This window comes from Robiginitalea sp., from assembly GCF_982776155.1.
Genome location: NZ_CEXZKX010000002.1, coordinates 398,349 through 455,311, shown reverse-complemented (window position 1 = coordinate 455,311; position 56,963 = coordinate 398,349). Strand labels below are relative to the sequence as shown.

General features: G+C 56.4%; 53 protein-coding genes (1 of these 53 only partly in view). 28 read left to right on the top strand and 25 right to left on the bottom strand.

All coding sequences use genetic code 11. The features are described 5' to 3' along the window. Window positions 1-54: 54 nt before the first annotated feature. Together AC3DKS_RS05660 and AC3DKS_RS05655 are read right to left on the bottom strand one after the other, a co-directional pair. On the bottom strand, window positions 55-1,023 hold the full coding sequence (locus AC3DKS_RS05660) for a DUF4407 domain-containing protein (RefSeq protein ID WP_474731098.1): 969 nt from the start codon (window positions 1,021-1,023) through the stop codon (window positions 55-57). 4 nt (window positions 1,024-1,027) lie between these two features. Beyond that, complete coding sequence (locus AC3DKS_RS05655; protein ID WP_474731095.1) at window positions 1,028-1,570, bottom strand: hypothetical protein; 543 nt, start codon at window positions 1,568-1,570, stop codon at window positions 1,028-1,030. 550 nt (window positions 1,571-2,120) lie between these two features. Between AC3DKS_RS05655 and AC3DKS_RS05650 the strand changes: the two genes are divergently transcribed. The 3 genes from AC3DKS_RS05650 to AC3DKS_RS05640 all read left to right on the top strand — a co-directional run bounded on the left by AC3DKS_RS05650 (window position 2,121) and on the right by AC3DKS_RS05640 (window position 4,708). Continuing rightward, window positions 2,121-2,675, top strand: a complete 555-nt coding sequence (locus tag AC3DKS_RS05650) for a hypothetical protein (RefSeq protein ID WP_474731092.1) — start codon at window positions 2,121-2,123, stop codon at window positions 2,673-2,675. Then, window positions 2,675-3,217: a GIY-YIG nuclease family protein gene (locus AC3DKS_RS05645; protein WP_474731090.1), complete on the top strand. Its 543-nt coding sequence runs from the start codon at window positions 2,675-2,677 to the stop codon at window positions 3,215-3,217. The genes AC3DKS_RS05650 and AC3DKS_RS05645 overlap by 1 nt, the downstream gene beginning before the upstream one ends. A gap of 348 nt (window positions 3,218-3,565) precedes the next feature. Further along, complete coding sequence (locus AC3DKS_RS05640) at window positions 3,566-4,708, top strand: 3-oxoacyl-ACP synthase III family protein (protein WP_474731088.1); 1,143 nt, start codon at window positions 3,566-3,568, stop codon at window positions 4,706-4,708. Between the two features lie 42 nt (window positions 4,709-4,750). On the opposite strand, the gene AC3DKS_RS05635 is transcribed toward AC3DKS_RS05640, so the two are convergent. Both AC3DKS_RS05635 and AC3DKS_RS05630 read right to left on the bottom strand, forming a co-directional pair. Continuing rightward, entirely contained in the window at window positions 4,751-5,749 is a 999-nt protein-coding gene (locus AC3DKS_RS05635) for a M23 family metallopeptidase (protein ID WP_474731085.1), read from the bottom strand. A 59-nt stretch (window positions 5,750-5,808) separates the two neighbouring features. Next, a complete protein-coding gene (locus AC3DKS_RS05630; protein WP_474731084.1) occupies window positions 5,809-6,921 on the bottom strand; it encodes a DUF6544 family protein in 1,113 nt (370 codons plus the stop codon). Window positions 6,922-7,164: 243 nt separating this feature from the next. Here AC3DKS_RS05630 and AC3DKS_RS05625 point away from each other — a divergent pair, with 243 nt between their 5' ends. Together AC3DKS_RS05625 and AC3DKS_RS05620 are read left to right on the top strand one after the other, a co-directional pair. Beyond that, complete coding sequence (locus AC3DKS_RS05625; protein WP_474731080.1) at window positions 7,165-7,761, top strand: hypothetical protein; 597 nt, start codon at window positions 7,165-7,167, stop codon at window positions 7,759-7,761. Window positions 7,762-7,896: 135 nt separating this feature from the next. After that, complete coding sequence (locus tag AC3DKS_RS05620; protein ID WP_474731077.1) at window positions 7,897-8,283, top strand: DoxX family protein; 387 nt, start codon at window positions 7,897-7,899, stop codon at window positions 8,281-8,283. Window positions 8,284-8,381: 98 nt separating this feature from the next. On the opposite strand, the gene AC3DKS_RS05615 is transcribed toward AC3DKS_RS05620, so the two are convergent. Further along, window positions 8,382-8,525, bottom strand: a complete 144-nt coding sequence (locus AC3DKS_RS05615; RefSeq protein WP_420592712.1) for a hypothetical protein — start codon at window positions 8,523-8,525, stop codon at window positions 8,382-8,384. A 322-nt stretch (window positions 8,526-8,847) separates the two neighbouring features. Between AC3DKS_RS05615 and AC3DKS_RS05610 the strand changes: the two genes are divergently transcribed. After that, window positions 8,848-9,552: a hypothetical protein gene (locus AC3DKS_RS05610; protein ID WP_420592711.1), complete on the top strand. Its 705-nt coding sequence runs from the start codon at window positions 8,848-8,850 to the stop codon at window positions 9,550-9,552. A gap of 146 nt (window positions 9,553-9,698) precedes the next feature. Here AC3DKS_RS05610 and AC3DKS_RS05605 read toward each other — a convergent pair whose 3' ends face one another. Continuing rightward, entirely contained in the window at window positions 9,699-10,304 is a 606-nt protein-coding gene (locus AC3DKS_RS05605; protein ID WP_272606862.1) for a hypothetical protein, read from the bottom strand. Between the two features lie 367 nt (window positions 10,305-10,671). Here AC3DKS_RS05605 and AC3DKS_RS05600 point away from each other — a divergent pair, with 367 nt between their 5' ends. Further along, complete coding sequence (locus tag AC3DKS_RS05600) at window positions 10,672-11,148, top strand: hypothetical protein (protein WP_272606861.1); 477 nt, start codon at window positions 10,672-10,674, stop codon at window positions 11,146-11,148. A gap of 316 nt (window positions 11,149-11,464) precedes the next feature. Here AC3DKS_RS05600 and AC3DKS_RS05595 read toward each other — a convergent pair whose 3' ends face one another. From AC3DKS_RS05595 to AC3DKS_RS05580, 4 genes are all read right to left on the bottom strand, one after another. After that, window positions 11,465-13,150, bottom strand: a complete 1,686-nt coding sequence (locus AC3DKS_RS05595) for a serine hydrolase domain-containing protein (protein WP_272606860.1) — start codon at window positions 13,148-13,150, stop codon at window positions 11,465-11,467. Window positions 13,151-13,413: 263 nt separating this feature from the next. Further along, a complete protein-coding gene (locus AC3DKS_RS05590; protein ID WP_272606859.1) occupies window positions 13,414-16,683 on the bottom strand; it encodes an efflux RND transporter permease subunit in 3,270 nt (1,089 codons plus the stop codon). Between the two features lies 1 nt (window position 16,684). Then, window positions 16,685-17,950 carry an efflux RND transporter periplasmic adaptor subunit gene (locus AC3DKS_RS05585; protein WP_272606858.1) on the bottom strand — a complete coding sequence of 422 codons (1,266 nt, stop codon included), beginning with the start codon at window positions 17,948-17,950 and terminating at the stop codon, window positions 16,685-16,687. Further along, window positions 17,947-19,449 carry an efflux transporter outer membrane subunit gene (locus tag AC3DKS_RS05580; RefSeq protein ID WP_015753198.1) on the bottom strand — a complete coding sequence of 501 codons (1,503 nt, stop codon included), beginning with the start codon at window positions 19,447-19,449 and terminating at the stop codon, window positions 17,947-17,949. Before AC3DKS_RS05580 ends, AC3DKS_RS05585 begins: the two co-directional genes overlap by 4 nt. A gap of 414 nt (window positions 19,450-19,863) precedes the next feature. Here AC3DKS_RS05580 and AC3DKS_RS05575 point away from each other — a divergent pair, with 414 nt between their 5' ends. Beyond that, entirely contained in the window at window positions 19,864-20,577 is a 714-nt protein-coding gene (locus AC3DKS_RS05575) for a Cif family virulence factor (RefSeq protein WP_272640668.1), read from the top strand. Between the two features lie 69 nt (window positions 20,578-20,646). After that, window positions 20,647-21,921, top strand: coding sequence for a glycosyltransferase (locus AC3DKS_RS05570; protein ID WP_272606856.1), 1,275 nt, complete (start codon window positions 20,647-20,649; stop codon window positions 21,919-21,921). Between the two features lie 154 nt (window positions 21,922-22,075). On the opposite strand, the gene AC3DKS_RS05565 is transcribed toward AC3DKS_RS05570, so the two are convergent. Continuing rightward, window positions 22,076-23,452, bottom strand: coding sequence for an MATE family efflux transporter (locus tag AC3DKS_RS05565; RefSeq protein ID WP_272606855.1), 1,377 nt, complete (start codon window positions 23,450-23,452; stop codon window positions 22,076-22,078). A 106-nt stretch (window positions 23,453-23,558) separates the two neighbouring features. Beyond that, window positions 23,559-24,593: a ferrochelatase gene (gene hemH, locus AC3DKS_RS05560; RefSeq protein ID WP_272606854.1), complete on the bottom strand. Its 1,035-nt coding sequence runs from the start codon at window positions 24,591-24,593 to the stop codon at window positions 23,559-23,561. A gap of 385 nt (window positions 24,594-24,978) precedes the next feature. Between hemH and AC3DKS_RS05555 the strand changes: the two genes are divergently transcribed. Together AC3DKS_RS05555 and AC3DKS_RS05550 are read left to right on the top strand one after the other, a co-directional pair. Beyond that, window positions 24,979-26,055: a mechanosensitive ion channel family protein gene (locus tag AC3DKS_RS05555; RefSeq protein WP_015753192.1), complete on the top strand. Its 1,077-nt coding sequence runs from the start codon at window positions 24,979-24,981 to the stop codon at window positions 26,053-26,055. A 91-nt stretch (window positions 26,056-26,146) separates the two neighbouring features. Beyond that, a complete protein-coding gene (locus AC3DKS_RS05550; RefSeq protein WP_272606853.1) occupies window positions 26,147-27,142 on the top strand; it encodes an N-acetylmuramoyl-L-alanine amidase-like domain-containing protein in 996 nt (331 codons plus the stop codon). A 2-nt stretch (window positions 27,143-27,144) separates the two neighbouring features. Here AC3DKS_RS05550 and AC3DKS_RS05545 read toward each other — a convergent pair whose 3' ends face one another. Further along, window positions 27,145-28,026, bottom strand: coding sequence for a helix-turn-helix transcriptional regulator (locus tag AC3DKS_RS05545; RefSeq protein WP_015753190.1), 882 nt, complete (start codon window positions 28,024-28,026; stop codon window positions 27,145-27,147). A gap of 206 nt (window positions 28,027-28,232) precedes the next feature. On the opposite strand from AC3DKS_RS05545, the gene hemA reads away from it, so the two are divergent. The 13 genes from hemA to hflX all read left to right on the top strand — a co-directional run bounded on the left by hemA (window position 28,233) and on the right by hflX (window position 41,485). After that, complete coding sequence (hemA, locus tag AC3DKS_RS05540) at window positions 28,233-29,489, top strand: glutamyl-tRNA reductase (protein ID WP_272606852.1); 1,257 nt, start codon at window positions 28,233-28,235, stop codon at window positions 29,487-29,489. Beyond that, entirely contained in the window at window positions 29,486-30,433 is a 948-nt protein-coding gene (gene hemC, locus AC3DKS_RS05535; protein ID WP_272606851.1) for a hydroxymethylbilane synthase, read from the top strand. Before hemA ends, hemC begins: the two co-directional genes overlap by 4 nt. Continuing rightward, window positions 30,430-31,101 (top strand): uroporphyrinogen-III synthase, encoded by a 672-nt coding sequence (locus AC3DKS_RS05530; RefSeq protein ID WP_272606850.1) that lies wholly within the window; start codon window positions 30,430-30,432, stop codon window positions 31,099-31,101. Before hemC ends, AC3DKS_RS05530 begins: the two co-directional genes overlap by 4 nt. 61 nt (window positions 31,102-31,162) lie before the next feature. Beyond that, window positions 31,163-32,212: a uroporphyrinogen decarboxylase gene (hemE, locus tag AC3DKS_RS05525; protein ID WP_272607132.1), complete on the top strand. Its 1,050-nt coding sequence runs from the start codon at window positions 31,163-31,165 to the stop codon at window positions 32,210-32,212. Between the two features lie 89 nt (window positions 32,213-32,301). Beyond that, window positions 32,302-33,204, top strand: coding sequence for an oxygen-dependent coproporphyrinogen oxidase (hemF, locus tag AC3DKS_RS05520; protein ID WP_272606849.1), 903 nt, complete (start codon window positions 32,302-32,304; stop codon window positions 33,202-33,204). 48 nt (window positions 33,205-33,252) lie between these two features. Beyond that, window positions 33,253-34,077, top strand: coding sequence for a PhzF family phenazine biosynthesis protein (locus AC3DKS_RS05515; RefSeq protein WP_272606848.1), 825 nt, complete (start codon window positions 33,253-33,255; stop codon window positions 34,075-34,077). Window positions 34,078-34,080: 3 nt separating this feature from the next. Further along, complete coding sequence (gene hemB, locus AC3DKS_RS05510) at window positions 34,081-35,070, top strand: porphobilinogen synthase (protein WP_272606847.1); 990 nt, start codon at window positions 34,081-34,083, stop codon at window positions 35,068-35,070. A 158-nt stretch (window positions 35,071-35,228) separates the two neighbouring features. After that, complete coding sequence (locus AC3DKS_RS05505) at window positions 35,229-36,512, top strand: serine hydrolase domain-containing protein (RefSeq protein ID WP_272606846.1); 1,284 nt, start codon at window positions 35,229-35,231, stop codon at window positions 36,510-36,512. 50 nt (window positions 36,513-36,562) lie between these two features. Further along, the gene (locus tag AC3DKS_RS05500) at window positions 36,563-37,663 is read left to right on the top strand and encodes a CNNM domain-containing protein (RefSeq protein WP_015753181.1); all 1,101 of its coding nucleotides are present in this window, start codon (window positions 36,563-36,565) and stop codon (window positions 37,661-37,663) included. Window positions 37,664-37,832: 169 nt separating this feature from the next. Further along, window positions 37,833-38,303, top strand: a complete 471-nt coding sequence (locus AC3DKS_RS05495) for a methylated-DNA--[protein]-cysteine S-methyltransferase (RefSeq protein ID WP_272606845.1) — start codon at window positions 37,833-37,835, stop codon at window positions 38,301-38,303. A 298-nt stretch (window positions 38,304-38,601) separates the two neighbouring features. After that, entirely contained in the window at window positions 38,602-39,321 is a 720-nt protein-coding gene (locus AC3DKS_RS05490; protein WP_272606844.1) for a 3'-5' exonuclease, read from the top strand. 156 nt (window positions 39,322-39,477) lie between these two features. Beyond that, window positions 39,478-40,158: a DUF4386 domain-containing protein gene (locus AC3DKS_RS05485; protein WP_041326920.1), complete on the top strand. Its 681-nt coding sequence runs from the start codon at window positions 39,478-39,480 to the stop codon at window positions 40,156-40,158. A 109-nt stretch (window positions 40,159-40,267) separates the two neighbouring features. After that, window positions 40,268-41,485 carry a GTPase HflX gene (hflX, locus tag AC3DKS_RS05480; RefSeq protein WP_015753176.1) on the top strand — a complete coding sequence of 406 codons (1,218 nt, stop codon included), beginning with the start codon at window positions 40,268-40,270 and terminating at the stop codon, window positions 41,483-41,485. 261 nt (window positions 41,486-41,746) lie between these two features. On the opposite strand, the gene AC3DKS_RS05475 is transcribed toward hflX, so the two are convergent. The 11 genes from AC3DKS_RS05475 to AC3DKS_RS05425 all read right to left on the bottom strand — a co-directional run bounded on the left by AC3DKS_RS05475 (window position 41,747) and on the right by AC3DKS_RS05425 (window position 52,362). Continuing rightward, complete coding sequence (locus AC3DKS_RS05475) at window positions 41,747-42,673, bottom strand: DUF3078 domain-containing protein (RefSeq protein ID WP_041326919.1); 927 nt, start codon at window positions 42,671-42,673, stop codon at window positions 41,747-41,749. Window positions 42,674-42,740: 67 nt separating this feature from the next. Next, window positions 42,741-43,253 (bottom strand): DUF2480 family protein, encoded by a 513-nt coding sequence (locus AC3DKS_RS05470; protein ID WP_015753174.1) that lies wholly within the window; start codon window positions 43,251-43,253, stop codon window positions 42,741-42,743. Between the two features lie 51 nt (window positions 43,254-43,304). Continuing rightward, the gene (locus AC3DKS_RS05465) at window positions 43,305-43,634 is read right to left on the bottom strand and encodes a DUF59 domain-containing protein (protein ID WP_015753173.1); all 330 of its coding nucleotides are present in this window, start codon (window positions 43,632-43,634) and stop codon (window positions 43,305-43,307) included. A 57-nt stretch (window positions 43,635-43,691) separates the two neighbouring features. Beyond that, window positions 43,692-44,126: a SufE family protein gene (locus AC3DKS_RS05460; protein WP_015753172.1), complete on the bottom strand. Its 435-nt coding sequence runs from the start codon at window positions 44,124-44,126 to the stop codon at window positions 43,692-43,694. Window positions 44,127-44,261: 135 nt separating this feature from the next. Next, complete coding sequence (locus tag AC3DKS_RS05455) at window positions 44,262-45,476, bottom strand: aminotransferase class V-fold PLP-dependent enzyme (RefSeq protein ID WP_272606843.1); 1,215 nt, start codon at window positions 45,474-45,476, stop codon at window positions 44,262-44,264. Between the two features lie 52 nt (window positions 45,477-45,528). Continuing rightward, window positions 45,529-46,845: a Fe-S cluster assembly protein SufD gene (gene sufD, locus AC3DKS_RS05450; RefSeq protein WP_041327425.1), complete on the bottom strand. Its 1,317-nt coding sequence runs from the start codon at window positions 46,843-46,845 to the stop codon at window positions 45,529-45,531. 54 nt (window positions 46,846-46,899) lie between these two features. Then, window positions 46,900-47,652 carry a Fe-S cluster assembly ATPase SufC gene (gene sufC / locus AC3DKS_RS05445; protein ID WP_015753169.1) on the bottom strand — a complete coding sequence of 251 codons (753 nt, stop codon included), beginning with the start codon at window positions 47,650-47,652 and terminating at the stop codon, window positions 46,900-46,902. Between the two features lie 30 nt (window positions 47,653-47,682). Next, the gene (gene sufB, locus AC3DKS_RS05440; protein ID WP_015753168.1) at window positions 47,683-49,128 is read right to left on the bottom strand and encodes a Fe-S cluster assembly protein SufB; all 1,446 of its coding nucleotides are present in this window, start codon (window positions 49,126-49,128) and stop codon (window positions 47,683-47,685) included. A gap of 51 nt (window positions 49,129-49,179) precedes the next feature. After that, on the bottom strand, window positions 49,180-49,509 hold the full coding sequence (locus tag AC3DKS_RS05435; RefSeq protein WP_015753167.1) for a HesB/IscA family protein: 330 nt from the start codon (window positions 49,507-49,509) through the stop codon (window positions 49,180-49,182). Window positions 49,510-49,675: 166 nt separating this feature from the next. After that, a complete protein-coding gene (locus tag AC3DKS_RS05430; protein ID WP_272606842.1) occupies window positions 49,676-51,088 on the bottom strand; it encodes a hypothetical protein in 1,413 nt (470 codons plus the stop codon). Then, on the bottom strand, window positions 51,085-52,362 hold the full coding sequence (locus AC3DKS_RS05425) for a choice-of-anchor B family protein (protein ID WP_272606841.1): 1,278 nt from the start codon (window positions 52,360-52,362) through the stop codon (window positions 51,085-51,087). Before AC3DKS_RS05425 ends, AC3DKS_RS05430 begins: the two co-directional genes overlap by 4 nt. Window positions 52,363-52,418: 56 nt before the next feature. On the opposite strand from AC3DKS_RS05425, the gene thiL reads away from it, so the two are divergent. Further along, complete coding sequence (gene thiL, locus AC3DKS_RS05420) at window positions 52,419-53,474, top strand: thiamine-phosphate kinase (protein ID WP_272606840.1); 1,056 nt, start codon at window positions 52,419-52,421, stop codon at window positions 53,472-53,474. Here thiL and AC3DKS_RS05415 read toward each other — a convergent pair whose 3' ends face one another. Beyond that, complete coding sequence (locus AC3DKS_RS05415) at window positions 53,475-53,705, bottom strand: DUF1660 family phage protein (protein WP_272606839.1); 231 nt, start codon at window positions 53,703-53,705, stop codon at window positions 53,475-53,477. Window positions 53,706-53,937: 232 nt separating this feature from the next. Here AC3DKS_RS05415 and AC3DKS_RS05410 point away from each other — a divergent pair, with 232 nt between their 5' ends. The 3 genes from AC3DKS_RS05410 to AC3DKS_RS05400 form a co-directional block, all read left to right on the top strand. Further along, window positions 53,938-55,206, top strand: coding sequence for a branched-chain amino acid transport system II carrier protein (locus tag AC3DKS_RS05410; protein WP_272606838.1), 1,269 nt, complete (start codon window positions 53,938-53,940; stop codon window positions 55,204-55,206). Between the two features lie 46 nt (window positions 55,207-55,252). After that, window positions 55,253-55,807 carry a CopD family protein gene (locus AC3DKS_RS05405; RefSeq protein WP_015753161.1) on the top strand — a complete coding sequence of 185 codons (555 nt, stop codon included), beginning with the start codon at window positions 55,253-55,255 and terminating at the stop codon, window positions 55,805-55,807. 112 nt (window positions 55,808-55,919) lie between these two features. Next, window positions 55,920-56,963: the 5' portion of a sensor histidine kinase gene (locus AC3DKS_RS05400; protein WP_041327423.1), read on the top strand. It continues 369 nt past the right edge of the window; 1,044 of the gene's 1,413 nt are visible here — the first part of the coding sequence; the start codon lies at window positions 55,920-55,922; its stop codon lies beyond the right edge, outside the window.

The following is a 56,963-nucleotide window of genomic DNA, read 5'->3' as shown; positions in this document are numbered from 1 at the left end:
TACGGAAACCCTCACTGGAAGATTTCATGAAAGGAGGTGGAATCGCTTTTTTGGCTACTCCATTTTTGCTATCATCTTGAGTTTCATCTCTTTTTGATGCCGTACCAACCGATCGTAATCAGAGTCGGATTCGAAGGATTTACTGATCAGCACAAACAATTCTATCGACAAGAAAAACAGGAAGATGCACCCCCACACTACTCCGGCAATCCAATTCGATAAAATGATTTTGAATAGAATGGTGATTTCGTCTAGTAGGCCGGTCTTCTCACTGAGTTCTTTCTCAGTCTGGGTGCGGATGTTGACGATTTCATCTTCTTTTGCCATGCGCATTCTGCGATGTTCTTGGATTTGCCCATCGAGTATGGGAATTTGGGCGCCTATCGGATTTGAAATTAAATGAGTCTTGTAGTCCTTGAGTTGAACTTTTACGTCTCTTAACTGACCTGTACTATCTTCTTCTTTTACCAATTGTTCTCTAGTTTCTACTAGTACTGAACGTATTTGTGGTTTTTCCGAAAATTCCTGTTGGGTTCTGGCCAATTCATTTTCTTTAACAGCTATGAGGCTATCAAGATCAAAAATTTGTTGTTGGATAATGCGCGTTCTTGCGGGAACTACTTTATCAACCTGGGTTTGGATCTCTTCAATTTTGATTTTCTCAACATCTTCTTTAAAAACAATTTGATCGATAATTACGGATCCAATAACAGCCATCACGATTGCGATAAGGCCTCGAAATAACTTCGGCCAAATGCTTTGGGAGATATTTAAAATGATTTGTCTTTCAATTTGAATCACTACCACGACCATAATAATTGCAACAATGATCGAAACTACATCATCCGCTTTCAAGTAGCGCTTGGCAAACGAAAAACCGATAAATGCCCAAAGAATACTAATGATCAAGATTGCCGAGAGGTATTTTTTGACCGATTTTGCACTCGCCTCACTGGAATTCTTTAGCAGGTAATAATTATAACCCGTTAAAAAACACCCCAATTTTAACCACCAGTCTTTCATTGCTTTATTTTAAAATTTGGGATTGTGTAATGGCTACCAATCCTTTGTGAAAGCCACGTGTATACGAGAGTTCGGCTCGTTTGCTTAGACCAGTGTTGTTCTGAACCCCCGCTTCTATTTCGCGAATTTTTTCCTGGTGTTTCTGAACGGTTTCTTTGCGTGATTTTAGTTCCTCCACCAGGTCTACCAACCCGGATCGGGAACGCGTATCAATATGATAATCCAGATTTGCGATAAAGTTTTCATAGAAGGCATAGGCCCGTTCAATGAGAATTTTAAGATCCATATAGATCAATTCCACATTGTCTTTTTTGTAAGACTCCTCGGCATTTGTCAGCGCATCGTTATACCCGCGGGTTTCGTAATCTTGCTGCAAGTAGGAATAGATAGCATCCAGGTTAACTTCACCGGTTCCATTCATATGGATTTTGACAGATTCGGAAGGCTCAGATTCCTCTACAAACAAGTCTTTGGGGACGGTGATGGATTCCTCCCCATTGGCGCTTGTGGAGTGACCATTTTTTCGAAAAAATGAAAATAATCCCATAGCTATTTTATGTATTTGGTTGGTACTTTATACTGGCGATGGCCGGTCTGATGACACCTCTTACATAAGGTGATTAACAATTCATCCTTGTATTCCCAGGGATTTAGGAAGCTGTTTAGGCTTTGCGAAAAGTGGTATTGCCGATGGTGTACCTGCAAGGTCTCCGTACCCTGACAATTCACACAGCGGTTCTGATCCCGATCCAGAATATGTTGCCTTTTGGATTTCCACCTCGGGTCGAACAAGGTGGCTCCATACGTGCCGTGGGTGTTGGTTTCATCAATGTCTTCGTGCTCGAAATTGCGTTTCATTGCGACTGCAAGAATTTTGCAGTGAAATTAATTCAGGGAGAAGTGGGTTCATTACGGGAAACCGCATTGTACATAATTGATCATTTAAGATATTCAGGGTCAATTGCCTTACCCTGTTGTGGGGCCAAGGCGTATGACAACTTATTTTAAATGTTCTTGACTTTATAAATGAAAATGCCAATGTGAGCTAGAGTTGGGTACACACAACTGCCTTCATTGTAATTTAATGGAACCGTGATATGGATGAATTTCTTCGAGATTATACTTCTGACTTAATAAATGCTCTTGAAAATGTGAAGCAAAATGGCCCTAAGAAATATGTTTCTTATGTATTTGACTGCTCGTTTTTTCGCAAATATGAAATGGAGGATATACGAGATTCAAGAGAACACGATCATTATCAAATGTTACTGAGGCCTATCTCTGGTCCAACACTATACTGGTTTGAGATTTTAGACAATTTTGATACGGAGTTGATCAGATTGACTATTAAGGAATATCGAAATCGTAGGTTAAAATCAGTGCCAGCCATTAAAAAAACATATGATAGTAGTTCAAGTGTACTATATGTAGGAAAGGTGAAAAGGTACTTTTGGAATCGAGTAATACAACATTTGGGATATTACAGTAATCATCGCACCCAAGGACTACAGATTTATCATTGGGCTCGAGAATTCGATTTAAAGTTAAAGTTACATGTGTATGAGTTTGAGCATGAAATGTCAAATCTTATGGGGCCCTTAGAATATAGATTAGCCAGAGAGCTTAAGCCAATCATCGGTAAACACACCTAATGAATATCGAAAAAGTTTTACTAAATCATCAGAAATACAAAGAAGCCTCCAAGGCGGATATTTTGGTTCCACATGAACCTGGAATTTATTGTTTTAGACTAAGGAATATAGAGGCTTTACCGTCCCCATATAAAGAATATCTGAAAATACGAAAGCACAACTTATTTTACATTGGAATTGCCACTAAAAATTTGAATCGCAGGATGTTGAATCAAGAACTAAGAGCAAAGGGACATGGAACTTTTTTCAGAAGCTTAGGTGCCGTACTAGGTTATAGACCTAAGCGAGGCTCATTGATTCATAAATTAAATAAACGCAACTATAAATTCGAGCCGGAAGATGAATTAAGAATTATGGAGTGGGTTAATGATAATTTGCTAGTTCATTGGGTTGTTCATAACTCTGATTTAAATGATTTGGAGACATCCCTTATTAGGAAGTATAAACCCTTATTAAACTTGTCTAAAAACCCACTTGCCTTGGCTGAATTGAAAGCAGTAAGATCAGAATGTGTTAGAATAGCAAACGATAAAGTTGAATAAAGGCATTTTAATATTTTACAGTTTATTTTTTTAAATTCTCTCCACCCTTCAAACTCCATCACACCCCCACAAAAGTAATTCCACCAGTTGGCCGCTCCAATCACCCCGTTATGCTGACGGTTGATTTCCTTCGCATTGAACCACAAAAGCCAGAATAAACACCCAACCAAAGGACACGCTCTGATATTTTTTAAGATTTTACAAGTACTCCGCCCCTTAAATCCCTAATTTTGAGAGGTTCCCCAAATGCTGCCTGGCCTCTGTACTTTTGGAGCCATTAGCAGCAGATTAGGGAGGCCACTTTCTGAGCCATTATTTAATTTTATGGCCAACCAATCGCGCAATTCTATGACTCAAAGCACTTGTAATGTGATCACCGGAACGGGATCGTATATCCCGCCGGGGAAAGTCCGGAACGAAGATTTCCTGGAGCACACCTTTGTGGATCCGGAGGGGAAGAAGCTTGCGAAGGCCAACCGGGAAATCATCGATAAGTTTTTGGAGATCACCACCATTGGGGAAAGGCGGTATGTAGCCGACGACCTGAAGACCTCGGACATCGCTTTTCGGGCGGCGGAGGCGGCGCTGGAGGCGGCCGGTACGGATCGGGAAGCATTGGATTACATCATCGTGGCCCACAACTTTGGGGATGTCACCTCCCGCGGCGGGCATTCGGACATGGTCCCCAGCCTGGCGGCGCGGGTCAAACATAAACTCGGGATCAAAAACCCGGACACGGTGGCCTATGACATGATTTTTGGTTGTCCGGGCTGGCTGGAAAGCCTCATCCAGGCCCATTATTACCTGAGCTCCGGCGATGCGAAGCGCGCCCTGGTGATCGGGGCCGATACGCTCTCGAGGATTTCTGACCCCCACGACCGGGACAGCCTCATCTACTCAGACGGGGCGGGAGCGGTGATCCTGGAGGCCAAACTCTGCGAGAAGCCCCAGGGGGTCCTGGCGCACAAAACCCGTTCGGATACCCTGACCCATTCCGGGATGTTATACATGGGCCCCTCGTATCAGTGTGGCGGCAAGGACAGCGGCAAGGACAGCGACAAGGACAGTAGCAAGGACGGCGGCAAGGATGTAAGCAAGGAAGGCGAGGCCCTGTATCTCAAGATGCACGGCCGGAAGCTCTACCAGTATGCACTGGAAACCGTCCCCGGCGCCATCCGGGCCTGCCTGGAGAAAAGCGGTGTCGCTATCGATGAGGTCAAGAAAATCCTGATCCACCAGGCAAACGGAAAAATGGACGACGCCATTCTCGAGCGGTTGTACGAAAGCTACGGCATGGATACCCCGCCGGAAGGGGTGATGCCCATGACCATCTCCTGGCTCGGGAATTCCTCTGTCGCCACCATTCCCACCTTATTGGACCTCCTGCTAAAGGGACACCTGGAATTTCATGAATTAAATGCTGGAGACGTCGTCATCTTCGCCTCCGTGGGGGCCGGGATGAATGTCAATGCGATGGTGTACCGAATGTGACGCGGAGGGTTTCCGGCTGATTGGAACCGGGCGTATACCACCTTACGGCAATTCCACCACGTCGCCCCGTACGGGAGTCCGCTCCCCAAACTCCATCGGCACCCCTACGAGCGTAGAATCCGCCTGGTAACGGGACGCCTGAAAATGCAGGTGGGGCTCCTGGGAAAATCCGGAATTGCCCACGCGGCCCAACAGGTCGCCGGTTAAAACGCGTTGGCCGGGCGCAACCGCCACGCTATTCTGCTGCAGGTGCACCAGGTGGACGATGGTCCCGTCACAATCCAGGACCACAAAATTCCCCATACCGTCTTCCGGGGACACGTCCATGCTGGCGCCCTGGTTGTCGGGGACACCGCCTTTCACCTCCAGCACCCGGCCCTTGCAGGGGGCGTAGATGGCTTCCCCAAAGATGGCGTGGGCCGAATTTTCTGTGGCCCACAGTGACGTGGTGGCCATGCCCATTTTCCCGAGCTTGTTGATGTCTAGTGCATATTGCTGGGAAGGGGTGCTGGCCCGGTGGTGGTTGTTGATTATCTGGTTCGAACCCCCGGAGGCGATATAATAGCGCCCGTCCCGCAGGGGGAAGGTGAGTTGAACGGGCTCTTCCGGGTAGGAGCGGCCGGCCACCAGTTGATACACCGGGTAGGCGAGCAGCCCCGCCAATAGCAGGACAAACCCCGTCCGGATCCATTGCCAAACTCCCCGGGGCCACAAACCTTCCATGCCGGAAATTCGGGTTTGCTGGGATAGCCCGGTTTGGCCAGACGAGGGAGTCGGCCGGGAATTCCGCGAAGCACCCGCCGGCCAAGCCCGGAAGAATTTCCATAGGCAGAGTAGCAAAATCGCCAGCACCACATACTTAAAATACAGGCTCGCCCCCAGCGGCCACTGCCCCCAGAGGTAGATAAAGGTGAGCAGCAGCAGGTAAAACGCCGTGTTGCCGAGCAGGGCCAGGCGGGATTTCGGGCGGATGCGCAGCAGGGCAACCAACACCAGCAGGGGCAGGCCCACATGGATAAAAATATAGAGGAAGCGTTCCATAGCGCGAGGCTTTATTAGAAAGAGCGCTTCGCGCCGGACATGTTACAGTTCCCTCGGGTTTAGGGGAAGGCTACCTGGGGCGAATCGCTGCCCCCACCCTGGTTGTAATCCACGCTCTGCAACCGAAACTTCCCGTATACAAATGCACCGTCCGGATAATGCCACACCGCTTCCCCATAGGTGGGGAGGTTCAGGCCATTGATCTTTTGGTAGTCTTTCACCGGGGTTGAAAATGGAAAGGTTTTCATCTCGTCAATCGCAATCCGGTCTTCCGAAACAAAGTTGACCAACTGGCCCTGGTCATTGAAATACAGCTCAGCCGAAATGCTGGTGCCCCGGGTGGTAAAAGTGGCCCGGGCGGTAAGGTGGTCGATGGGCTCCCAGGTAATGCGCCGGTCGATGAGGCCCGCCGGCGCAAAGAGGCAGAGGTCGTTGAAAAACGTCACGGTTTCCGTGGGGTAGAGGGCCGGGTCATCGATGTGCACCACCGGAAAGAGCGACAATACTTTTACGCGCATACTGGCATTCCCGTTTTTGTAGCGGTGATAGCCGGCGGCAGGCAGCCCCTTTACCCGGGCCTTCATAAAAAACAGGCGGGTGGGGGATGGAATAAAATTGAATTGTTCGGAGGTAAATGGGAACCAATCCTGGTCCCGGCCCCGCATATCCCCTTCGAATACAATCCGGAAGTCCTGCACCCTGGTTTTCCCAACGACCCCCACATATCGCAGATACTTCTGCACGGGCGCAGGCAGGTGGTCCAGGTCTTCTTCCCGGATAATCCGGGTTTCAACTTGCGCGGCGCTGGAAGACGCACGCACATCCCGCCTGTACGTGTTGGCAAATGCTATGGCAACAAAACTGGATATGGCCACCCCCGCAATAATGACATTTGCAATGGTGCCGAACCTGGCGTCCTGCCAATAGAACAGGATCAGGATTTGCGACAGCACCACGGCGATTATCGCCACCAGGGGCCAGGATTCTCTTTTCATAAGGAATAGCGCCGTCACCACCAGGAACAGGAGTCCCGACACCAGCCAAAGCAACCCCACGGGTTTGGTAATTTCCCGGGTAAACTGTTCGATGGTGGCCAAACGGAACGCCCGGGCAAACCCCATCAGGTGGATGAGCCCGTGGATCATGAGCAATAAGCCGAATACGTATTTCATCTATTGGGAGTACTTCACCTAAAGTACTTTTACCACCCGATACAAACTATGATTTATGTCAGCATGGGGTGCTGGGAGGATGCAGTTAAAGTGATTACTGCCGCAGACGGTGTTTATTTTTTGTAAGAAACCTCCTATTTTTTCGCTTCCGGACAATTCACCTAAGAATCGGACGTTTTAACGAAATACAATACCGGGAACGCCCGGTTGCGAGTTATTGATTGGTAACCTACAAACCCTACTATGGAGATCAAGAGTTCCCCCGATTCCTACAAACGGCCCGCTATCCGGATACGACTTGGCCTGACCCTGTTGGCCGGCTTCCTGGCCGGGTCCCTCCAGGCCCAGCAGCAATGCGCCGTCTTCAAGAGCGAGATCGGCGATGTTCGCAAATTTGAGCAAACAGTAAACCAGCTCACGGATTCCCTGAAGGTATATGCCGAGGTAGCCGCCTTTGCCGCCCGATACACGGAAGGCCGTAGCAATGCCCAAAAGGTGGAATTCCTGGCCGGGGAAGCCCTGGCCGCTGCCCAGGAGGCTGTGAATTATGCCGCCGAGGCCCAGTACCACGCCGAGGTCTGCGGCCTGGACGAAGTCATCACCCACGCCATTGAGGCGGAGGCCCTTTCCATCGACGCCCGGGACTTTGCGGAAACCATGTACACAAACGCCAAAAAGGCGAGTGCTGCCGGCAAGTTGGGCGACATCCACTACTACATGCGCCGTTCCCTCCAGGCTGCCCGGGAAGCCACCCGTATTTCCGAAAAAGCCACCTGGGCGGCCCTGGATGCCCATGGGAGCTGTACACACGAGGACGATATGGCTACCGGGAAAAACTAGGAGCCTGAGCTCGGTCCGCGGGGCATTTTATCCGTCCCAGCACGCTCTTTTTCAAATATTTCTTTGACCTTAACAAAAACTTCACGCAGCCCTATCCAAATAATGTTTAACCTTTACCAATAAAAATTAAACATTTTGGAATGTCTGCTTATTGGCATCAAGATCGTTCTTTTTGTCAGCATCGTAAACGTCTGGTTTTTCCGCTTCAATAAATCCACCTCCTGGAGGGGCGAAGGGGCCAACAGCATGAAAGAAGAATTTGCCAACTACGGCCTTACCGGCGGGCTGGTCTATGTGGTGGGGGCCATTAAGGTACTCGCCGCTACGGGCCTCTTGCTCTCCATCTGGTATCCGGCCCTCACGCTGCCGTCGGCAACCGTCATGGCGGTGATGATGGCCGGGGCTGTGGCCATGCACCTGAAGGTGCAGGATCCCATCAGGCGCTCCTTTCCCGCCCTGCTCTTTTTAGTGCTCTCCGGGTTGCTCATTGCCAGCGCCCTCGATTTGATTGCCGTTGGATAAAATCCTGGCATAAAAAAACCCCGACACCAGGTGCGGGGCTTCCGGGGGAACGGGGCTTAAGTGATCCCCCAGGCATTTAGGTACCGAGTAGCAGGTACCTAAATGCGGGATTGAATAGCAATCTGACGAGCGTCTTGCAGCCGCTTGTCAAAAAATCTACCGGCATTCTTGCGGTAATCGAAATGGACTCCGTCTGAGTGCATGTCTGCCAGTTGCGTAGGGTTAAAGTTCTCCTTTTTCATAGTTGTAAGCTTTTCGTCCGCAGGATTCTTTCCCGGGGTGTGGAAGAATTTCGCCTTTCTAACACTTCAACAATATACAACTAATGTTTAATAAAAATATATAAACATTAAACATTATGAAATATTTAGGATTGTTGACTGGCGATAGCGGGGGCACTAACACCAGGCGGGATTTGCATCTATTTCCCGGAGCCACGCACGGCCACGCACAGCCACAGAACCCGCATCCAGCCCGATACCGACCTGAAATATATCCCCCTGAAAACCAGAAACCTATGCCAATAATTTCTATCTTATGGGGAACAACCTAAACCATATGATTATGAAACGATTTCTATTGCTGTCGCTGCTGTGCGTTGCCATGGCCGGACAGGCGCAAACCGCGTATTTTACCGCGTACAATTTCACCGTTGAATCCAAGGACGTGGGATCGGTCTACAACATGGTAGACACCTATTACAAGGCGAACAAGCCCGATGGGGTTTCCGTTTGGCTGTACGAAAACCATTTTAACGAACCGGGCGACAACCACACGCATACGCTGGTATTTACCGGCTCCCAGGAGGCCCTTGGCGGCATGTACGACGCCGGGCAGAGCACGGATTTCCAGCTTTTCCTCACCCGGGTTAACGCGCAGATCTCCAAGAGCAATAGTTCGCTATCCGGCGCCATCCTCGATGCCTACGGGGACGATGACGGGGCCTACCCCTTCAGGCAGCTCTTTGTGCTGGATGTGGAAGATGCCAATGCGATGACGGCCTCCTTTGCCAAATTCAACGCGGCGAACAACCCGGCCAACCGCCTGGTGACCATGGGATCCATCAATATGGGCCTGTCGTCCAAAGGGGAAACGCATTGGGTGCTCGTTGGCTTCAAGGACATGAAATCGGCCCTGGGGGGTACCCGCGGCCTGGTCCCGGAAGGCCAGCGCGCCGCCTTTGACCGCGCCTGGCAGGCCCACATGTCGGCCATGGGCGAGTTCCGCATTGTCCGCAACAGCCTGATGATCCTGTTGGGTTCCTGGTAACAGGATGCCACGGTTGAATGCCCCCGCTTTCGGGGGCTTTTTTTATTCCTGGAAATTACATAGAAAACCCGGCGGCCTTCAGCCAAGCACCACAGAGAAGCTCCTGGATCTTTCAGCGATCCGCCACAGAGAAACCCCTGGAGCTTTCAGCGAATCGCCCCGCAGCGCTCCAGGTAGAATTCATATACGGAATCCGGTTCGTTAAGTTCTTTGGATTCGATGGCGCGCACCAGCTCCGGGCAGTGCCGGAAGTACTCCATCAACCGCTTGCGTTTGAGGCCCAGGATGCCCTGGGTAACCCGAACCATACTCGGTTTGCCCTGCAGGTGGAAGAGCGGGAAGTAGTCCAGGTAGCTATTGTCGTCGTGGATAAATTCCCGATGGTAGTAGGTGAGCGGCCCATCCCGTCTAAGGACCCGCAGGAAGACCCGCTCTGCGGCGGGGTCCAGCACGTAGCGGAAGCGAAAGAAGGCAGACTCCTCCCGCAGGGGGACGGTAACGTACTCCCGCACCCCCGCCCGGTATCCCAGGATGGCCCCGGGGGCCAGTTTCTGCCGCCGCCGTTTCCCCTCCGGGATAAACCGGATCCGGGAATACAGATCCGTAAAAGGCCCGGGATGCCGGTCGCGTACCTGCCCGCGTATGGTATCCCCTTCCAGTGTAATGACATGCCCTGGGAGGTAGCCCCGCTTCTGCCCGTGCAGGGGGGTGAGGCTGATCAGGATGATGGCCAGCCCAACCAGTGGTTGCACCAGGCGCCTTTTACCCGGCCTTTTCGTTTTGCGCCCGGGAAGGTACGGAGAGGTCATAGGAGTTGATTTTGCTGGAAGCACTGCAAATATGTTGCCAAAGCCCGCGATCACCTTGTAACAAACCCAGGGATTCCTGGGCGCCGGCCTTTTTACAGACCACACCTTGCTCGCCGTCTTCTTAGGGCTGGTTGTAGTTTTGGCAATCGTTTTGTCTGCGTACAACAACCTCGAAACTTCCGATATCCGCGAGTGAATAATTTTTATTTTAAGGTGTAGTATGCAAGTACACGCATTGATCTGACCCATTCGCTCATTCTTCCTTGAATTGGGCCGGAGAATCGCGTTTCTTGGAATAAATTAAAACACCATGTACCACCAGACTTTCAAGCACCTTCTCCCATCGACTATGGGAATTTTATCCTTCACGCTATTCTCCTGCATACCGGATACCGTTTCGCCTGTCGATCCGGATGCGAACATTAAATCAGAACCTATTGAGATTATCGTAGGGGTTGAAGTAGAAAGCGAATTGTGGCCCCGGGAAGTTTATTTTTCTGAAAGACAGGAATCAGTAACGATATCCGGAACCGCAAAGGATTACAACGGAACCATCTTACCATCTGTGAAAGTTGCACATTTTGATTCCGGAATAGAATCCCGCGCAGATTCATCAGGAAAGTATTCATTAAAAATCCCGAAAAATCAGTTAGGAGACGTTGGAAAAGTTTGGGTGTTCTTCCTCAAGAACCTCTCGGAAAGCAATGGACAAGGCTCTACTGTCCTCAAGCAAGTGGTTTTAGGAGAGGAGGTATATTATCTGGCAAGGGATGAATATTGTAGATGAGAAAGCTCAATGGGATCAAATTGAACGTGAAACACAAGAAAGTCACTAAGGCTATAAGCAAAGTATAAAAGCCTGTTATTTAGGGCGAAGACACTATTAAAAAGGTTCGGTGAATCAAAGGCGAATGCACAAGAAAAAAGGTTCGGAGTGTGAGTGAAAGGAAATACCGCCGTGAAAAAGTCGTGAAGCCTTGGAACGACTTTAGGCGGTATTGACTGGTTCAGCAACGTCAGTTGCTGAATCACCTAACGAAGAACCGGCTTTCTTGTGCTTCGCCCAACCGCAGAACTCGCTTTTCGAACTTCGCTCCCCGTAACTACTGCTTCTCAAAAACCAGGTCCCGAATCCGTCCCGTGGTAACCAGCATTGCGAAGATTTCACCGTCCGGGTTCTTTTTGAATTGCGCGCTGTACGGACCAATGCTGAAGCGGTCACCGCGTATTAGGGAAAGGGGCACGTCCGGGAGCCGGTTGTGCCGGGCCATCAGTTTTCCGTTTTCCACGACGAGTTGATAGGAGGTGTCCAATTCCGGACTGTAATACGTGCCCGCATAGCGTTCAAAAAGGTCCGGATCGCCCTCCACGTAATCGAAGGACGCCATACGCGTAATTTCTCCTCCGGGGTCCTTAAAAGTCATGACCCTGCCCTGGTTTTCCTCGGTAAACTCCACCACGGCATTCACCCCGATATCCAGCATTTTAAATTGGTTCGGACCGATGGGAGCTATCCGGTTTTCCGACCCCCCTGCCCGGTGATACATGAGGTAACCATCCTTCAGATAAATGCGCCGGTAGGTCTGTTGTTCATCAAACCAATAATACCCTTCAAAAGCTTTCAGCGCGTCTTCGTCCATGGCAATAGTCGGGGGTTCCGGGGGAACCGGTCCTTCTTCCTGCTCCTCAATATGGTCCTTCAGAAAGAGGTCGGTAACTTGCAGTGCCAGCCTGTTGGGTCCGGAATCCGCGTAATTCGAAACGACCGCCACCGCGAAATCCCGCTCCGGGAACCTGCCGAGATACGAGCGATACCCCGCGTCTGCTCCCCCGTGCTGAATTTGCTTTAACCCTTTGTACGGCGAGATAAACTGCCCATAAGCACCGCCAAAGGTTTCGCCGTTGTTGAGTACGGCCAGGCGATCCATTTGTGCTACCATGGCCTCAACTTTCTGAGAGGGCGGGTTGTTGAGGTGGTCGGCCCAACGGACCAGGTCTTCGGCCGTGGTAAAGAGGCTGGTAGCCCCAGCGTTCGCGAAACTCAGCACGGCTTTTTTTAGTACGTCGTTTTCGCGGTAATACGAGTACGCCCGGTTGGGGACTATTTTTTCGTGGTCGTCATAGAAAAGCGTGTGTTCCAGCCCGAGCGGCTCAAAGATGCGCTCCTCGGTGAATTCGGCAAACGTTAAACCCGAGGTACGCGCCACCGTTTCCGCCAGTAGCGTAAACCCGGTGTTGCAATAGTTGAACTCCTCTCCCGGTTGAAAATTCAGGTCCTTTTGCCGTTCCACCAGTTTCAGGATATGGTCTACGGTAATCACATCGTCCATTCGCCATCCGGCCATCTGCAACAAAGACCATTGGTCGCGCATGCCGCTTGTATGGCTTGCCAGGTGGCGCAGTGTAATGGGGGTGCCAAAATCCGGCACTTCCGGGATGTGCTTGCGGATGGGATCGTCCAGCGAAAGTTTTCCATCCGCCTGCAGGAGGAGGATGGCATACACGGTGAATTGCTTGGATACAGACGCCACGTGGAAAATGGTCTCATCCGGGGTCACGGGTATCCCGTATTCCACATTGGCACTGCCGTATCCTTTGCTAAAGGCGATTTTTCCATCCTGCCACACCGCCACAGCAGCACCCGGCTGGTTGGGCCCGTCAAAAGCACTGAAAATGGAATCGACGGAAGCTTCCATGCCAGCGGGCACCTGCTGCCCTGCAAGAGGGGCTGTGCCTGCCAGCAGTACGGCCAGGAACAGGCAGGATTTCAAATAGAATCGGTCTTTCATATTGATTGGTTAAATGTGAGAGGGAAACCGATTAAAGATAGAAAAATTCAACTGCGGCAATGCAGTTCGAAGAATGGGAATAGGTTATATCCGGAGTCAAAAGTTACAAAAAGGAGGCGGTATTGACTGGTTCAGCAACGTCAGTTGCTGAATCACCTAACGAAGAACCGGCTTTCTTGTGCATTCGCCTAGCTGCAGAACCGGCTTACTTATGCTTCGCCCAAACCCCATTAATTATCAAATTGCCAAATTAGCAAATTGAACTATTTGTCCGCCAACGCCGGCTGTTTCGAAGCAGGCTCCGGATCCGGCCGGTCATCCAGCACATCCGTCCGCTCCACCGTTTCGCCTTTTTTGAAATAGAGTTTGGCGTCCTCCAGCGCCAGGTAGAGGCAGGGCACGATCACCAGGATGATGCTCGTGGCGAACACGATCCCGAAGCCCAGGGAGATGGCCATGGGGATGAGGTATTGCGCCTGGCTGGAACGCTCCAGGATGATGGGCGCCAGCCCGCCGAAGGTGGTGAGCGTGGTGAGCATAATGGGGCGGAAGCGGCGCAGGCCGGCCTCGTGGATGGATTCGTAGACGGAGTTCTCCCGCCGCTGTTTGTTCGCGTAGTCAATCATGATGAGCGAGTCGTTTACCACCACCCCGGAGAGCGCAATCACCCCCATGAGGCTTACGATAGACAGGTCGTACCCCAGCAGGATGTGGCCGATGACCGCCCCGATGATCCCGAAGGGGATGGCCGTCATCACAATAAGCGGCTGCGTATAGCTGCCAAAGGCGATGGCCAGCAGGGCGTAGATGACAAACATGGCCATGCCAAAGCCGTTCCAGAGGCTGGCGGTACTCTCCCGCATGTCTGCCTGGGAGCCTTCAAAGGTCCAGGTGATGCCCGGGAAATCCGCCCGCAGCTGCGGCAGCACTTCTTCCTGCATCCGGGCGAGCACCCGGCTCACCGCGTTGGCCGGTTCGGTATCCATGCCCACGTTGATCACGCGCCGGCCGTCCCGCCGGTTGATGCTGGTAAAGGCCTCCCGCTCCTCCACGGATACCACGTCCAGCAGGGGTACCTGCACCCCCGACGGGGTTACGATCAGGAAGTCCTCCAGATTCTGGATGTCTTTGCGCTCCTCGTAGGGGAGTTTCACCCGGATCTCGATCTCGTTCATCCCGCGGAGTTGCCGCATGGCCAGGGAGCCGAAAAACGCGTCCCGGACCTGCCGGCCCACATCCCCCGAAGTGAGCCCCAGGTTGCGGCCCTCGGGCAGGAGTTTAAAGTCGTATTGCAGCTTGCCCTTGTTGTAGTTGTCGGTGACGTCCCGGGTGTTGGAAAAGGATTCCATTCGCTCAATGAACGCGGCGCTGGCCCGTTCCAGAACTTCCTCGTCCGTATGGCTCAGGTCGATGCTGATGGCCTGGCGCGCCCCGCCCGGGCCCCGTTCGGCCTCAAAGGAAATCTGGTCCACCCCGTCGATGTCGCCGATATTGTCGCGCCATAGGGCGATGACCTCCCCGGCGGTGATATCCCGCTGGTCCGGCGGCAGCATCACGATTTCCACGTCGATAAAATTCTGCCCCCGCACGTTTGTCTTGATCCCCTCGGCCACCTCGTAGAGGTTGTGCTCCTCAAACATCCGCTGGGTGGAGGCGGTCACGTCGTTGGCCACCTTGGCGGCCTGGTCCGGGGTGGTCCCCACCGGCAGGCGGATCCCGGCCTCAATTTCGTCGGCTGCCACCTCGGGCATCATGATCATCCCCATATGGTCGCTCAGGCCGTAGGCGCCTACCATGAGCAGCAGGGCCAGGGCGGCGGACAGCGTAATGTAGCGGTATTCCAGGCACTTGTCCAGAAAGGGCCGGTAGTAGCGGTCGATCACCCGGTCGAAGCCTTTGGCGAATTGCCGTTGCCAGCCTTCGAGCCGCCCGGTGAATTTCTTAATGAGCGTAGGCTTTTTGTTGGTTTTCGCCTTGTGCGCCAGGTGGGAGGGCAATATAAAGAGCGCCTCCAGCAGGGACACGGCCAAAATGACGATCACCACAATGGGCAGGGGCTGCCAGAACATCCCGTTTTCCCCCGGCATAAACAGCAGGGGGACAAAGGCGATAATAGTGGTGGCGATACTGAAGATCACCGGCTTGGACACGTCTTTCGTCCCAAGGATGGCGGCCTGTATAAACGAGTAGCCGCGCTGTCGGTATTCGTACACGTTTTCCCCCACCACGATGGCGTCGTCTACCACAATCCCCAGGACAACCAGGAAGCCGAACATGGCGATCATGTTGACGCTGACCCCCACCATGGGCAGGAATATCATCCCCCCGATAAAGCTGATGGCCATCCCCATCATCACCCAGAAAGCCAGGCGGGCCTCCAGGAAAAGCGTGAGGATTACCAGGACGATGACGATGGCGGCCAGCCCGTTTTCGGTGAGGAGCGAAAGGCGTTCGCGGAAGTCTTCGGCCCGGTTGGAGTCGATGCGGAAATTCACCCCCGGGGGCAGCTGGAAGGAATCCATTTCGGCCTGTACGGCCTCGGCGATGTCCAGCGGGCTCTGGTCTCCAATTCGGAAGATTTCGAGCTCCACGGAGGGCGTGCCGTTGAACTGTCCGTGGAAGCCCACCTCGTCAAACCCGTCGCGGATGGTGGCGATTTCGGCCAGGGTCACCTTGGCCCCGGATTCCGATGTGATCACGGCGATATCCCCGAATTCCTCGGCCCATTGCTTGCGTTCCTGCATGCGCAGCAGGATTTCCCCGGCCTGTGTTTCCACGGCCCCGGCGGGCACGTCCCGGCTGCTCTGGCGGATGATGTCGGCCACCTGGCCCAGGGTGAGCCCATACTGCCGCAGGTTGTGGCGGGGGATCTCCACGTGGGTCATGTATTCCGGCACGTTGTTCAGGGATACCTGGGTGATGTTCGGGTTGGCGAGCAGGCGGGTGCGCATGCGTTCGGCCAGCTGGCGCAGCGTCCAGATATCCGTTTCCCCGTAGATGCCGATTTCCATCACGTCCCGCTGGCGGTCCTGCAGGGCCACCTCGGGCTGTTCGATGTCGTCCGGGAAGGTCCGGATGCGGTTCACGGCCTGGTCGATGTCCTGGAAAGCCTTCATCCGGTCCGAGCCGGCCACCAGTTCGATGGTGACGCTCCCGGACCCCTCCCGGGCTTCCGAGACGATTTCTTTGATGCCCTGCACGCCGCGCACGGCTTCTTCAACGGGCTGCAGGATGCCCTGTTCCACCTCGGCCGGGGAAGCGCCCGGGTAGGCCACGTCCACATTTACAAAGTCCAGCTGGAAGTTGGGGAATACCTCTTTCTGGATGTTGAACATCGTCCAGATACCCCCGGCCAGCAAGATGATCATCAGCAGGTTGGCCGCGATGCTGTTGCGGGCCATGTACCCGATGGCGCCTTCCTTGCGGGGACTGTTTTTTCCCGGGTCGTCGGGTGCGTCCAGCCCGTTTTTCCCCGGATGGCCGTTTGGGGATTGGGGCGCGTTTTCGTTCGGCATGTGGTCTTCTTCTTTCATCTCAATCGCTTTGGGGGGTTGTCGGGGCGGAAGCGCCGGCAGCGGGTGTATCCCCCGCGGCTGAAACCTCTTCGGCCTCGGGCTGGTTGCCTTCTCCGTCAGCGGATGCTCCGCCTTCCGTCCTGAGGGCGATGCCGTCCGAAACCGTGCTCAGGTTGGTGGTCACCACCTGTTCGTTCCCGTTCAGGCCCTCGGAGATGTAGGCGTGGTTCATGTCGGTGAGTACCACGGTGACGTCGCGGACGGAGAGCTTGCCGTCTTCGTTTACCCAGACAGTCTGGTTCGTTCGCAGGTGGTCCCGGCTGATGCGCACAGTGTTTTCCACGGGCCGGCCTTCAATCCGGCAATCCACAAACGACCCGATCATCAGCGGGGGGGTGCCCGGTTCCGCATCCCGGGCCAGGGGGTCTTCCACCCGGACCAGCACGCGGGCCAGCCGGGTCTGGGCATCCAGGGCACCAACCTGCTGGAAAAGGCGGCCTTCCCGCATCACGTTGTCGTCCCAGACGGAGCGGTTGCGGATTTCCACCCGGGCGCCTTCCTGCCCGTCGTGGGGGAATTCCAGCCAGCGGAGTTGGGTTACCGGGACGGTGAGTTCCACCCAGTAGGCCTCCGTGCCCACCAGCCGGCCCAGGTTGTCCCCCGGGGTTACCTGGGAGCCAACGGTCACATTCTGGGTGAGGATATGGGCGTTGAAGGGGGCGCGGATGGTGGCGCGGCTGAGGTTCAGGCGGGCCTGGGCCACGGCGGCCTCCGCTGCCTTGATCCGTGCCTGTACGGCCTGCAGCTGGGGCTTGCGCAACACGAGTTCCCGCTCTTCGGGCGAGAGGGAATCCCCGCCTACCAGGGCGAGGTCCTGTTCGGCCACCTTCTGCCGGCCCATCTCTACGTTCAGTTCCGTGCGGGCCTGCAGGAGTTCGCTCTCGCGCAGGTCCAGGGTATTCTGGAAATCCGCCGGCTGAATCTGTAAAAGGATGTCCCCTTCGCTGACAAAGCCGCCCGGGGCAAAGGCCGGGTCGCGGCGAATCACCTGCCCGTTCACGAGCGGGCTCAACTGCACGTCTTCCACAGCGCGGACCGTGCCGGTGGCTGAAAGGACGGGGGTAAACGTCCCGGCTTCGGCCGGCAGGGTTTCCACGAGCATGGCAGTCTGCCGGGTGGCGGCTTCCCGTTGGGCGGTCGGCTCGGTGGAGTAGATCAGCACGGTGACCAGGGCAGCAGCCCCGAGGATGGCCAGACAGATCAGAAGTATTTTCTTTTGGCTCATGGTGTCGTCTTTTCTTCGGAGTTTAGGGCGATTTCGCGTTCAGTTTCAAAGGATCCGGCCAGGGCGCGGTACAGGCCTACGCGGATCTCCAGCTGGGCAAGGCGGGCGTCGATCAGGTCGCGCTTGAGTTGCTGTTCCTGGTCCAGACCCAGGAGCACGTCCAGATACGGGCTGAATCCGTTCAGGAATTCATTCCGCAGCTGGCCGTTGGTTTTTTGGGCGAGGTCCAGTTGTTTTTCCAGGATTTCCAGGCGGCTGGCCTGAACCTGTTCCTGCACCAGGGCATCTTCCACTTCCTGGAAGGCGGTGAGCACGGTCTGTCCGTAATTGTAGATGGCTTCCTGCCGGGCCGCTTCGCTGCGGTTTGCCTCGGCGGAAAGCGACCCCCCGTAAAAAAGCGGGGCCACGATATTCCCGGCCAGCGTATAGGCCCATTCCTGGAACAGGCTCTCGTAATCATTGGCCCGTTGCTGGCCGGAGAGCCGGAGGGAGAGTCGCGGGTATTTGGCCCGGACGGCTGTGGCGTAATCCCGGTCGGCGGCGTGGAGGGTGAGGTACGCCTGCTGGATGTCCGGCCGGCGGCGGACGAGTTCCAGGGGAAGGCCCGTGGACGGCAGGGCGGGGAGCTCCGGAAAGTCCTGGGCTTCGGGCGGGTCGATGGCCTGGGGCTGTTTCCCGAGCAAAATGGCCAGCTGGTGTTCCAGCAGGGCAACGTTCTGCTCAAAAATAAGCCGCTGGTTCCGGGTGGATTCCAGCAGCTGTTGTTGCCGGAGGATATCCACGGCCCGCACCTGCCCGCCTCCGAAACGGGCGCGGATCAGGCGGAAGATATCCTCGTTGGTCTGTATCTGGTCTTTGGCCAGGGCGAGTTGCTGGCGGGCGGCCTTCAGGCGAAACCAGGTCAGGCTCACTTCGGCGGCCAGGGACAGGGAAGCCGTCCGGTAGTCGGCCAGGCTGGCCTGGGCGCGATAGGCTTCGGCCCGCAGTCCCGTCCCGATGCGGCCCCACAGGTCTATCTCGTATTGGGCGGAGGCCCCGAACTGGATATTTTCGCCCCCCGCAAAATCCGGCTGGGGCCGGCTGATGGCGCTCTGGGCTCCCCCTTCGAACTGGGGCCAGCGGATGCCTTTTTCCCGCTTCAACACAAATTGGGCCTGCCGGAACCGTTCCCAGGCCGCTGCCAGGTTAAAATTGCGCGTGAGGGCGGAATCGATAAGCCCTTCGAGCTGGGGGTCGTCAAACTGCTCCCACCAGCGCTGTGGCAGGGGAACCTCCCCGGCGGCAGATAGCGTTTGCAGGGAATCCAGGCCGGTAGTTGGCTGGATGCTTTCGCGGGACGGGCCGCAACCGATAAAGGAAAAAGTTAGAAAAAGTAGAGCAAAGAGGGAGAATACGTAGGAGAACAAAGAGGAGAACGCGGAATAGACCCCGGTTGCTGTCTCCCGGCCGGATCCGTAGGAGAAAAATTGTTTTGAGATTACGCAGTATATGGTCGGCACCCTTCCGAATGGGGCAGACGGGGGTGCTTCAGGAAGTCCCGTTTTCTGTTGGTTTTCAGGTACGATAGCGTTTCCGGTATTTGGAAAGGTTGTCTGCCATTAAATAAGGTACGATAAAAGGTGCAGGGTTTAATCCCTGCAGGGTGGCGACAGGCGTTCAATACATTAAACCATTGATAAACAGCTAGTTGAAAAACGTTAAACCTTTATTAAAGTGGGGTTAAACGTACGGGCTGGCTTCCGGATTATTCGCGGTATCACCGCAAGGGATTAATTGCTATCTTGTTGCAAAAGAAGCATATGGGCAGCCGCATTCTAAAATATTATCTGGCATTTTGGGTTTTTGGATTCCTGTTTTTTGGGGGGGCGGGAATTCCGGGAAACCCGGGGGGTCAGACCCTGTATGCCCAGGAAATGGCAGGCCGGACCGGATACGAAGAGTCGGCCAGGGATTCGGATGGGCTGTCCGAGGCCTGGCTGGAAACCCTTCGGGAGCGGCCCGAAGAATTGAAGCAAATGTATACCGCGGATGCCGTCCGGGTGTTCGCCGACGGGAATACGCTTCAGGGCGACGACCAGCTGGCCGCCCTGTGGACGGACCAGGACCTGGAAGTGGATTCCCTGGCGACCATCGGCTTGCTGGAACCCCATGATGATACCTATCGGTATGAGGTTTCTGAACTCACCTTGCGGGATGGGCGGACATTCCGGATGCTGGTGATCTGGAACCTGGAGTGGCCCGGTCCGCGGCGGGAATTGGAAATGGTGGAAGAGGTCCGGCCCGTGAAGAATTACCGGGAGCAACTTAAGGTGCGCCGCACTCAGTGGATGAGCCATTGCAATGCCCATGAGGTAGACCAGCTCGTACGGGAACTCTACACGCCGGATGCCCGGTACTACAACCACCGGCCAATGATTACGGGGCGGGAAGCTCTTATAAATACCTATCAGTATATGAGGAATCCCCGTTACAAATTGTCCCTGGAACCCTTACTAGTTGCCCCGGTCAACGAAAAGCTCATCTTCGAAATTGGCCAGTGCAGCGGCTCCTACCCGGGCAAGTATATTTTGGTCTGGACCAGGGACGAGGAGGGGAAGTGGTGGATTATGATGGATTCGAATATTTAGTTGATTTGAGGATTTGAAAATTTGCCGATTTGAAGATTACAGGATCTGCCGATTTGAAAAATAAGTCTTATGCGTATTCTGCTCATGTCGATAGGAACCCGGGGGGACATGGAGCCCTTCCTGGCCCTGGGGGAAATACTCCGGGAGGCAGGGCATGAGACCATTTGCGTTTTCCCGGAGCAATTCCGGTACCTGGCCGAAGAGGGCGGGCATGAGTTTGAATCCCTGGGGCCGGAATTTATAGAACTTCTGGAGAGCGATATCGGGCAGGCAGCCATGGGGGGAAGCGCTTCCACCTGGCAAAAACTCCGGGCGTACCGGGGGCTGCAGCAGGAGTACCTGAAGATCAGCAAAAAAGTCTCCCTGCGCCAATACCAATCGGTTGAAAAATGGCAACCAGACCGAATGGTACATCATGCAAAAGCCACATATCCAGTAATATGGGGGGTGGAACACCCCGGGAAAACCATCCTGGTCAGCCCGGTGCCTTATGTACTCCATCCTGTGCGGGACTACTCGCATATCGGCTTTAATCGGAACCTTGGCCCCTGGTTGAACCGGCTGTCTTTTAAGGTCGGACACTGGGGCTTGAGTTATACCATTCGGAAATCGGCCCGGCACCTGCCGGGCAACCCGGGACTCTCAGCCAAAGCAATCAACCGGGCCCTTTTTGGATCCCGGGCCATCTACACTGTTTCTCCGGCCCTCTTTCCGCAGCCTCCGGATTGGCCGGAACATGTGCGTGTCCTCGGTTATCACGAGCGGGACAAGGCGGTGCAATGGAAACCGGATCCGGAGCTGATAGCCTTTTTTCACCGGCATCCGAAACTCCTGATGGTAACCCTTGGGAGCATGACGAACCCGGACCCGGCCGGGAAAACCCGGATATTCCTGGACACCCTGAAAAAACTGGGTATCCCCGCGCTTGTGAATACGGCCGGCGGGGGACTTGAGCACCCAAAAACCTACAATACCGATCAGTTTTATTTTGTGGACAGTATCCCCTACGACTGGGCCTTGCCCCGGATGTATGCCCTGGTCCACCACGGGGGTTCGGGGACCACGCACATGGCCGTCAAATACGGGTGCCCGTCCCTGGTCATCCCGCATATCATCGACCAGTTCTTCTGGAACAGCCTGCTCGCCCGCCGCGGGCTAGGCCCTAAGGGCCCCGCAATCACCCGCTTATCGGAAACCCGCCTGGAACCCCTCCTGAAAGACCTCTGGGAAAACCCGGGCTATAAACAAAAAGCCAAGGAATGCGCCGCCAAAATGGCCCGGGAGGATTTCCGGCAGGACGTCCTGGACACGATCCTGGGAAATAGTGAACAAGCGGGACCGTGAAATCGCAAAGATTGATGGACAAAAACGCGCAGGAATATTGCGGTGACTGAGTACAAGACCTCATTGACAAACTTTCAAATTGACAAATTCCCGCATTTTCAAATCACCCTCCGAATCTTCAAATCACCCTCCGAATCTTCAAATCGCCAAACCTTCAAACCAATTCCCGATCCACCTCCCGCTTCAGGAAGTATCCGGTGACGACCGTGGAGAGGAAATCGGCTATGGGGAAGGAGATCCAGACGCCCAGTTCGCCGAGGTAATTGGGCAGGATCAGGATTAGCGGGATAAAGAAGAAACCCTGGCGGGTGAGGGTGAGCAACAGGGCCGGGGTGGCCTTGCCGATGGCCTGGAAATAGGCGGCGCCGATTAATTGGAGGGCAATGATGGGGGTTGCGGCAAAGACCCAGCGCATGGCGGCCGGGGCGTGTTCCAGAACAAAATTGTTCGCTGCGATTTCGGCAGCCGACATATCCTCCCGGTTACTCAGGAACAAATCGGCGATTTCCGCCGGGAAAACCATCAGCAGGACAAAAACACCAGTGGCCACCAGGGCCGCGTATTTGACGGCCGTATAGATGCTTTCCTTAACCCGGGGGTATTTGCGGGCGCCGTAATTGAAGCCGGCAATTGGCAGGAAGCCCTGGGTAACCCCGAAGACCGGGAAGAGGGCAAACATGAGCATCCGGCCGATAATCGCGTATACCGCCACGCTGGCCTCCCCGCCCAGGTTGAACAGGATGTTGTTGAGCAGCAAATAGGTGATGGAGGTGACCGCCTGGCGGGCCAGGGTCACAAAGCCCAGGGAGCCGATTTCGCTCAGGATCGGGCGGTCCAGCCCCAGGTGGTGCCAGCCGGGTTTCAGTTCGGAATTCCGGGAGAGGAAAAAATACAGGATGTAGCCAAAGCAGAGCAGGTAACTCCCCGTGGTGGCCCAGGCAGCCCCGTGCATCCCCCAGTCGAAAATATAGATAAAGACATAGTCCAGCACCAGGTTGCCCACCGACGGGATGATCATGGCGATCATCGCAAATTTTGGCTTGCCTTCCGCCCGGATCACCGTGTTTCCCATCATGCAGAGCGCCAAAAAGGGCACCCCGTAGAGGACGATCTTGTAGTAGATTTTGGCGGGGTCAAAGATGTCGCCCTTTCCCCCGAAAGCCGGGATGAGCGCATCCACATAGTAGAGTCCCAGGGCCACCATCGAGCAGGTGATCAGGATGGTGAGGGTGATCTGGTTCCCAAAGGTTTTCAGGGCTTTTTCCGGGTGGTCTGCGCCGAGGGCCCGGGAAATGATGCTGCTCCCCCCGATGCCGATGGCCATCCCCAGGGCCGCGATAAAAAACGATACCGGGAGTACCACATTGATGGCGGCGATGGCGATGGAACCGATCCAGTTGCCCACAAACACGGTGTCCACCAGGATGTTGAGGCTCATCACCAGGATGCCGATAGAAGCCGGGACGGCCTGCCGGATGAGCAGTGGCCCGATGGGCTCCTTCCCGAGTTGTTCCGAGGTTACTTTCGCCATGGGGTTTGTTGAGGTGCAAAACTACGCAGGAATTCGATAGGATTTACCCTACCACAAGGGCCCGTCTGGATTAAAACAGGACGTATCCGGTCCGGGCCTGTCGGATTCAAACTATCGGCAACCGGCCGTCCTTCGCCCAGTCGTTGACCCATTTTGCCATCAGGGTCACCCAGTCTTCCCGGTCGTTCAGGCAGGGGATATGCATAAAATCCGTCCCGCCGGCCTCCAGGAAATCGTTTTTGCCCTCCATGGCGATTTCCTCCAGGGTTTCCAGGCAGTCGCTGACAAAAGCCGGGGTGATGACCGCCAGCCGGGACCGGCCCTCATCGGCCAGGCGTTCGAACTCGTAATCCGTATAGGGCTTCAGCCAAGGGTCGCCGGCCAGCCGGCTCTGGAAGGAGGTGCTCACCTGGTCCTTTGGCAGGTCGAGCAGGGCCGCGATATTGCGGGTCATGTCGTAACACTGGTGGCGGTAGCAGGTATGGTGTGCCACCGAATTCATGCCGCAACAGGTATCGTTAATCTTGCAGTGGTAACTCGTGGGGTCCGATTTGCGGATGTGGCGCTCCGGGATACCGTGGTAGGAAAACAGCACATGGTCGTAGCCAAAAGCGTCCAGTTTTTCGCGGATGGACGTGGCCAGCACGTTGAGGTAATCCGGGTTCTTCCCGAAGGCGGGCATGGTGGTGACCTGCATGTCCGGGAACTGTTCTTCCCGTACTTCCAGGGCTTTGACCACCACCGTTTCGAAGGAGCTCATGGCGTAGTGCGGGTAAAGCGGTACGAGGAGCACCTCGTCCACCCCCTGCTTCTGCAATTGTTCCATGCCTTCGGCAATACTGCCGCTGCCGTAGCGCATCCCCAGGGCTACCGGGATGTCTGCCTGAGCCTCCACGGCCTGCTTAAAGCGTTCGGAAATGACGATCAGCGGGGAGCCTTCCTCCCACCAGATCTTGGAATAGGCCTCCGCGGATTTTTTCGGGCGGGTGCGCAGGATGATGCCGCGGACGATGAGGGTCCGAAGCCATTTCGGGGCGTCGATGACCCGCTCGTCCATCAGGAATTCATCCAGATAGGGCTTGACGTCTTTGGGTGTTGGGCTGTCCGGGGAGCCCAGGTTGACCAGGAGTACACCTTTCATGTGCAACGGGTTTGTGGCGGTTGTCTGTAGGTGCTGCAAAAGTACGGCTTTGGGCCGAACCGCAGGCCGGGCCTGCAGAGCATTTGCCAATAGCGCCATAACCGGCGCCAATTTTTGTCCCGGGAGGCGGTACGGGGAAATAGCAATGGGTTCCCGGACCGGGCGCTTTCATGCGGCCGGGTTGGCGATTGCGGGTAATTTTTTATAGCTTACCGCTGGAACTCGAACGGGAACTGGATTTGGAACCGGAACTGGAATTGGAACTCGAACGGGAACTGGATTTGGAACCAGAGTCGGAACTCTAAAGGGTGCCGAATAAAATAACGAAAACTCCTGCCGGAATCCGTGCTGGCAGCCAATCGCAACTGAAACACCCAAACGCCACATGCTCCAGGAACTGATCCCCGACCCGATGCAACGCTCCATCCTGCTGCTGAGCGCGGGCTTTTTGGCCATGGTGATTGGCTATGCGATCATCGCCCGGGTAATTCGCCATTACGGGAAAAACCCGAAATACCTGCTGCCGGAAGGGATGGTCCGCAAGGTGGGGTGGCCGCTTTTTTTCCTGATGTTTTCACTGGTTATACGGATGGAATCCCTACGGGAACTCCTGGGTATGGAGGATTACGGTTGGCATTTCCGGAAAGCGAGCACGCTGCTGTTTATCTTTTCCTTCACCTGGCTCTGCATCAAGGTTCTGCGGGTTGTCAAAAAGCTGATCGTCGACAATTACGACGTCCACGAGGCGGACAACCTGCGCGCCCGCAAGGTGTACACGCAGTTTACCATCCTGGAGCGCATCGTCATCTTTATCCTGGTCGTCCTCGCCCTGGGCATAGCGCTGATGAGCTTTGAAAGCATCCGGGAAATCGGGGTGAGCGTCTTTGCCTCGGCGGGAGTAGCCGGGATCATCATCGGCTTTTCGGCCCAGAAGATGATCGGGACCATCCTGGCGGGCATCCAGATTGCCCTTACCCAACCCATCCGGTTGGACGACGTGGTAATTGTAGAGGGGGAATGGGGGCGGATCGAGGAGATCACGCTCACCTATGTGGTGGTGAAGATCTGGGACAAGCGCCGCCTGGTGGTGCCTACCACTTATTTTATTGAAAAGCCGTTCCAGAACTGGACAAAAACCTCATCGGACATCCTGGGGACGGTGTACCTGTACACGGATTACACGGTGCCCTTTGACGCGTTGCGGAAAGAGCTAAACCGGATTGTGGAAGCCTCCGACCTCTGGGACAAAGAGGTGGCCAATATCCAGGTAACGGATTCCAAAGCCGGCCACGTGGAAGTACGCGCCCTGGTAAGTGCCCGGGATGCATCTACGGCCTGGGACCTGCGGGTACACGTGCGGGAGAAACTGATCGCCTTCCTCCAGGAAAATTACCCGGAAAGCATTGCCCATACCCGGGTGCTGCTGCATGAAAATCTTAACGGGGAGAAGGCCGATGATTGATGCGGCTCCCGTATCTTTAGCCATAAGAATTTGAAATCGTTAAAAACGGCCCGGAAGAAGCCCGTGATTCCTGTCCAATCCCACCTGTCCCATGCAACAAGCATTTCCATTTGATGAACCGCGGAGGCTTGCCGGCCTTCACCGCCCCCTGCGTCTAACCCGTTGCTTTCCGCGCCAGCTCCTGGCGAAACTGACCCTGCTGGCCCTGTTTTTGGGGTTCTGCCCGGGTCCCGGTTTGGGTGCGGGGCCCTGGCTGGATTTTGGACAAGCGCTTCAGGCCCAAAAAGGAGGTATTCATTATTCGGAGCTCGACAAGGCGCTCTTTGACGGGTTGACCAGCGGATTGGAAAAGGATGCGAACGAGGATAAAACGGCCATAGGCCCGGAATTAGTCCGCGTGGGACGGGCCTTTTTGGGGACCCCCTATGTGGCAAAGACCCTGGAAGTGGGGGAAGACGAGCAGCTGGTGGTAAACCTGCGGGGTTTGGACTGCACCACGTATGTTGAAAACGTCCTGGTGATGGGCCGGCTGGCCAGTGAGGGGAAACTCCAATGGAACCGGTACGTCCGGGGCCTGGAACAGGTCCGTTACCGCAAGGGGAAACGCGACGGTTACCCCTCCCGCCTGCACTATTTCACCGAATGGATCCGGGACAATGAAGCCAAAGGCATGGTGCGCAACATCACCGAAGAACTCGCCGGGGTGACCATCCAAAAGGATATCAATTTTATGGGGACCCACCGCGATTTGTACCCGTTCCTGGCTTCGGATGCGAATTACCGGGCCATGGTGGAAATCGAAAAACAACTCTCCTCCAGGCCGCTCATCGTATTGCCCCGCTCGGAGGTGGCCCAGCGGGAACACCTGATACAGGACGGGGACATCATCGCCCTGGCTACGGATATTGAAGGCCTGGACGTCACCCATACAGGTTTGGCCATCCGCCTGGACGACGGGCGCATCCACCTGCTGCACGCCTCTACCGTTGGCGAGGTGGTTATCAGCGACGAACCCCTGGCGGACTACCTGCAGGGCATCAAGCGAAACACGGGAATCATCGTGGCGCGCCCGCAGGCCATGCGCTAACTTCAGGCCAGCGACATCAGGTATTTTTTGGGCGTGGTATTGTACTTTTTCTTGAAGGCCGAAATAAAATGGCTGGCCGTGCTGTACCCTACTTTCAGGCCTACCTCATTGACGTTGAAGGTTCCGCTTTCCAGCATTTTCCGCGCGGTTTCCATCTTGTAATCGAACAGAAAACTGTAGACGGTGTCCCCGTAGATCTGCTTAAAGCCCTCTTTGAGTTTTTTCAGGCTGAGCCCCGTTTCCTCCGCGAGCTCTGGGAGCGTGGGCGGTTCCGCCATCCGTTCGATGACGATTTCCTTAGCCAGCCGGATTTTGCGCAGGTTCTCCTCGTCCAGCAGGAAGGGGCACTGTTCCGCCTGGGGGTCGGCCGTCCGGTTGAAGTAGAGCGAAAGCAGTTCGTATACCTTGGCCTTATAGTAGAGCGGGCGGACGGACGGGTGGGTGGATTGGCCCCAGAGCTGGCTGAGCACCACGGAGATGGACGGCCCCACCGGGTTTTGCTGGTAGTATTTCCGATCCCGGTACTCGGGGTTCAGGAAGGGGATGTAATCCGCCTCGGAGGAAAACAAGCCGTGGAACGTGCGGATGCTCATCAGTACGGAAACCACCCAGGTATGGGGGGAAAGCGTGGCCTGAACGGGCAGTTCGGTCTGGGGATTGTAGAGCAGCAGCGACTGGTCGCCCGGCAGGTCCAGGTGGTACCGGCCCTCATTGTAGGCAAACCGGGCCTGGCCCTTGAGGCAAAAGTGGAATTGCAGGTACCGGCGACCGGAATTGCGCTGCACCCCTGTGGGCTGGTCCGTATCGTTCCGGCAGAGCAGGAGGAGGATATCCGGGTCGATCCGGATTTCCGACAGTGAACCGCTAGCGGTATTTTCATTCATGCTGTCATCGGTTTGGGGGAATTGAATTATTTAGAATTAATCTAAATTACCAAGCCCAGAACCCCCGGTTTCGGGGTAAAATTACGATATTTCGCGGATTTCGGCCCGGAAGCACCTCCGGGTAACCCGAATCGGTATTAAAAGTACCTACAGCGTTATTTTTGGACTGGGAATCCCGTTATTTTTGTGGGCATCCTTTAGAGGGCATGAAGAAATACCATATTTCCAGACATCACCGGTTTATTACCGTCGGGCTGAATTACGAGAAGGCAGATGCAGCGACCCGCGGGCTCTTTGCCCTGGACGATGCCAGTACGGCCGTCCTCCTGGACCGGGCGCTGGAGGAGGGCATCGACGGGTTGCTGGTAACCAGTACCTGCAACCGGACGGAACTCCACGGTTTTGCCCAGGCCCCCCAGCACCTCATCCGGCTCCTTTGCGATTATTCCAACGGTACCGAGGCCGACTTTGATCGGGTGGGCTACGTGTACCAGAACCAGGAAGCCATCGGCCACCTGTTTCGGGTGGGAACCGGCCTGGACAGCCAGATCCTCGGCGATTTCGAAATCATCAGCCAACTGAAAAAATCCTTTAAGCTTTCCCGGAAGCACGGCCTGGCCAACCCCTTTTTGGAGCGGCTGGTCAACGCGGTGATCCAGGCGAGCAAGCGGATCAAGAACGAAACGGGGATTTCCTCCGGCGCCACCTCGGTGGCATTCGCCTCTGTCCAATACCTGCTGGCCCGTGTACCGGATATTGCCAACAAAAAAATCCTATTGTTCGGGACCGGAAAGATTGGGCGGAATACCTGCGAAAACCTGGTCAAGCACACCGGGCACGACCAGATTACGCTGATCAACAGAACCCAGGACCGTGCAGATGCCCTGGGCAGGAAGTTCCAGGTGCGTGTCCAGCCGGTGGAAGCGCTCCGGGAGGAAATTGCCGCCAGCGACGTACTGATCGTCGCCACGGGTGCCACCCGTCCCACGGTGACCGCCCCCATGGTGCCGGCAGACAAGCCCCGGTGGATCCTGGACCTGACCATCCCCTTCAACGTAGCCCGGGAAGTGGGGGTTAAAAACGGAATCACCCTGGTAGACCTGGATCAACTCTCCCGTATCACGGACAATACGCTCCAACAACGACGCAGCTACATCCCCCAGGCGGAATCCATTATCGCTGAGGTACACGGGGAATTTAACCAGTGGCTGGAAAGCCGCCGGTTTGCCCCGGTAATTCGCGCTCTGAAGGCAAAGCTGAAAACGATGAAGGAGGAAGAGCTGGACAACCAGGCGCGGAAGATCGACGGGTTCGATGCCTCCCAGGCCGATGTGGTCACCGAACGGATCATCCAGAAAATCACCCGCCATTTCGCCAACCACCTCAAGGATTCCGATATCGATACGGACGATAGCCTGGAACTGATCCAAAAGGTATTCCAACTCGAAATCCCCCAACGATGAGCAGGGCGCTTCGCATCGGGACCCGCGACAGCGAATTGGCGCTGTGGCAGGCGCAGACCGTCAGGGACCGACTGGAAGCCGCCGGGCACCGGGCGGAACTCGTCCCGGTGAAATCCACCGGCGACCTCGTCCTGGACAAGCCGCTTTACGAACTGGGTATTACCGGGATTTTTACCAAGACGCTCGATGTGGCCCTGCTCAGGGAAGACATCGACCTGGCCGTACACTCGATGAAGGATGTGCCCACCGCCCTGCCGGAAGGAATCTGCCAGGCCGCTGTGCTGGAGCGCGCAAGCGCACGGGACGTACTCGTGCACAAGGGGCTCGGCTTTCTGGACGGCCCGGGTACCATCGCCACCGGCAGCCTCCGCCGCAAGGCCCAATGGCTGAACCGCTATCCCGCCCACCAGGTAACCGGCCTGAGGGGAAATGTAAATACCCGCCTGAAACTGCTCCGGGAAAATTCCTGGGACGGGGCGATCTTTGCCCAGGCCGGCCTGGAGCGCATTGGGCTATTGCCCGATAATGCCGAACCCCTGGACTGGATGCTCCCGGCCCCGGCCCAGGGGGCTATGCTGGTGGTGGCCCGGACGTCGGATACGGCGGCCCGGGAGGCGGCCCGGCCGCTGCACCACGAGCAATCTGCCCTGGAGGTAGCCGTGGAACGCGAATTTCTGCGAACCCTGGAGGGGGGGTGTTCCGCACCCATCGGCGCCCGGGTCCATGCAGCGGATGGGCAATTGCACCTGGAAGGCGGATTGTATTCCCTCGACGGGAAAAAGGCTTTCCGGGTAACGCGGCATACCGGCAGCCCTGAGGCTGGCGGAACTGGGGATGCCCGGTTTCAGGATGCGGGGGATTTCGGCGCGGCATGTGCCCGGGAAATATTGGATTCCGGGGGTGCCGGGCTTATGGAATCCATCCGAAAAATACTTGCGCAATGATCCGAGTCCTTTCCACCAAAAAGCTAACGGAAGCCCAGCGGGCCCTGTTGCCGGAAACCGATTTTTACCTGGAGGATTACGACGCCCTGGAGGTCACGTACCTGGAGGCCAACCTGCACTCGGACGACGAGGCCCTCTTTATCTTTACCAGCACCCACGCCATTGAAGCCTGTTTCCCGGAAGGCCGGTTGCCGGACCGGATGCTCAATTGTTGCTGCGTGGGCCGTAAAACCGCGGCGCGCCTGGAGAAAATGGGCCACCGGATCCTGGCGGTGGAAGACCGGGCAGAACTCCTGGCGGAACGCATCATCAACAAATATTCCAGTCGGTCTTTTATTTATTTCTGCAGCAGCCGCCGATTGGACACCCTGCCCGACCGGCTCCTGGAAGCCGGGGTAAGGCTGGAAGAACGGGTGGTATATCAAACGGGCTTCAACCAGCGAATTCTCGATAAGCAATTCGATGCCATCCTGTTTTTCAGCCCGAGCGGGGTGGAGAGTTTTCTGGGGTCCAACCAGTTGCACGACGCGACGGCCATTTGCATCGGCCCGACCACGGCACAGGCAGTAAAAAAACATACCGATAAGTTTATAAGCGCGGAATCCCCGAGTGCCGAAGCGGTGCTGCAGGCGGCCCGCCAACTCCTGGTAAACAAACATGACGGATAACATGACGCACAACACAGCCGGAAACACAACCGGAAACACAACCGGAAACACAACTGAGAAGATGACGGAAAACAGGGTGCAACCGGCCAATGATTTATTCCTGAAAGCGCTCCGAGGGGAAACCGTGGAGCGGCCTCCCGTATGGATGATGCGGCAGGCGGGCCGGTACCTGCCCGAGTTTATGGAAATCAAGAAAAAGTACGATTTCTTTACCCGTTGCCAGACCCCGGAGCTCGCCTCCGAAATCACCGTGCAGCCCATCCGCCGATACGGGATGGATGCCGCCATCCTCTTCAGCGACATCCTGGTGGTACCCCAGGCCATGGACATCGAGGTGGAGATGAAGCCCGGCATCGGCCCCTGGTTGCCCAATCCGGTGCGTTCGGTAGCCGACGTGGAGAAGGCGGTGGTTCCGGATGCGGAAGACGCCCTGGGCTATGTCATGGACGCCATCCGCCTGACCAATGAAAAACTGGGGGGCCAGGTGCCGCTCATCGGTTTTGCCGGTTCGCCCTGGACGATTTTTTGCTACTGCGTACAGGGGCAGGGGAGTAAAAGCTTCGACAAGGCCAAGGCGTTTTGCTTTTCCCAGCCGGAAGCTGCCCACGCCCTGCTTGAAAAAATCACGCAGACCACCATCGATTACCTGAAGGCCAAGGTGGCCGCCGGGGTCCACGCCGTACAGCTGTTCGACTCCTGGGGCGGGATGCTCTCCCCGGCCGATTACCAGGAATTTTCCTGGCAATACCTGCAGCGCATTGTGGATGCCCTGAAAGATCTGGCCCCGGTCATTGTTTTCGGGAAAGGCTGCTGGTTTGCCCTGGACACCATGGCGCAGAGCGGGGCTTCCGCCCTGGGCGTGGACTGGACGCTGACGCCGCAGAAGGCGCGGGAACTCTCCGGGGGCAATATCACGCTGCAGGGGAATTTTGACCCGGCCCGATTGTTGTCCCCCCCGGACACCATCCGGAGGATGGTCCGGGAAATGATCCGGGGCTTCGGCAAGGATAAATACATCGTCAACCTGGGCCACGGCATCCTCCCGGAAGTTCCCGTGGAGCACGCCGGGGCGTTTATCGATGCCGTGAAAACCTATCGGGAGGAAGGATAGGTGTCGAACGATTACGGACCGGGATGGGTAGTATCCCGGTCTTTCCCTAGGATTTGCCCGAAGGGGTGGGTCCGGATTAAATCTCGGTTGTGAAGGAAGAATTCTACGCATATATCGAAGGACTGCAGGACCGCATTACAAGCGCCCTGGAGGCAGCGGACGGTGCCGCCCGGTTTCGCCAGGATATCTGGGAGCGCCCGGAAGGCGGCGGCGGCCGCACACGGGTGATTGAAAACGGGGACGTGTTTGAAAAAGGGGGCGTCAACATCTCGGCGGTCCACGGGCCGTTGCCGGAGAGCATGCAAAAGTATTTCGGGGTGGCGGAGGCGGACTTCTTTGCCTGCGGCCTGAGCCTGGTACTCCACCCGAAAAGCCCGATGGTGCCCACCGTCCATGCCAATTGGCGGTACTTTGAGATGTACGGGCCGGACGGCCAAGTGGCCGACAGTTGGTTCGGCGGCGGACAGGACCTGACGCCCTATTACCTGTTTGAGGAGGATGCCCGCCATTTCCACAGGGTATGCCGGTTAGCCTGCGATGCCCACGACCCGGAATTTTACCCGGAATACAAGGAGAAGTGCGACCGGTATTTCTGGAATGCCCACCGGGGGGAGTCCCGCGGGGTGGGCGGCCTGTTTTTCGACTACCTGAAACCAGGCCCCGACCGGTCCGCTTCGGACTGGTACGCCTTTGTGACCGGGGTGGGGGATTCCTTCCTGGAGGCCTACCTACCGATCGTACAGCGCAGGAAGTCGGCAGCCTGGGGGAAAGCAGAACGGCATTGGCAGGAAATCCGGCGCGGCCGCTATGTGGAATTCAACCTGGTCCACGACAAGGGGACGCTCTTTGGCCTCAGAACCAACGGGCGGATCGAGAGCATCCTGATGAGCCTGCCCCCGGTGGTTCGCTGGGCGTACGACCACCACCCGGAACCGGGCACCCCGGAAGCCGAGCTTCTCGAGGTGCTTAAAAACCCGAGGGAGTGGGCCTGAGGCAAGAAGAGGCAGGGCTCGCCGATTTAATCGTAAATTTGGGTTGGAATGAAACAGCAGATTTTTCAAGTAGACGCTTTTGCAGGCGAATTGTTCCGGGGCAACCCGGCGGCCGTCTGCATCCTGGAGGAATGGCTGCCGGACAACCTGATGCAGGCGATTGCAGCGGAGAACAACCTGTCGGAAACCGCCTTTGCCGTTCCTGAGGGGAAAGGGTATGAAATCCGGTGGTTTACCCCGGTTACGGAGGTGGCCCTCTGCGGACATGCCACCCTGGCCACGGCCCATGTACTCTTCCACGAACAACCCGGAGAAAAGCATCCCCTGCCGACGGATACAGACCGCCTGGAGTTTTACAGCCGGGAGCGCGGGACGCTCACCGTCACCCGCCGCGGCGACTGGCTGGAGCTGGATTTCCCGGCCGACCCCCCGGCCGAGGCAAAGCTCCCTGTCGGGATGGTGGAGGCAATGGGGGCCGAACCCCGGGAATGCCTCCGCGGTACTACGGATTACCTGCTGGTGTACGAGGACCAGACAGCTATTGAGGCTTTGAATCCGGATTTTGGCCTGCTGAAACAAATCAAAGCCCGGGGGGTGATTGTCACCGCCCCGGGGGAAGCCGTGGACTTTGTGTCCCGGTTTTTTGCCCCCCAATCCGGCGTGAACGAAGACCCGGTAACCGGCTCGGCCCACACGATGCTGGTGCCTTACTGGTCCGGCCGGTTCAAAAAGCAACACCTGGAGGCCCTCCAATTATCGGCCCGGGGCGGGCAGCTGCGGTGTGAATCCCGGGGCGACCGCGTAGGGATCGCCGGCCGGGCCGTCACATACCTGGCGGGCCGGATCCGCCTACCCAACCTTAAAAACTCCTGAATCATGTTTCCATACAGACGCAACCGGCGCCTGCGCGCTTCCGAATCCCTGCGGAGCCTGGCCCGGGAGACTTCCCTGTCGCCCGACGATTTTATCGTGCCCTTGTTTATTGCCGAAGGGAAGGGCCTGCGGGAGGAAATCCCCTCCATGCCGGGATATTTTCGAATTAGGCTCGACGGATTGAGCGGGGAAGTGCGCGCGCTTTGGTCCATGGGCCTGAAGGCCGTCCTGCTGTTTGTCAAGGTGCCGGACGATTTAAAAGACAACCGGGGCGCAGAGGCCCTGAACCCCGAAGGGCTGATGCAGCGGGCTATCCGCACCGTCAAGGATGCCTGCCCGGAGATGGTGGTACTTACCGATGTAGCCCTGGACCCCTATTCGGAATACGGCCATGACGGGATAGTGCAGGACGGTCGTATCCTGAACGATGCCACCGTGGAGGTGTTGGCCGCTATGTCCGTATCCCACGCGGCAGCCGGGGCCGACCTGGTGGCCCCGAGCGATATGATGGATGGACGGGTTCGCAGCATCCGGGAAGCCCTGGACGGATCCGGGTACACGGACGCGGGTATTATGAGTTATAGCGCCAAATACGCGAGCGCATTTTACGGACCTTTCCGGGATGCCCTGGATTCCGCTCCCGTTTCCGAATCCGGGATACCTGCGGATAAGAAAACCTACCAGATGGACCCCGCCAACCGGCAGGAAGCCCTGCGGGAGACCCGGATGGATGTGGAAGAGGGGGCAGACATCGTGATGGTGAAGCCCGGGCTGTGTTACCTGGATATTGTCCGGGAGATCCGCAACGCGGTAGATATTCCGGTGGCCGTTTACCAGGTTTCCGGGGAATACGCCATGGTGAAGGCGGCTGCCGAAAAGGGATGGTTGGAACACGATGCGGTGATGCTGGAGCAGTTGCTGGCGATTAAACGGGCCGGGGCAGACCTGATCGCTTCCTATTTTGCCCGGGAAGCCGTGGCCCTGCTGCGATAGGGTACTGCATCCTCCTGAAGGGACCCTGTATCCTTTTGATAGGCTACTGCATGCTCCGGACAGGACGCTGAATCCTTTTAATATCGCCTTGTATCCCCCCTGAACAGGAATGTTTTATGCGAAAATACAGTTATATACTTTTATTTGTACTGATTGGTATGGCTGGGATGGCCCATTCCCAGGTGCCGGGAAGTAAGTCCATCCCAACCGTTTTGCCCGAAGGCTCCCTGGTGTCCCTGGGCGTGGATTCGGCGGCCCTCCACCACCGCGTGGATTCCCTGGTGCATCTGGGAATCGAATCCGAGGCGTTCCCCGGAGCCCAGGTGCTGGTGGCATTCCAGGGGAAGAGGATTTTCCACAAGGCCTACGGATTTCATACGTATGACAGCCTCTGGCCCACCCGGGAGTCCGATGTGTACGACCTGGCTTCCGTAACGAAGATCGCAGCGGCCCTGCCCGCCCTGATGAAACTCACCGGGGAGGGCCAACTGGATCTGGATGCCCCATTCAGCGATTACTGGCGCCCGTGGAAGCGTCGGCGCGATAAGCGCAACCTCACCCTGCGGGAAATCCTGGCCCACCAGGCGGGGCTGGAACCGTATATCGTCTTCCTCTCCGATGTGCGTTCGCGCCAGGGGCTCCGACGCCGCTTTGTCCGCGAATCCCCTTCTGCCGGATTCCGGCGGGAAGCCTACCCGAATCGCTATGTCAGGAACCGGTTTGTGCGCAAAATGTATCGGAAAATCAACCGTTCCCAGGTGTCCAGGGAAAAAACCTATCGGTATTCCGGCCTGGCCTTCCTGTTGTTTCCCCAGTTGGTGGAAGACCTTACCGGGGAGCCCTTTGATGCATACCTCCGGAAACACATCTACGACCCGCTGGGTCTGGACCACCTCGGGTTCCTGCCTGCGCGCCGGCAGCCCGGATCGGTTGTGGTGCCTACGGAGGCCGACAGCATCTTTCGCAATGACCTCACCCGGGGCTGGGTCCACGATGAAAATGCCGCCCTGATGGGTGGGGTTTCCGGCAATGCCGGCTTGTTCGGGACGGCTGCGGACCTGGCGGTGCTCATGGAGTGTTATTCGAATTACGGGAAATACCGGGGCGTCCGCATACTGGATTCGGCCACTGTACGGGAATTCTCCCGGGTGCAGTTCCCCGATAATGACAATCGCCGGGGCCTGGGCTTCGACAAGCCCCTCCCGGACAATGCCTCCCTGCCGCTGCAGGAGGCCTATCCAGCCCCCCTGGCCAGCCCGGGGAGCTTCGGGCACAGCGGCTTTACAGGGACATTCGTTTGGGCTGATCCCGAAAACCAATTGGTATTTATTTTTCTTTCCAACCGGGTATACCCCAGCCGAGACCACCGGCAGCTCTATGAGCTCGGCCTGCGAAAACGACTCCAGCAAGTCTTTTATGAGGCACTAATTTCAACGCCCTGAACTGCTGCGGCACCGCAATTTTTGTATCTTAGACGCTATATAGCACACCCATGGGATTACTCCTTTTCTATGCCTTTATCTCCATATTTTTCTCATTTCTGTGCTCGATCCTGGAGGCGGTCCTGCTTTCGGTCACCCCGACATTTATCAATGTAAAGAAGAAAGCAGGCAAGAGCTACGCCCTGACCCTGGAAGCACTCAAGAAGGACGTCGACAAACCGCTGATTGCCATCCTGACGCTCAATACCGTGGCCCACACCGTAGGGGCCATCCTGGTGGGGGTACAGGCAAAAGTGGCCTATGCAGAGCGGTACGGGCAGGAAACCGTGGAAATCCTCGGGGTGGCCTTTACGGAAGACCTGATGGTGGGGGTGGTATCTACTGTGATGACCATCCTGATCCTCGTGGCTTCCGAGATCATCCCGAAAACCATCGGGGCCACTTACTGGAAACAACTGGCTAATATCTCCAGCCGCATCCTCAACGGGATGGTCTGGATCCTTCGGATTACCGGCCTGCTATGGATCCTGCAACTGTTTACCCGCCTCATTGGAAAGGGGAAGCACCAAAGCGTGCTGAGCCGGGAGGATTTTACGGCCATGGCCGACGTGGCCCATGAGGAGGGCGTATTTGAGGAATCGGAATCCAAGGTGATCAAAAACCTCCTGCAATTTGAGGAAATTCTGGTCAAGGATATTATGACCCCGCGGGCGGTGATGCTGATTGCGCCGGAAGACCAGACCGTGGAGGAGTTCTTCCGCAACAACCCGAAACTGCGGTTTTCCCGCATACCGGTATATCGGGAGCGGGTAGACACCATTAGCGGGTTTGTATTGAAAGACAATGTCCTGGAGGCACTCATCAACGAAAACGGCGACAAACCCCTGGCCGACCTGCGGCGCGAACTGCTGATGACTAAACGGGACACGCCCATCCCGCAGCTTTTCGACACGCTGATCCGCAAACGGGAGCACATTGCCCTGGTGGTGGACGAATACGGCTCGGTGGCGGGACTTGTGACCATGGAAGACATCATCGAAACCCTGCTCGGGCTGGAAATCATGGACGAAAGCGACAACGTGGAAGACCTGCAACTCCTGGCGCGCAAGAAATGGGAAGACCGTGCCAAGCGCAGCGGCATCATTGAATAGGTGCAGCAGGAGCCGGCGTATACCGGCAAATACCGGCGAATACCGGCGTTGGCTCAGGGAATAGTTGCCACAGCGTGGCCCCGATTTTCCGCAGGAGGCAACGGGGCACAACTACAAGAATCCTGGCGCAATAGCGAATTGAAGCAATAGCGAATATAACGAAAGGTATATGGGAGAAGCGGTAATCCATACCCCCCTGGGGACGGTGCACATCGAAGGCGGGCCAGCCGGAGTCCGCTCCATCCGGATCGGGGACCGCAGAGACATTTCCGAAACGGTGCCGCCCTCCCTGGAACCGGTTTGCAGGCAGTTGCGGGAATACTTTGACGGGGAGCGCAAGCGCTTTGAACTGCCGATGGACCCCGCGGGCACAGACTTCCAGAAAACGGTATGGAAAGCCCTGGGGGATATTCCCAACGGGAAGACCATTTCCTATATGGACCTGGCCAAAAAACTGGGCGATCCGAAGGCGATCCGGGCGGTGGCGGCGGCCAATGGCAAAAACCCGCTTTGGGTGGTGGTACCCTGCCATCGCGTGGTGGGCTCCGACGGGTCGATGACCGGTTACGCCGGGGGCATTCACCGGAAAAAATGGCTGTTGAACCACGAGAGCCAGAATCCGCAGCAAAGCCTGTTCTGAAGTTTACCGACCGCCCGGTCGGTAACGCTTCACACAGCTCCAAAACCCGGCGCCTTTTTTGTCTTTTATCGGAGAAATCTTCCATCCGCCTGCCTACATCCGGGACCGGGGCTATGGGAGCGCAACCCAAAACCGACCACCGGGTCGGTTTTGCCAATTTGGCAGCAATTGGCGGTTTCGGGGGTAAAAACTACCGCAACCCTGCCGGGAATCCGGAGGAAATGCCTTCTTTTTGGCAATGGCTGCTGCTTGAAACTTGCAGGGATTTCGTATTTTTTCGGCAGAACGTAACTCGCCGATGCTCCATAAAATCCCCTTGAGAAACATCCTCTTCCTGGATATCGAAACGGTCCCCCAGGCGGCTTCCTATGAAGACCTTTCCGAGGAGGCCCGCGAGCTGTGGGAATTGAAATCCCGATACCGGCGCAAGGAAGAATATACGGCGGCAGAATTCTATGAGAACGCGGGTATTTGGGCTGAATTCGGGAAGATTATCTGTATTTCCGCCGGATATTTTACGGGGAGCGGAAAACAGCGGGAATTCCGGATCCGCAGCTTTTCCGGGGAGGAAGAGGGCCTGCTCCGGGATTTTGGCTGTTTGCTGGAAGAACATTTCAGTAGCTCAGGGAAAATGCTCTGTGCCCACAACGGAAAGGAATTCGACTTCCCCTACCTGGCGCGGCGTATGCTTATCCACGGCATTCCACTCCCCCCAAGCCTGAACCTGTTCGGGAAGAAACCCTGGGAGATCCCGCACCTGGATACCATGGAACTATGGAAATTCGGCGATTTTAAACATTATACCTCCCTGAGGCTGATGGCCCATGTATTGGGGATCCCTTCGCCCAAAGACGACATTGACGGCAGCATGGTCCGGGACGTGTATTATGAGGAGCAGGACCTGGATCGAATCACCCAATACTGTGAAAGGGATGTGGTCACGGTAGCACAGGTCTTTCTCCGGCTTCGCAATGAGGGCCTGCTGACAGAAGACCAGATCATCCGGGTTCAATCGTAAGATCCGGGTGGTTGTGATTTGGGTCATTTGTCTGTATGCCCAACCTGAATTTGAATGATACTGTAACAAGTCCTCTTGCACATCGTCATATGTGAGATGCCTCAGGGCTGCTGTGTCGTTCCACTGATACTGCGCCTTCCCAAAATTCATGTAAGTATGCGCACAAGAAACGAACACGGCAGGTCAATCACTATTGCAAGGACCACGGGAATTTGGTATTTGCTTCTTGCCATTTCCGGCATGCTGGGATTTTTGTTCCTGCACCCCAGGGTTTATGTCGCCGATCCCCAACAGACCGTTTTGAATTTAGTAGAGGGGGAAACCCTTGCCCGCCTTCGCTTACTGGCAGAATTCGCAATAATTTTTACACAGGCGTTAACGGCTATCTGGTTTTACCGACTCTTCCGGGATAGCAATGAGTGGGCCGCCCTGGCTACGGCGATTTGGGGGACAGTCAACGCAGTTGTCATTATGTTCAGCGCCATCGCCATGGGAGTTGCCATTGAAACCGCGCTGTCTTCCCTGGATATGGAAGTCAAAGTGGCCCATATTGATTTGTTGACCGGGCTGATGTCTAATGCCTGGGGTATCGGATCGCTTTTTTTTGGACTTTGGCTCATTCCGATGGGATATATCATTACCAGCTCGAAACGAATGCCAATTTGGTTGGGCAGAATTTTGATTATTGGAGGAGTGGGATATGTACTTAGCGCATGCATCAACTACGCCGGCATCTCAGGTTCCTGGGTTGGCACCCTCACTATTCCGGCTACCATAGGCGAGTTCTGGATAATCGGCTACTTATTGATTTTCGGTATACGCCCGGTGCAAGATTGATCCGGAACTAAACCGAAGTCGAAAGGAGTGATGCCGACTCCAAGTTCTTTTTTCGATTGCAACAAGCACTTCGCGGCGAATGTGTAATTTTGCATCAGGAAAGATTACTATGCTCGAGCGGAAGACAACGGAATATGAAAAGGCGGTGCTCATCGGAATCATTACCCGGGAACAGCCCGAGGAGAAGGTAAACGAGTACCTGGACGAACTGGAATTCCTGACTTACACGGCCGGGGGCGAGGTCGTTGGCCGGTTTGTGCAGCGCATCGATGTCCCGAACCCAAAGACCTTTATCGGCAGCGGAAAGCTCGAAGAGGTACAGGCCTTTGTTAAAAAAGAGGAAGTCGGCTCCGTTATCTTCGACGACGAATTGAGCCCTGTACAACAGCGAAACATCGAGAAACAGCTCCGCTGTAAGATCATCGACCGGACGGGGCTGATCCTGGATATCTTTGCCCAGCGGGCGACGACCAGTTATGCGCGGACCCAGGTGGAGCTCGCCCAATACGAATACCTGCTGCCCCGCCTCACCGGCCTCTGGACCCACCTGGAACGCCAGCGAGGGGGTATCGGGATGCGCGGCCCGGGGGAAACCGAAATCGAGACGGACCGCCGGATTGTCCGTGACCGCATCTCCCTGCTCAAGAAGAAGCTCGCCAAGATCGACAAACAGATGGAGACCCAGCGGGGCAACCGGGGTTCCCTGGTCCGGGTAGCATTGGTGGGCTATACGAATGTGGGCAAGTCCACGCTGATGAATGTGGTAAGCAAGAGCGAGGTGTTTGCGGAAAACAAACTCTTCGCCACCCTGGACACCACCGTCCGCAAAGTGGTATTGGGCAACCTGCCCTTCCTGCTCAGCGATACGGTAGGGTTTATCCGCAAGCTGCCCACCCAACTCGTGGAGAGTTTTAAAAGTACGCTAGACGAGGTCCGGGAAGCCGACCTGCTGTTGCACGTGGTGGACATTTCCCATCCGAATTTTGAAGAGCATATCGATTCGGTAAACCAGATTCTGGCCGAGATTGACTGTGCAGAGAAGGAGACGCTGATGGTCTTTAACAAAATCGACCTGTACGAGGCGGAACCCCTGGAGGAGGATGACCTGATCACCGAGCGGACGAGCCGCCACTATTCCATTGACGAATGGCGGGCCACCTGGATGCAGCGGATGTCCGGGGATGCAATCTTTATCTCCGCCCTGAACAAGGAGAACCTGGATGAATTCCGCAAACGCGTCTACCAGCGCGTCCGGGACATCCACGTAACGCGGTTCCCCTACAACAACTTCCTCTATCCGGAAAACCTGGACGCCTACAGCCAGTGAGGGGATGGCCCGGACCGTTCACCGATAATACCGAACAGCTCGTCCAACAGACAACACCTTCCTGTAAATTGGCAACATAATTTGCGGGGTTTTGGCAGGAACCTCCTATATTTATACTGTGTTTAAGTGATAGTGTTTATCCCAAGTCGCGCCTGAACAAACACGTGCTAAATAACCAGATGGTATAACCTACCCCAACGAAAAAGCCCCGGCAATGCGCCGGGGCTTTTTTCTTTTTGCCCAAAGTGGGCCCGGATCGGATCAGAATTTATAGCTCAGCCCGAGGGTCCAGTATGTCTGCAGGTCGTTGTCCACGGAATCGAAATCCGCGTCTGTATCCCCCAGCGTATTGACCGCGTAGTTGACGGCTTCCTGTTTGTTGCTGCGGAGGCCAAAGTCGAATCCAACCCCGATCATTTTCCAGAGCGTATAGCTGAAGGAGTTCACCCATGTCCAGTTATTCAGGTCGCTGCCTTCATAGCTCAAAAAGGCCGAAAGATTTGACTTAAAAGCGATTGCACCGATATCCCGCGTGTAATCCGCCACCACCTTGGCCCCCAGGGAGGACTCAAATATGGTATCCTCGTCGCTGAAGACAAAGTTGTAGTTGAGCGGGTGGACCACCACCACCAGGTTGGCCAGTGGCGTCCACGTACCCCCGACCCCGAGGTCCAGATATCCCGGATCGTTGAAATTGTCCAGGAGCGTGGTCCGGTACTCCCCCAGGGCGGAAATGGCAAATTTTTCGCTGAGCTTCCAGCCGTAGAGGGAGGTCAGGTTAAATACGTCGACGGCGTTGCGGAACCCGTCGTTGTCGGTGGGGTCGTCTTCGTCGTCCAGTTTCACCCAGCTCAGGTTTAAATTCCCGGAATTCCTCCAGAAAAACTTCTCCTCCTGCAAATTGGCAAAGGCGTTGACGGTAAACCCGATATTCCCCGAGGAGTTGTTCGGAATGCCCTGGGCATACCAGTTGTTGAAGTTGGAGATGGAACCTCCGATGGTTCCGAAGGCGCCGGTTTTCCACCCGGGCAGGGCAGCGATCTGCGCCTTGATGGCATCGGCCCGGCCCTGGATTGCTGCGATGGAATCTTTTTTCTCGGCCAGGGCGGCCTTGAGTTCAGCCTCGGTTTGCGCAAAGGCAGCGGTTGCCGTCAAAGCGCAAAGCGCTGAAAGGAGTAATTTTCTCATGTGCTTGGTGTTAGTGTTTTCAACAGCTAAAATACGGATTGTTGATAAATACCCCACGTTATCAACATTATTTCCTGCGGACGATAGGCACCGAGGAACAAGCCTCCCCGAAATGGACGTGTCGGGCGACGCCCTGCAATTTCTCCAGGGCCCAGAGGTAGGCGGACTGGGGAACTTCTTTTTTGCTGCACCCCTTGATTATCACGGGCTTATCCCGATAAGGCTCCAGGTCCATGGCTTCGAGCAGGTCCCGGTAGGCAACCGATTCGAGCAGTTCGGGCGGCCCGGCTACCACCAGCTTTGCAAACGGGTTCAGGTAGGAGGTTATCAACAAATACGCCCAGGCAGGTACAATGGCGTCGGTTGTGCAAAACAGGGATACGTACCCGTCCAGGTAAACCGTCCAGTCATGGGCGCCCAGGGCCTCTCGGAAAGCCTTTTCCCTCAGGACCAGGCCTTCCTCCAGCCACTGGCTGATATCGATCCGGAAACGGGGACCTTCCGGGTAGAGCGCTTCCAGGTCAAAGGTGACCAATGGGCTGTTGGCAACCCGGTTGACGATTTCCTTTTCCTCGTTCATTGGGATTGATTTAATGTGCATGGCACGCGAAATTGCATTTCGCCGAACCGGTTATAACAAGCCGAGTTCCAGCTTGGCTTCCTCGCTCATCAGCTCCTGGGTCCAGGGCGGGTCGAAAGTGATTTCCACCTCGGCGTCGGCCACCAGGTCCAGGGACTTCACTTTTTCCTCCACCTCCACCGGGAGGCTTTCGGCCACCGGGCAGTTGGGGGAGGTGAGCGTCATCAGAATCTTCACTTCCCGGTCCTCGTTGACAAAGACGTCGTAGATGAGACCGAGTTCATAGATGTCCACCGGGATCTCCGGGTCATAAATAGTCTTGAGGACCCCGACGATTTTTTCGCCCAGTTCCTGTGTGTCGATACCTGTATTTGCTTCCATGTTCGTTCGAATTTGGCGGGAGCGCCCGGGGGCGGTCCCTTTCAACTCCCTGCCGGCTCAGGACTCCATTTGGGTCTCGTAGGCCACAGCGTAGAGCTTCAGTTGTTTGATCATACTCACCAGGCCGTTGGCCCGGGTGGGCGACAAGTGTTCCTTGAGCCCGATTTCGTCGATAAAGTCCGTTTTCGCGCCAATGATATCCGCGGGCTTCTGGCCCGAAAAGGCCCGGACCAGGATAGCGATAATCCCCTTGGTGATAATCGCCTCGCTGTCTGCCGTGAAATACAGCCGGCCGTCCCTGAGTTCGGCGTGTACCCAGACCTTGCTCTGGCACCCTTTGATCAGGTTTTCTTCCGTCTTGTACCGCGCTTCGATGACCGGCAGGGATTTGCCCAGTTCAATCATGTACTCATAGCGCTGCATCCAGTCGTCAAAGAGTGAGAACTCGTCGACGATTTCGTCCTGGATTTCCTGGATTGATTGCTGCTCCATAGTTGCAAAAATACGAATAGAATTCCGGGCATTCAACTTACCCGTGCAGCCCCTGGTACCAGGGGTCTTTTGAGCCCCGGTATCCAGACGGGTCTGGACGGGCATCTGCCGGGCCTAAACCGGGACCTGCCAGACCTAGGCGAGCATCTGCCGGGCCTTTTCCACTGCGGCTACCAGCCGGTCTGCTTCCTCCCGGGTATTGTAAAAGCTAAAACTCGCCCGGACGGTTCCCGGGATGCCGTAAAAGTCCATCACGGGCTGGGCGCAATGGTGTCCGGTCCGCACGGCAATGCCCAATTTGTCCAGGATGGTCCCCACGTCGTAGGGGTGGATGCCTTCCAGGTTGAAGGAAATCACCGAGGTTTTTCGGGCGGCCTCCCCGTAGATTTTCAGGCCCGGAATCGTTTTCAGATTTTTCGTGGCGTAGGCCAGTAATTCCGCTTCGTATTCCGCTATGGCCTCCATCCCGATCCCGTTCAGGTAGTCCAGGGCGGCGCCGAAGGCGATGCCCCCGCAGATATTTGGCGTGCCTGCTTCGAATTTATGGGGCAGCCCGGCATAGGTGGTTTTCTCAAAAGTGACCTCTTCGATCATCTCGCCCCCGCCCTGGTAGGGGGGCAGTTTCTCCAGCCAGGATTCCTTGCCGTAGAGGGCGCCTACCCCGGTGGGGCCGCAGAGTTTGTGGGCGGAAATCGTGTAGAAGTCCGCGTCGAGGGCTTGCAGGTCTGCCCGGATATGGGGGGCGGCCTGGGCACCGTCCACGAGTACGGCAGCCCCGGCGTCATGCGCCAGGGAAATAATTTCTTCAATCGGGTTGACGGTCCCGAGCGCATTGGATACGTGGTTCACAAAAACCAGGCGCGTCTTGTCCGAGAGGCCCTCCCGGAAGGTGTCCAGCTCCAGTTCGCCATTTTTGTTCATCGGGATCACCCGAAGCCTGGCCCCGGTCCGCTCGCAGAGCATCTGCCACGGGACGATGTTGGAGTGGTGTTCCATGGCGGACACCCAAACCTCGTCGCCTTGCTGTAAAAACCCGGTAAACCCCTGGGCCACCAGGTTGATGCCGTGGGTCGTCCCGGAGGTCATGATGATCTCATGGGGATGGGCCGCGTTAAAGTGCTTCTGGATTTTGATCCGCGCCTGCTCATAGGCATCGGTGGCTTCCTGGGACAGCGTATGCACCCCCCGGTGGATATTTGCGTTGTAGCGGGAATAGTAATCCGTAATGGCGTCGATTACCTGCCGGGGCGTCTGGGAGGTGGCCGCGTTGTCCAGGTAGACGAGCGGCTCCCCGTTCACCTGCCGCGACAGGATGGGGAAATCGTTACGGATGCGGGCAACGTCGAACATTCGCGTGGTTTTCAGATTGAAATTGGGCTGATTCGGATTCCGGGATACCGACCTAGAGGTCAAACCCGAGGTGCACCCCGAGTTTTTCGGCAATCAACCGGTTGATGCGACCCTTGAGTTCCGGGATGCGGACGCTTTCCAGCACGTTGTTGGCAAAGGCGTACATCAGCAGGGCTTCGGCTTCTTTTTTGCCGATCCCTCGCGAGCGCAGGTAAAACAGCGCGTCCTGGTCCAGCTGGCCAATCGTACAGCCGTGGGAGCACTTTACGTCGTCCGCAAAGATTTCCAACTGGGGCTTCGTATTGACCGATGCCTTGTCGCTGATCAGCAGGTTGTTGTTCTGCTGGAAGGCGTTTGTCTTCTGGGCGATTTTGTCCACGATGATCTTCCCGTTGAAGACCCCGGTGGACTGGTCGCCGAAGATGCCCTTGTAATCCTGGTGGCTCTCGCAATCCGGCTGCTGGTGGTGTACCAGCGTATGGTGGTCCACATGCTGCTTGTCGCCCAGAATGGTCACCCCTTTCAGGATGGAATTCATATGGTTCCCGTCCTGGTAGAAATTCAGGTTGTTCCGGGTGAGGTTGCCCCCAAAGGAGAACGTATGGACGCTTACCTGGCTGTTGGTTTTCTGGTCGATGTAGGTATTGTCGATCAGGGAGGCCGTTGGCCGGTCCGTCTGTACTTTGTAATAATCGACGATGGCATCTTTGGCGGCAAAGATCTCGGTGACCGAATTGGTCAGCACTTCGTTGGAAGTGAGGCTCTGGTGCCGCTCAATGACCTGCAGCTCGGCATTTTCCTCCACCACGATGAGGTTTCTGGGCTGCAGCAGGAGGGACGCCTCGTTCCCCGTGGAGAGGTGGAGGATTTCCACCGGCTTGCGGGGGGCTTTGTTCTTCGGGATATAGATGTAGGCCCCTTCCCGCGTAAAGGCGGTGTTCAGCGTGGTGAGGGATTCCTCCCGGGAGGCGACCTTGTTAAAATACACGTCGATGATCGGGCGGTACATGGGCTTGTTCAGCGCGGCGCTCATCAGGCAGATATCCACCCCGTCGTGGGTGGTCTCCGAGAGGTAGGAACTGTAAATTCCGTCGATAAATACGATTTTATACGTATCCACCTCGTGCAGGAAGTACTGCTTCACTTCCCGGTAGTCCAAGGTGCTGTCCTCCTTGGGAAACAGGCTGAAATCCACCTTTTGCAGCGGGGCCAGGGAGGTGTATTTCCAGGCCTCCATCTTGCGGTGCGGGAAGCCCTTGCTCTCGAAATTCCGGATGGCTTCCGAACGGATGTCGTGGACCGGGTGGTCCATGTCCACCTGGTTTTCAAAGGCCATGAAGGAGGCGAGCAATTTATCTTTTAAATCCATAGTGTGGGTTGCGATTCGTTCCGTTGCGATTCCTTTTTGGGTTTCCGCCATACCTTAGAGTACCGCTTCCTGTTTAATCCAGTCGTAGCCCTTTTCCTCGAGCTCCAGGGCGAGTTCCTTGTCGCCAGACTTGACGATCTTCCCGTCGTGAATTACGTGTACAAAGTCCGGGACGATGTAGTCCAGCAGCCGCTGGTAGTGGGTAATTACCACAAAGGCGTTGTCCTCGCTGCGGAGGCGGTTGACCCCGTTGGCGACGATGCGGAGGGCATCGATATCCAGCCCGGAATCCGTCTCGTCCAGGATGCCGAGCTTCGGTTGCATCATGGCCATCTGGAAGATTTCGTTCCGTTTCTTTTCCCCCCCGGAGAACCCTTCGTTCAGGGAGCGGGACAGGAATTTCCGGTCAATCTCCAGCAATTCGGCCTTCTCGCGGATGAGCTTCAGCATCTGGTTGGCCGGCATATCCGGCTCCCCTTTGGCTTTGCGCGATTCGTTGATGGCCGTTTTCATAAAATTCGTCACCGATACCCCGGGGATTTCCACCGGGTACTGGAAGGAGAGGAAGATCCCGTTATGGGCGCGTTCCTCGGGGGACATCTCGTCGATGTCCTCGCCTTCGAAGAGGATTTTCCCGCGACTTACGTTGAATTCCTCCTTGCCGGCGATTACCGAGGCCAGGGTACTCTTGCCCGAGCCGTTGGGGCCCATGATGGCATGGACTTCCCCGGGGTTCACCTCCAGGTTGATGCCTTTGAGGATCTTTTTGTTTTCTACGCCTGCGTGCAGGTTTTTTATCTTGAGCATATCCGTCAATTTAGTAACTAGTGGCCTGGGTTATCCGACAGAACCTTCCAGGCTGATTTCCAATAATTTTTGTGCTTCCACGGCGAACTCCATCGGCAGTTTGTTCAGCACTTCCTTGCTGAATCCGTTTACGATGAGCGCAATGGCTTTTTCCGTGTCGATGCCGCGCTGGTTGCAATAGAAGATCTGGTCTTCCCCGATCTTGCTCGTGGTTGCCTCGTGTTCAATCTGGGCCGTGCTGTTGTTCGCCTCGATATACGGGAAGGTATGCGCCCCGCATTCGTTGCCCATGAGCAGGGAGTCGCACTGGGAGAAATTCCGGGCATTTTTGGCCCGGCGCCCAATCTGTACGAGCCCGCGGTAGCTGTTTTGGGAGCGGCCGGCGGAGATTCCCTTGGAGATGATCGTACTGCGGGTATTGTTGCCCAGGTGGATCATCTTGGTGCCCGTATCGGCCTGCTGGTGGTTGTTGGTAACGGCAATCGAGTAGAATTCCCCGATGGAATTGTCTCCTTTCAACACGCAGGAAGGGTACTTCCAGGTAATCGCCGACCCGGTTTCCACCTGGGTCCATGATATCTTGGCGTTTTTCTCGCAGAGCCCGCGCTTGGTCACGAAATTGTAGACCCCGCCCTTGCCTTCCTTGTCGCCGGGGAACCAGTTCTGGACCGTGGAGTATTTGATCTCCGCATCGTCCAGGGCGATGAGTTCCACCACGGCGGCGTGAAGCTGGTTTTCGTCCCGGGAGGGAGCGGTGCACCCTTCCAGGTAACTCACGTAGCTGCCTTTATCGGCAACCACCAGCGTCCGTTCGAACTGGCCGGTACCGGCCTGGTTGATCCGGAAGTAGGTGGAGAGCTCCATCGGGCAGCGCACCCCTTTTGGGATGTAGCAGAACGACCCGTCGGAAAATACCGCTGAATTCAGGGCGGCGTAAAAGTTATCTTTCCGGGGTACCACCGTACCCAGGTACTTGCGTACGAGTTCCGGGTGTTCCTTGATCGCCTCGGAGATGGAACAGAAAATAATGCCCTTCTCCGCCAGGGTTTTCTTAAACGTGGTGGCCACCGAAACCGAGTCCATCACAAAATCCACGGCCACCCCGGCCAGCTTCTTCTGCTCCTCGATCGGGATGCCGAGTTTCTTGAAAGTGTCGAGCAGTTCCGGATCTACTTCGTCCAGGCTCTCGTACTTGGGCTTTTTATTCGGGGCGGAATAGTAGGAAATGTTCTGGAAATCGGGTTTTTTATAGTGGATGTTGGCCCATTCCGGCTCCACCATTTCCTTCCAGTGGCGAAATGCCTCGAGCCGCCATTCGGTCATCCAGTCGGGCTCCTCTTTCTTTTTGGAGATGGCGATGACAATTTCCTCGCTGAGCCCTTTGGGCAGCGTATCCGACTCGATATCCGTGTAGAATCCGTACTCGTATTCCTTGGTTTCGAGTTCCTTCTTGAGTTCTTCTTCAGTATAAGCCATAAGTGTCTTTCTGATAATTACCAGCCCCCGGCCTTTTCCGGCCGGTCGGGCCTACAGGGAGAAACTCTCCCCGCAGCCACAGGTGCGCTGGGCATTCGGGTTGTTAAAAACAAACCCCTTGCCGTTCAACCCGCCGGAGTACTCGAGCGTAGTCCCCACCAGGTATAAAAAGCTTTTTTTATCCACGATAATCCGAACGGAATTGTCCTCAAAGACCTTGTCGGCCTCGTCGGCTTCCCGGTCAAAACGGAGCTCGTAGGACAAACCGCTGCAACCGCCGCTCTTTACCCCGACCCGGACGTAATCCGTGCCGGCGTTGAAGCCTTCCTCCTGCATGAGGGAGACGACTTTCTGGCGGGCTGTTTCCGATACTTTGATCATTCGAATTTGGATTTATTCTAAATAGTGCACAAATATAGCCAAAACAGGCGGGTTTCCCATCATTCCTAACATTATTATAACGTATATGGGGATTGGTGTTATCTATTGGTTTTACTGGGGTTGGCCGGTGTCTTCCGGCGGCATGCGGGATGCCCCTGCCAACGCGCTAGCGGATTTTGAGCAGCAACAGGTCGGTTTCCCCCAGGGGGGCGAGCCCGGGGCTGCCGTCCGGGGAGAGCTCCCCGGCCACGTAGATGGAACCGTCGGCTGCTTCCACGGCGTCGAAACCGAGGTCGATGCCCGGGCCCCCGTACGTGGTTTGCCAGAGCAGCCGGCCCGCCCCGTCGATTTTCAGCAGCAGTACGTCGTTTTCCCCTGCGTTTTGCAGGTTCGCGTTGCTGCTGCGGGTGGTACCCGATATCAGGAAATTCCCGTCCGAGGTTAGCGCGATGGACTCCGCTGCATCAAAGGCCGGCCCGCCGTAACTCTGCTCCCAGAGCATATTCCCGGCCGGGTCCAGGCGGACCACCCAGACATCCGACTCCCCCCGGTTGGCAGAGATATCCCCATCCGTGCTGAAGCTTTGGCCCGCTACCAGGTAGCCGCCCCGCGGATCTGCCGCGATATCCGAGGCGATATCGATGCCGGTCCCCCCGAGGTTGGTTTCCCATTGCAATTCCCCCTGCCGGTTTACCTTGACCACCCAGAAGTCATAGCTGCCGTTTGGCTGGCTGATGTCGAAGTCGTCGCTTTCCGAAAAACCCGCCATCACAAAGCCCCCGTCCGGCGCAGCGACTGCGGCATGGGCCCGGTCGTTGTCCGTGCCCCCAAAGTAATACCGCCATTGGAGCGACCCGTCCGCGCTGAGTTTCGTGCACCAGAACTCCCCCACGCCGTGGCGGGTAGCATACGGGTTTTTTTCGGCATACCCGTCGGCCCGGGCGGCGGTGAGGTCCAGAAAGCCGATGAAAAACAGCCCTCCGTCGTCGGTTTCCAAAAGGTCGTAGCTGTGGTCGTGGCCCGAAAAGCCGAAACTGCGCTCCCAAAGGATCTCCCCGGCGGCGTCCAGGCGCAGCACCCAGTTGTCGTGAAAGCCTTCGTTGTTGGACCCGTCCCCGTCGTCGCTCATGGCGTAGCCCGTGATGGCGTACCCCCCGTTCGAGAGCTCCACCACGGCCTGGCCCCGGTCGTCCTTGCTGCCGCCATAGGTGCGCGTCCATTCCCGGTTGCCCGCGGCGTCCAGTTTCAGCAGCCAGTAGTCGTTGACGGCTGTGGCCTTGTCCGAGAGGTCGCCGTCCGTACTTTCGGAAAAGCCCAGGATGGCCAGGCCGCCGTCCCGGGTTGCGATGATGGAACGGGCGGTTTCGGCCCCGCTGCCGCCAAAGGTTTTCGCCCACTGGATTTCCCCGGTCTGGCCGGCGCCCGGGGCGGGGAGGTCCCCGGCATCCCGGCTGCATGCCGACAGGAGTGCAACGAGCATCCCGGCAATGAGCAGGGATGCGAATCCATACTGCAGAAGGCCTGCAGGCCGCCGCCCGCCAATGCCCGGGCAGGCCGTATTTTTTATCCGGCTGCTCATGGGTTGGAAGGCTTGAGTACGAAGAGCCCCCGGTTGATATCCCCTACCAGGATATGCCCGCTGGGGAGGTAGGGATAGACGCTCCAGACCCCGCTGAAGGCCGGACTGTCAGAGTCCGGAAAGGTATCGAAATAAGCGGTTTCCGCCATCTCTCCCCCGGCAATGCCGGAAATGTCCAGCAGGCGGATGCCCGCCGTGTAATTGGCCAGGTAAAATACGTCGCCGAGCACGTAACCGTTGTGGTCGATGGCGGTAGTGGGCCCGGAATAGGAGAAAGACAGAACCGGGTTGTCCAGGTCCGTAAAATCGAAGACCAGGGTCCGGCTGTTCAGGCCGAAATTCAGTTCGTCCAGTTCATCGCCCAGGATAAAAAACCGGTGGTCTTCGGTAAACCAGCCCTGGTGCGTATAGCCGAGATTGCTGTAATCCAGTCCCGCAATCTCAAAGGGGGCTCCCTTGTCCGTAACGTCCAGGATCACCACCTCGGATTCGTTGGCCCCCACCAATATTTCCCGTCCCGCATAGTCCGCATCCGGCCCCTGGTACAGCACTACCTGGGCGTCGTGCGTATAGCCGGCAGTGGCAAATCCGCCTGCGTCGGAGGGGGCTGCAGGGTCGGCGAGGTCTATAAAGTGCGGCCCGCCCTGATAGGGCAATTCCGGGCCGGTCCCCACCGCATAGGCAAACCCGGAGGACTCCTCGATCACCAGGTTGTGCGCATTCCCGAAGGCGGAATAGTGCGTAGTAGCGGAAAAAGTCTGCGGGGGGTTGGAAACATCCCGCAACCGGGTCAGGTCAAAGACCTGCATCCCATGCCCGTCGGCTTCCGAAACGATAAAGGCATGGTTCGCATAGACCTTGATGTCCCTCCAGGCGCTGGCGACGGTGTGGGTGGGCAGTTTCCCGAGGTAGACGGGGTTTTCTGGGTCGGCCAGGGAAATAAAGGCGGTGCCGTTGTTCAGGCCCACCAGGGCGTATTCCGTCCCGTCTGCAGGGTCGGCCCATCCCCAGATGTCGTTCCCCGAAGTGGCGGAGAAAACTTCCAGGTCCAGGTGGGCTACCAGGTCGAGCCCCGAACAGGGGTACGCCCCGGCCATGCCGTTCTCGCAGGGGGTAAAGCCCGTGGGTTCCCCGGCCGATCCGCCGGGATTTGGATTCGGGTTCGGCCCCGGGGCGAGCCCGTCACCGGGGGCGTCGTCCGAACGGGAACAGGAACTCAGGAGCAGGATACATAGGACGAGGACCCTCAGGATTCGGGAGGCAGGCTTTTCCACGCTGTATTTTTGATTTAAAGATACGCGATAATAACGATCCGCCTTATTTTTGTACCATGTTTGAAGACAAAGACCACCCATCCACCGACCTCGGGAAACTCGGGGAATTTGGCCTGATCCGCCACCTGACACAGCACCTGGAACTCCGTCAGCCCACCACCCTGGAGGGCATCGGGGACGATGCAGCCCTGCTGGCCATCGGGGACACTGAGGTTGCGGTAACCACCGACATGCTGGTGGAAGGCGTCCATTTTGACCTGGGATACGCCCCCCTGAAACACCTGGGGTACAAGGCGATGATCGTCAACCTGAGCGATGTGTACGCCATGAACATGCAGGCCACCCAGGCCACCGTTTCCCTGGCAGTTTCCAACCGCTTCCCCCTGGAGGCCCTCGAGGAGTTGTACGCCGGGATTGTCCTGGCGGGGAAGATCTACGGGGTGGACGTGGTAGGGGGGGATACCACCTCGTCCAACAAGGGGCTGATTATCAGCGTTACGGCTATTGGCCAGGCTCCCAAGGGCACCGCGGTCCGGAGGTCCGGCGCAAAACCCAACGACCTGCTGGTTGTCAGCGGCGATATCGGGGGGGCGTACCTCGGGTTGCAGGTGCTCCGGCGGGAACAGGAGGTCTTCAAGGTCAACCCGCGCCACCAACCCGACCTGGAACCCTACAGCTACCTGGTGGAGCGGCAGCTCAAGCCGGAGGCCCGGAAGGACATCGTGGAGTTGCTCGGCAAGCTGGAAGTCCGGCCCACGGCCATGATCGACATCAGCGACGGGCTCTCATCGGAGATTCTGCACCTGTGCGAATCGGGGCAGCTGGGTTGCCGGTTGTTTGAGGATAAAATCCCGCTGGATCCTTCGGCCCAGGCGGTATGCGAGGAGTTTAATCTGGATAGTACCACCGTGGCCCTGAGCGGCGGGGAGGACTATGAGTTGCTTTTTACGATCCGGCAGGAGGACTTCCCGAAAATCAAAGGGAACCCATCCCTCACCGTAATCGGCCATATGGCCGAAAAGGAGGCCGGGGCACAACTGGTTACGCGCGCGGGCGAGCAGATAGACCTGACGGCGCGGGGTTGGAATGCGTTTGGCAGTGCCGGCGAATAATCAGGCAACCTGGTGCTGCGGGTGAGTATGGGAAGCGTGGCGCTTCTGGTAGATGTGTTCCAGGGTCCGGTTGATTTCGCGCAGTTCGGGGGTCAGCGTTGAAAGGTTCCCGCTGACGTCCGTGGTTACCTGTTTGCCGCAGTGCAGGCAGCTGTATTCCTTGATGTGTGAGGTTACCTTTTTGGAAACCGAGAAGTGGTGTCCGAAGATGGAGCAGAAGAGCTTCTTCATGGCGTAGGTTTTTGGTTAGGGCTGTCGCTCCCGATTTGGGCGGTGTAAAGCGGCAACCGAATTGATTTCCGATTCCCTTCATTTCCCTATAGTGCACTCTTGTAGCTGTTCCTTCAAAGACAACGACGGCAAATGCCGATTTATTGAGCGCTGCCGGTGATTTTTATTTATTTTCGACGAATCACCGCTGCCACCTGTCAAAACGCCGCCTGGCGCAGCCCTGATTCAACCCATGAGCCGAAAATCCATCATCATCCTCGGGCTCGCCCTGTTTTCCCTGTTTTTCGGGGCGGGCAACCTGATCCTCCCCCCACAGATGGGATGGCGGGCCGGGCCGCTCTGGTGGCTCGTCTGCCTGGGCTTTTGCGTGTCGGCCGTATTGATCCCGATGCTCGGGATCCTCGCCCACTCCCGTTTGCAGGGCAGCATGTTCGACTTTGCCAAAAAAGTCTCCCCGGGGTTCAGTGCCGTCTACTGTTTCCTGATCTATGCCATTTCGCTCACCCTGCCTTCTCCCCGGACGGCATCGGTAACCCATGAAATGGCCGTGGCGCCCTATCTTGGGAGCCCGCCCTGGCTCACCAGCCTGGTGTATTTCGCCCTCGTGTTTTTCCTGGTGATGAACCGTTCAAAACTGGGCAGCCTTATCGGCAAATACCTCACCCCGGTGATCCTGCTGGTCCTGGTCCTCCTGATCGGCAGCATCCTGTTCTGGCCGCCGGATGTCATGACGGCCCGTACCCTGTCGGCACCATTTACGGCGGGTTTGCAGGAAGGGTACCAGACCTTTGACGCCATCGGCGCTGTGGTTTGCGGCGGGGTGATTCTCGTTTCCCTCCGGCTGGAAAACCCCGGCCTGGATTTCGGGCAGCGGTTCCGGGCAATTGCGCTCGCCGGGCTGTTTGCGGGAATGTGCCTGTTGTTGCTCTATACGGGCCTGATGTACAGTGGGGCTGCCATGACCGGGTGGGTCCCGGAGGAGGTAACCCGTACCCGGCTGCTCCGGGAGGTGACGGAATATGCCCTTGGGGCGCGGAGCCAGGCGTTGCTGAGCCTGCTGATTGGCCTGGCCTGTTTTACAACGGCCGTCGGCGTGGTCACCGGCGCTTCGGACTACGCGCGATCCCGTTTCGGGGATTCGCCCCGGGCCTATACCCTGACGGCCCTTGCCGGGTGTGCGACAGGGGTGCTTTTTGGCCAACTCCCCGTAGCTTATATTATCTCGGTGGCCCTCCCGGCCCTGTTGTTTATCTACCCGCTGACCATTGTGCTGATCGGGCTGAATGCGATGCCGGCCCGGTATACGCCCCCCCGGCTGTTCCGGGCGGTGGTTGCCGTTACCTTATTGTTCAGCATCCCGGATTTTGTGGAAAGCCTCTGGCCGGGGGCCATTCCGGAAGGTGCCGTGAGCTGGATCCCGCTGCGGTCGTTTGGCCTTCCCTGGTTGCTGCCGGCAGTATGCGTTTTCCTGGCGGGCAGGTTCTTGCAGCGGCGGATTTGACCGGATGGGCCGGATGGCGTAAGTTTACCGGGAGAAACTCCTGGCAATGGCCGACTATTACAACTATATCAAATCCCTCCACCTGATCTTTGTGGTGACCTGGTTTGCCGGGCTTTTCTACATGCCCCGGCTGTTTATCTACCATATTGAAGCCCTCGAAAAACCCGAGACGGAAGCCCGGGTACTGGGCAACCAGTTCCGGGTGATGGAACGCCGGCTCTGGCAGATCATTACCTGGCCGTCGGCCGTGCTCTGCATCGCCTCTGCCCTGGTGCTGCTCTGGATCATGCCCGGATGGCTCTCCCAGCCCTGGATGCACGTGAAGCTCGGGTTTGTGGTATTGCTGATCATATACCACCTGGTGATGCACCGCATGTACCTGCGCTTCCAGCGCGGGCAGATTTCCTACACCTCCCGATTTATGCGGATCTGGAACGAGGGGGCCACGCTCATCTTGTTTGCGGTGGTTTTCTTGGCCGTACTCAAGAACAGTATCGACTGGATGTTCGGCCTGGCAGGCCTATTGGCGTTGGCGGTGCTGCTGATGCTCGGCATCCGGCTTTACAGGCGCCTCAGGGAGCGGTCCGGCAAGCCCGATTGACCATTTGGGAAGCCCCCGATAAACCTGCTTTTGGTCCGATTATTGCTATCTTAGCGGAAACCCGATCGCCTTGTTCAAAAAGATGTCTTTACGGTCCCGGATCTTCGTATCGATGATCCTCCTGGTCCTGATCGCGTCCGTGTTGATTGCCGGGGTCACCGTCTACCAGTACAGGGAACAGGCACAGGATTACCACCAGGACCGCCTGGAGCGCAAGGAGGAGCAAATCAAGCAGGCCATTACCTTTGCCCTGCAGCGCACTACCTACCCGGTCACTACCGAAAACCTCGGGTTGATATTCAAGGACGAGATCTACCGGATCGCGATCATCGAGAACGCAAACTTCAACATCTACGATCTGGACGGGCAGCTGATCAAAAGCTCGCGCCCGAAATTCGACAACGACTCGGTTTCCCTCTGCCTGGATGCCCATGTGCTCAATGCGCTCAGGGGGAGCATGGAAAAGCGCTATGTGGAATCGGCGGCTGCAGCGGGTGACAACTACCAGGCCTCGTATTCCTTTATCACTGACAGCCGGTTTAAACCCATCGGGATCCTGAACCTGCCCTATTTTGAGGAGAATTCCTTTTACGACATGGAACTCGGGGAGTTCATGATGCGCCTGGGGGCGGTCTACCTGATCATGCTTTTGAGTGCGATTGCCCTGGCCTACTTTATTTCCAAGTACATTACCCGGTCGCTGGAAACCGTATCGGACAAGCTCACCCATACGCGCCTGGCCCGGACCAACGAAAAGATTTTCCTGGACGATCCCAGCGAGGAGATCGGCAAGCTGATCGACGCCTATAACAGCATGATCGACGAGTTGGAGCTCAGCGCCACAAAGCTCGCGCGGAGCGAGCGGGAACAGGCCTGGCGGGAAATGGCCAAACAGGTGGCCCACGAAATCAAGAACCCGCTCACGCCCATGCGGCTGAGCGTACAGAGTTTTGAGCGGAAATTCGACCCCCGGGACCCGGATGTGGGCCGGCAGGTTGCCGAGTTTTCCAAAACGCTCATCCAGCAGATCGACACGCTGAGCAGCATTGCCTCGGCCTTCTCGAATTTTGCGAAGATGCCCGCCCAGCAGAACGAAACGCTCAACGTGGTGGAAATCGTCAAGCTCGCCCTGGACATTTTCAACGAGCCTTATATC

Excerpts from the sequence above, each read along its gene's own strand:
- AC3DKS_RS05660 (WP_474731098.1), bottom strand. The coding sequence starts at position 1,023 with ATGAAAGACTGGTGGTTAAAATTGGGGTGTTTTTTAACGGGTTATAAT.
- AC3DKS_RS05655 (WP_474731095.1), bottom strand. The coding sequence starts at position 1,570 with ATGGGATTATTTTCATTTTTTCGAAAAAATGGTCACTCCACAAGCGCC.
- AC3DKS_RS05650 (WP_474731092.1), top strand. The coding sequence starts at position 2,121 with ATGGATGAATTTCTTCGAGATTATACTTCTGACTTAATAAATGCTCTT.
- AC3DKS_RS05645 (WP_474731090.1), top strand. The coding sequence starts at position 2,675 with ATGAATATCGAAAAAGTTTTACTAAATCATCAGAAATACAAAGAAGCC.
- AC3DKS_RS05640 (WP_474731088.1), top strand. The coding sequence starts at position 3,566 with ATGACTCAAAGCACTTGTAATGTGATCACCGGAACGGGATCGTATATC.
- AC3DKS_RS05635 (WP_474731085.1), bottom strand. The coding sequence starts at position 5,749 with ATGGAACGCTTCCTCTATATTTTTATCCATGTGGGCCTGCCCCTGCTG.
- AC3DKS_RS05630 (WP_474731084.1), bottom strand. The coding sequence starts at position 6,921 with ATGAAATACGTATTCGGCTTATTGCTCATGATCCACGGGCTCATCCAC.
- AC3DKS_RS05625 (WP_474731080.1), top strand. The coding sequence starts at position 7,165 with ATGGAGATCAAGAGTTCCCCCGATTCCTACAAACGGCCCGCTATCCGG.
- AC3DKS_RS05615 (WP_420592712.1), bottom strand. The coding sequence starts at position 8,525 with ATGAAAAAGGAGAACTTTAACCCTACGCAACTGGCAGACATGCACTCA.
- AC3DKS_RS05610 (WP_420592711.1), top strand. The coding sequence starts at position 8,848 with ATGAAACGATTTCTATTGCTGTCGCTGCTGTGCGTTGCCATGGCCGGA.
- AC3DKS_RS05600 (WP_272606861.1), top strand. The coding sequence starts at position 10,672 with ATGTACCACCAGACTTTCAAGCACCTTCTCCCATCGACTATGGGAATT.
- AC3DKS_RS05595 (WP_272606860.1), bottom strand. The coding sequence starts at position 13,150 with ATGAAAGACCGATTCTATTTGAAATCCTGCCTGTTCCTGGCCGTACTG.
- AC3DKS_RS05590 (WP_272606859.1), bottom strand. The coding sequence starts at position 16,683 with ATGAAAGAAGAAGACCACATGCCGAACGAAAACGCGCCCCAATCCCCA.
- AC3DKS_RS05585 (WP_272606858.1), bottom strand. The coding sequence starts at position 17,950 with ATGAGCCAAAAGAAAATACTTCTGATCTGTCTGGCCATCCTCGGGGCT.
- AC3DKS_RS05575 (WP_272640668.1), top strand. The coding sequence starts at position 19,864 with ATGGCAGGCCGGACCGGATACGAAGAGTCGGCCAGGGATTCGGATGGG.
- AC3DKS_RS05570 (WP_272606856.1), top strand. The coding sequence starts at position 20,647 with ATGCGTATTCTGCTCATGTCGATAGGAACCCGGGGGGACATGGAGCCC.
- AC3DKS_RS05565 (WP_272606855.1), bottom strand. The coding sequence starts at position 23,452 with ATGGCGAAAGTAACCTCGGAACAACTCGGGAAGGAGCCCATCGGGCCA.
- hemH (WP_272606854.1), bottom strand. The coding sequence starts at position 24,593 with ATGAAAGGTGTACTCCTGGTCAACCTGGGCTCCCCGGACAGCCCAACA.
- AC3DKS_RS05555 (WP_015753192.1), top strand. The coding sequence starts at position 24,979 with ATGCTCCAGGAACTGATCCCCGACCCGATGCAACGCTCCATCCTGCTG.
- AC3DKS_RS05550 (WP_272606853.1), top strand. The coding sequence starts at position 26,147 with ATGCAACAAGCATTTCCATTTGATGAACCGCGGAGGCTTGCCGGCCTT.
- AC3DKS_RS05545 (WP_015753190.1), bottom strand. The coding sequence starts at position 28,026 with ATGAATGAAAATACCGCTAGCGGTTCACTGTCGGAAATCCGGATCGAC.
- hemA (WP_272606852.1), top strand. The coding sequence starts at position 28,233 with ATGAAGAAATACCATATTTCCAGACATCACCGGTTTATTACCGTCGGG.
- hemC (WP_272606851.1), top strand. The coding sequence starts at position 29,486 with ATGAGCAGGGCGCTTCGCATCGGGACCCGCGACAGCGAATTGGCGCTG.
- AC3DKS_RS05530 (WP_272606850.1), top strand. The coding sequence starts at position 30,430 with ATGATCCGAGTCCTTTCCACCAAAAAGCTAACGGAAGCCCAGCGGGCC.
- hemE (WP_272607132.1), top strand. The coding sequence starts at position 31,163 with ATGACGGAAAACAGGGTGCAACCGGCCAATGATTTATTCCTGAAAGCG.
- AC3DKS_RS05515 (WP_272606848.1), top strand. The coding sequence starts at position 33,253 with ATGAAACAGCAGATTTTTCAAGTAGACGCTTTTGCAGGCGAATTGTTC.
- hemB (WP_272606847.1), top strand. The coding sequence starts at position 34,081 with ATGTTTCCATACAGACGCAACCGGCGCCTGCGCGCTTCCGAATCCCTG.
- AC3DKS_RS05505 (WP_272606846.1), top strand. The coding sequence starts at position 35,229 with ATGGCTGGGATGGCCCATTCCCAGGTGCCGGGAAGTAAGTCCATCCCA.
- AC3DKS_RS05500 (WP_015753181.1), top strand. The coding sequence starts at position 36,563 with ATGGGATTACTCCTTTTCTATGCCTTTATCTCCATATTTTTCTCATTT.
- AC3DKS_RS05495 (WP_272606845.1), top strand. The coding sequence starts at position 37,833 with ATGGGAGAAGCGGTAATCCATACCCCCCTGGGGACGGTGCACATCGAA.
- AC3DKS_RS05490 (WP_272606844.1), top strand. The coding sequence starts at position 38,602 with ATGCTCCATAAAATCCCCTTGAGAAACATCCTCTTCCTGGATATCGAA.
- AC3DKS_RS05485 (WP_041326920.1), top strand. The coding sequence starts at position 39,478 with ATGCGCACAAGAAACGAACACGGCAGGTCAATCACTATTGCAAGGACC.
- hflX (WP_015753176.1), top strand. The coding sequence starts at position 40,268 with ATGCTCGAGCGGAAGACAACGGAATATGAAAAGGCGGTGCTCATCGGA.
- AC3DKS_RS05475 (WP_041326919.1), bottom strand. The coding sequence starts at position 42,673 with ATGAGAAAATTACTCCTTTCAGCGCTTTGCGCTTTGACGGCAACCGCT.
- AC3DKS_RS05470 (WP_015753174.1), bottom strand. The coding sequence starts at position 43,253 with ATGAACGAGGAAAAGGAAATCGTCAACCGGGTTGCCAACAGCCCATTG.
- AC3DKS_RS05465 (WP_015753173.1), bottom strand. The coding sequence starts at position 43,634 with ATGGAAGCAAATACAGGTATCGACACACAGGAACTGGGCGAAAAAATC.
- AC3DKS_RS05460 (WP_015753172.1), bottom strand. The coding sequence starts at position 44,126 with ATGGAGCAGCAATCAATCCAGGAAATCCAGGACGAAATCGTCGACGAG.
- AC3DKS_RS05455 (WP_272606843.1), bottom strand. The coding sequence starts at position 45,476 with ATGTTCGACGTTGCCCGCATCCGTAACGATTTCCCCATCCTGTCGCGG.
- sufD (WP_041327425.1), bottom strand. The coding sequence starts at position 46,845 with ATGGATTTAAAAGATAAATTGCTCGCCTCCTTCATGGCCTTTGAAAAC.
- sufC (WP_015753169.1), bottom strand. The coding sequence starts at position 47,652 with ATGCTCAAGATAAAAAACCTGCACGCAGGCGTAGAAAACAAAAAGATC.
- sufB (WP_015753168.1), bottom strand. The coding sequence starts at position 49,128 with ATGGCTTATACTGAAGAAGAACTCAAGAAGGAACTCGAAACCAAGGAA.
- AC3DKS_RS05435 (WP_015753167.1), bottom strand. The coding sequence starts at position 49,509 with ATGATCAAAGTATCGGAAACAGCCCGCCAGAAAGTCGTCTCCCTCATG.
- AC3DKS_RS05430 (WP_272606842.1), bottom strand. The coding sequence starts at position 51,088 with ATGAGCAGCCGGATAAAAAATACGGCCTGCCCGGGCATTGGCGGGCGG.
- thiL (WP_272606840.1), top strand. The coding sequence starts at position 52,419 with ATGTTTGAAGACAAAGACCACCCATCCACCGACCTCGGGAAACTCGGG.
- AC3DKS_RS05415 (WP_272606839.1), bottom strand. The coding sequence starts at position 53,705 with ATGAAGAAGCTCTTCTGCTCCATCTTCGGACACCACTTCTCGGTTTCC.
- AC3DKS_RS05410 (WP_272606838.1), top strand. The coding sequence starts at position 53,938 with ATGAGCCGAAAATCCATCATCATCCTCGGGCTCGCCCTGTTTTCCCTG.
- AC3DKS_RS05405 (WP_015753161.1), top strand. The coding sequence starts at position 55,253 with ATGGCCGACTATTACAACTATATCAAATCCCTCCACCTGATCTTTGTG.